Below are 57,671 nucleotides of genomic sequence, written 5' to 3' on the forward strand. Positions count from 1 at the left end.
GGGGGGGGGCCGCGGTGTGGGCCCGCCGGGCTTTTGGGCTTTCAGTCCCTCCCGCCGGGTTGCTATGGTGCGCGGCCCCCCGCCCCCCCCCCGCGGGGAGCCGACCTCTGCGTGCCCGCGTTCTCGGACATGCCGAAGGGGCCGCCTCCCGGGGGAATCCGGGAGGCGGCCCCTTCGGCCGGGCTCACTCGTCGCCGGCTCCCGCCGGGTCGCCGCCGACGCACCACTCCAGCACCGCGCGGGCACTGTGGTACTTGTTCTCGGCCTGCTCGAAGGCGATCGAGGCGGGCCCGTCGAGCACCTCGGCGGTCACCTCGTCGCCGCGGTGCGCGGGCAGGTCGTGCATGAACAGCGCGCCGGGGGTGGCCTCCATGACGGCCTTGTCCACCCGGAACGGCTCGAAGACGCGCCGCCAGTCGGGGTCGGGCTTCGTCGTGCCGGTGGTCTGCCAGCGGGTCGTGTAGACCACGTCGACCTCGGGCAGGTCGGTCATGTCGTGCCGCTGCTCCACCAGCGCGCCGCTGCCCGCCGCGTGCTCGGCGGCCCGGTCGAGGTAGCGCTGCTCGACCCCGTAGCCGGCCGGCGTGCGCAGGTGCAGCGCCGTCCCGGGGTAGCGGGACAGCGCCAGTGCCAGCGCCGAGGCGGTGTTGTTGCCCTCGCCGACGTAGAGCACCCGCAGGCCCTCGATCCGCCCGAACCGGCCGAGCAGTGTGGTGAGGTCGGTGAGCGCCTGGGTGGGGTGCTCGGCGGCGCTCATCGCGTTGACGACGGCCATCCGCTGCTGGGCGGCGAAGGCCCGCAGCTCGGCCTCGCTGCCCACGGTCCTGGCCACCAGGACGTCGAGCATCCGGGACAGTACGGCGGCGGTGTCCTCGACCGTCTCCCCGGTGTTCTCCTGCAGGTCGCCGGGGCCGTAGGTGATGAGCCGGCCGCCCAGGCGCAGCGTTCCGGCGGAGAAGGCGGTGCGGGTGCGGGTGGAGGTCTTGCGGAACAGGACGCCCACCACCGCGTCGTGCAGCGGACGGGCGTCCTCGCAGCGGCCGGCGGCGAAGTCGGCGCCGCGCTGCACGATGCGGTGCATGGACGCGAAGTCGAGGTCGTCGATCGAGATCAGGTGGCGGCGTATCGGTCGGGACATTGCGCGCTCCTTTCGTGACGTGTCGTCAGATCGTCTGCAGGCCCTGCCGCAGCACGTCGAGGCCCCGGTCGAGCAGTGCGAGGTCGACGGTCAGCGGCGGCAGCAGCTTGACCACCTCATCATCCCGACCGCACAGTTCGACGATCAGCCCCTGCTCGAAGGCGTGGCGCTGCAGCCGTCCGGCGCGCAGGGCGCCGCCGGAGGCGCCGAGGTCGATGCCGAGCGCCATCCCGCGTCCGCGCATCACCAAGTCCTGGCCCAGTCCGTCCAGTTCGCCGCGGAAGCGGTCCAGGCGGTCGATCGCGGCGGTGAGGTGGGTGTGGAAGGAGTCCTGCCGCCACAGCTCCAGGGCCGCGGTGGCGGCGACGAAGGCCAGCTGGTTGCCGCGGAACGTCCCGGTGTGCTCACCCGGCTCCCAGGCGTCCAGCTCCCGCTTGAAGAGCACCATCGACAGCGGAAGCCCGTAGCCGCTGAGCGACTTGGACAGCGTCACCACGTCCGGGGTGATCCCGGCGTGCTCGAAGCAGAAGAACCGGCCGGAGCGGCCGCAGCCCGCCTGGATCTCGTCGAGGATCAGCAGGATCCCGTGCCGCTCGGTGAGTTCGCGCAGGGCGCGCAGCCACGCGGTGCTCGCCGGGTAGACGCCGCCCTCCATCTGCATCGGCTCCAGGATCACCGCGGCGGGCAGGTCGACGCCCGAGGAGGGGTCGGCGAGCAGCCGCTCCAGGTACCCGATCGAGTCGAACGCGCCCTGGGGGCCGTCCTCGTAGGGGATGAACGTGACGTCCTGGCCGCTGACCCCGCCCGCCCGGCGGGCCCGGCGGCTGCCGGTCACCGCGAGCGAGCCGCGCGACATGCCGTGGTACGCGCCGGTGAACGCGACCAGGCCGGTGCGGCCGGTGTGCTTGCGGGCGAGCTTGAGGGCGGCCTCGACGGCGTCGGTGCCGGTCGGGCCGGTGAACTGCGCCTTGTAGTCCAGCCCGCGGGGCCGCAGCACGGTGTCGGCGAAGGCGGTCAGGAACTCCCGCTTGGCCACGGTGTACATGTCCAGGCCGTGCGCGATGCCGTCGGCGGCGAGGTACTCGGCCACCCGGGCCTTGATGAAGTCGTTGTTGTGCCCGTAGTTGAGCGTCCCCGCGCCGCAGAAGAAGTCGATGAACGTCCGGCCGTCCTCGGCGTGCAGTTCGGCGCCCTTGGCCCGCTCGAAGACGGCCGGGAACTTGCGGCAGTACAGCCGGACCTCCGACTCCAGCTCCTCGAAGGTCTTGAACTCGTGCTCCGGCAGCGGCTCCTGGCCGGTGGTCGGGGTGTCCTCGGCGATGTCCATCGGGTCCTCTCGGGGCAGGGATCGAACCCGCGGCGGACCGCTCGGGGCGGCGCCCGCGGGTGGAGGGAGGGTCGCCGTGTCCGCCGGGCGGACACGGGCAGGAGCAGCGTGCCGCCGGACGGCGACGCGGTGCCAGGGAACGAGCGGCAGCCTCGGTGCCGGGCGGCTGCGCGTTTGTCCCGGCCGGTGGTGTGCCCCGGCCGGCGGGTCAGATCAGCCCGGTCCGTACGGCGTGCGCCACCGCGTGGGCCCTGTTGTGCACCTGGAGCTGGCCCATCAGCTCGTAGATCACGTTCTTGACGGTGTGCTTGGAGCAGCTGAGCGTGCGGGCGATGGCCTCGTTGCCGTGGCCGTCCGCCATCAGCCGCAGCACCTCGAGCTGACGGTCAGTCAACGGCGAGCTGCCCGGCCGCCGTCCCTGACCGGTCGGCTCCGGCGACCCGTTGAGCAGGCAGGCCAGCACCGGGTGGGACAGCCGGCCCTCGCCGCGGTGGGCCGAGTGGACGGCCGCGGCCAGTCGCGCCGGCGTCGCCTCGGCGGACAGCAGCACGGCCCGGGCACCCGCCTTCAGCGCCCGCAGCACACCGTGGCGGGACAGCACGTCGGCCACCACCACCAACAGCCGCTCGCCGCTGCCCGGCAGGGCGGGCCGGCAGGCCTCCATCGCGCCCTCCACGGTGTCGCCGACGGCCACCAGCACGTCCCGTGATTCCGGATCCGGCACGTGGACCGGCCGGAGCCCCGCCACCACCAGCTTGGCCTCCATGCCCGCGCGCGCCACCGCGTCGCTCGACCGCACCCGCACCCTGGGCCCCGCGGTGGGGCGGCCGGCCGTCGGCGCGGCCGCGGCGGGGGGCGCCGTCCTCGCGGCCGGGGCCGCCGTCGTCGCGATCACAGCAGGCCCGCCCGGAGGGCGAAGGCCACCGCGTGTGCGCGGTTGCGGAGCCGGAACCGCCGGGTGACGTCGTGCACCACGGTGGTCACGGTGCGGGACGAGTAGCACAGTTCACGCGCGATCTCCCCGGTCTCCCGGCCGTCGGCGACCAGCCGCAGGACCGCCTGCTCGCGCTCCGACAGCTCCCACCCGGCCGGAGCCGCCACCGCGCCCATGCGGCGGGCGCCGTCCCCGTGCCCGTGGTCGAGGAGCCCGTCCAGCAGGTCCGGCGGCAGCGTGCAGTCGCCCGCGGCGGCCGCCACGACCGTCCAGGCCAGCCGCTCGGCGGTGGCCTCGGAGCGGCGCAGCAGGCCGCGGGTGCCGGCCGCGAACGCCTGGACCGCGTCGCCGGCCGCCAGCTCCGTCGCGACCAGCACGATCTCCCGGCGCTGGTCCGCCTCCCGGGCCGCCCGCACCGTCTCCATCACCTCCGGGGTCACCCGGTCCACCATGATGACCGCGACCTGCGCCCGTTCCCCGGGCAGTGCCACCGCGATGTCGCCGTGGCACTGCAGACTGGTTCGCGCACCGGCCTCCAGCACCGGGTCCTGCGCGACGACGCTGACTCTCACCGGTTCGCCCATCGGCTCCTCCTGGGGTGTTGCCCGTGCCCGACAGGTACACAGCATCGACCGGTGGGAGCCGCGCGGCATCGGGTGACGGCCCCCAGATTTCCCGAGCGGCCCGCGGGCCGGACCGCCACCGACCCGGGCGGCGGTTCGCGCCGCGGCGCTCGCGGCCCGTCCGGCTCCGCCCCGCCGGGCGGACCGTCCGCCGTCGTACGGTCGTGGCGCGAACCGTCGTGCCGCGATCAGGCCCGGCGGAGAAACATGGGGGCGATGCCCCCATGAATGCCCCCGGCCGTCCGGCGGAGGTCCGGGTCCGGGCCCGGGTGCCGGCGCGGCCGGAACGGTGGCGTCCGCATCCCGGTGCTCGCGCGTCCGATTATCGGACGATGTGGAGGGACCTCGTCAGACGCGGGAAGCCGACGGGCCGGCCGGGCACCGGGCCCGGCCGGCCCGCCGGCCGCGTCAGGATGATCTCGGGTGGCGCCCGGCCGACCGCGCCGGGACGAGCGCCGTCCGCTCCCGGTCGATGCGCCGGGCCTTCACGGGGGGCGCGGGAGGACGGCCCCGGCCGCGCCGGGTCCGCTACGCCTCCTCGGCGAGCAGCGCCTCGACCTCCTCGTCGGAGAGGCCCGCGATCTCCGCCTCGACCGCCCGTTCGACGGCCTCCGCCTGGAGGGCGATGGTCGGCGCCTCGAAGAGCAGCCGCAGCGGCAGCTCGACCGCGAACGCCCGGCGCAACTGGGCCAGCACCCTGGTGGCGAGCAGCGAGTGCCCGCCGAGGTCGAAGAACCCGTCGTGCACGCCGATCCGGTCGAGCCCCAGGACCTCGCCCCAGATCCGCGCGATCGCCTCCTCCGCGGGGGTGCCGGGCGCGAGGTAGCCGTGCTCCAGCTGCGGGCGGCCCGCCTCGGGGGCCGGGAGGGCCTTCCGGTCCACCTTCTTGCTGCTGGTGAGCGGCAGTTCGGGCAACTCCACCCAGAGCGAGGGGATCATGTACTCGGGGAGCCGGTCGCCCAGGAAGGCGCGCAGGGCCGCGATGTCGGGGGCCGTGCCGTCACCGGTGACGAGGTAGGCCACCAGGCGGCGGTCGCCCGGCCGTACGTCCCGGGCCACCACGGCGACCGCGCGGATCCGGGGGTGCTGGGCGAGCACGGCCTCGATCTCGCCGAGCTCGATCCGGAACCCCCGGACCTTGACCTGCTGGTCGATCCGGCCGAGGAACTCGATGACCCCGTCGGCCGCGTAGCGGACCAGGTCGCCGGTGCGGTACAGGCGGCCGGGCGCGGGCGAGAACGGGTCGGGCACGAAACGTTCGGCGGTCAACGCGGGCCTGCCGTGGTAGCCGCGGGCGACCCGGACCCCGCCGAGGTAGAGCTCGCCCGGCACCCCGACCGGCACCGGGTTGAGGTCGGGATCGAGGACGTACGCCGTGGTGCCCGGCACCGGCCGGCCGATCGGCAGCGTGGACTCCCCGCGGGCGCCCGGGAGTCCGCCGCCGACGGGGTGCAGGACACAGGTGACGGTGGCCTCGGTCGGCCCGTAGTTGCACAGGAAGCGGGCGGGCAGTCCGGTGGCCGCCCACTGCCGGGCGTCGTCCACCGTGACCACGTCGCTGCCCACGTTCATCAGCCTCAGGCGGCTCAGCCGGCGGTCGCCCGGCGCGAGGCCGGCGACCAGTTCGCGGTAGTAGGCCGGGGTGATCTCCATGATCGTGACCCGGTGCTCGGCCAGCCGGTCCGCCAGTTCGGCCGGGCTCCAGAACAGTGGATCGCTCACCACCACGGTCGCACCGGCCAGCAGGGTGGCCGCCATCTGGTCCATCGCCACGTCGAAGGTGAGCGCCGACAGCAGCACCACGCGGTCGTCGGCGCCGATGTCGTAGGCCTCGGCGATGACCTCGCAGTGGTGGGCGTAGGAGCCGTGCTGGATCAGTACGCCCTTGGGCTGCCCGGTGGATCCCGACGTGTAGATGACGTACGCGAGCTGCTCCGGGTCGACGGTCACCGCCGGGTCCGTGGTGGGCTGTCGTTCCAGCCGGGCGCGGTCGCCGTCCAGGCTGATCACCGTGGCCCGCCCGCCGGCCAGGCGGTCGGCGAAGCGGCTGTGCGTCAGTACCGTCCCGGCCCCGGCGTCCGCCAGCATGAAGGCGAGCCGCTCGGCCGGGTGCTCGGGGTCGAACGGCACGTAGCAGCCGCCGGCCTTCAGCACGCCGAGCAGGGCGACCACGACATCCGGTCCGCGCTCCAGGCAGACCCCGACCACGCTCTCCGGGCCCACCCCGGCCGCCCGCAGGTGGTGCGCCAACTGGTTGGCCCGGGCGTTGAGTTCGCCGTAGGTCAGACGGCTCTCGGTCCGGCCGGCGAATACCACCGCGAGCGCGTCGGGCCGGGCGGCGGCCCGCGCCGAGAAGAGCTCGGGCACGCAGGCCCGGGGCTGCTCGGCCGGGGTGCCGCGCCAGTCGGTGAGCAGCTGCCGGCGCTCCGGCGCGGTCAGCATCTCCAGGTCGCCGATCCGGGCGTCCGGCGTGCCGACGGCGCTGCGGAGCAGTTGCAGGTAGTGCTGGGCCATCCGTTCCACGGTGGACCGGTCGAAGAGGGCCGTGGAGTGCTCGAAGGCGCACGCGAGCGTGCCGTCCGGCTGCTCCTCGAAGGTGACGGTGAGGTCGAACTTGGCGACCTGCCAGTCCGCCGGGAGCTCCTCGACCTCGACGCCGTCGATCTCCAGCGGGCTCCGCCGGGTGTGCAGCAGCTCGAACATCACCTGGAAGAGCGGGTTGCGGGACAGGTCGCGGTCGGGGCGCAGCTCGTCGACCAGCCGCTCGAACGGCAGGTCCTGGTGGGCGTAGGCCTGGACGGCGTCGGCCCGCACCCGGTCGAGCAGTTCGGCGAAGGTCGGTGCCCCCGAGAGGTCGGCCCGCAGGACCACGGTGTTGACGAACAGGCCGACCAGGTCCTCGGTCTCGGCGCGGGTGCGGCCGGCCACCGGGGTGCCGACGGCGAGGTCGCACTGCCCGCTGTAGCGCGCCAGCAGCACGTGGAACGCGGCGAGCAGGACCATGAACGAGGTCGCCGAACGGGCTCGGCCCACGGCTGCCACCGCCGCGCCGAGATCGGCCGGCACGTCGACGTGGAGCAGTTCGCCGCGCGGGTCGCGCACCGCGGGACGCGGTCGGTCGGTCGGCAGCTCCAGCGGCTGGAGGCCGGTCAGGTGCTCCTTCCAGTAGTCCAGTTGTGCCGCCACCACCGGCTCGGACAGCCGGTCGCGCTGCCAGGCGGCGAAGTCGGCGTACTGCACGGCGGGCGCGGCCTCCGGCAGCGGCAGGCCGGCCGTGAAGCAGCGGTAGAACCGCCCGATCTCGTCGGCGATCACCTCCGTCGACCAGGCGTCGGTGGCGATGTGGTGGAAGGTCAGGGCGAGGATCCACTCCTCGGCCGCGGTCCGCAGCAGCGCGGCCCGCACCGGCGGCTCGCGGTCGAGCGCGAACGGCCGGCCGGTCTCCCGGGCGAGCGCCTCGTGCACCTCCTGCTCGGTCCGGCCGCGCAGGTCCAGCGCGGCCAGGCCGAGCGGGCGCGGCGGGTCGACCACCTGCACGGGCACCCCGTCCACCTCGGTGTACCGGGTGCGCAGCACCTCGTGCCGGTCCACCACCCGGTCCAGGGCCCGGCCCAGCGCCTGCTCGTCCAGGCGGCCGGTGAGCCGCAGCACGGTCGGCACCAGGTACTCGGCGCTGCCGGGCTCCAGCCGGTCGAGGAACCAGAGCCGCTGCTGCGCCGAGGAGAGCGGCAGCGGGCCGGTCCTGGGGGCGGGGGTGATCGGCGGCAGCTCGACGCCCCGGTAGCCGGTCTCGATCAGCTCGGCCAGCCGGGCCGGCGTGCGCAGGGCGAAGACCTGGGCGAGCGGCAGCTCGACGCCCAGCGCGTCGCGCAGCCGGAAGGCGACCCGGGTGGCGAGCAGCGAATGCCCGCCGAGCGCGAAGAAGTCGTCCCGGGCGCCGACCCGTTCCACCCCCAGGACCTCGGCGAAGATCGCGGCCAGGGTCTGCTCGACGGGGGAGCGCGGGGCGACGTACGCGCCCGCGGCCTCGGTCCGCGCGGGGTCGGGCGCGGGCAGGGCCGCGCGGTCGACCTTGCCGCTGGCGGTCAGCGGGAGCGCGTCCAGCAGGACGAAGGCGGAGGGGACCATCGCCTCCGGCAGCCGGCCCGCCAGGTGCGACCGCAGCCCGTGCGCGTCGAGCACCGCCGCCGGTTCGGGCACCACGTGCGCGATCAGCCGGTGGTCCCCGTCGTCGCGGCGCTGCACACCCACCACGGCCGCGGCGACGCCCGGGTGGGCGCACAGCACGCCCTCCACCTCGCCCGGCTCGATCCGCACGCCGCGGACCTTGAGCTGGTCGTCGATCCGGCCCAGGTACTCCAGCCGGCCGTCGGTGCGCCACCGCGCCCGGTCCCCGGTCCGGTAGAGCCGCTCGCCCGGCTGCTGCGGGAAGGGGCTGGGGGCGAACCGTTCGGCGGTCAGCCCGGGGCGGCCCAGGTAGCCGCGGGCGAGTCCGACGCCGACCACGCACAGCTCGCCGGGGACGCCGACCGGGCAGAGGTTGTCGTCCCGGTCGAGGACCAGGATCCGCAGGTTGTCCAGCGGCCGGCCGATGGAGACGGTCCGGGCGTGGTCGTCGGCCCGGTAGCGCCAGGCGGTCACGTCGATCGAGCACTCGGTGGGCCCGTAGGTGTTGTACAGCTCCACCTTGACCCGGCTGAGCAGCCGCTCGCAGAGGCGGGCCGGCAGCGGTTCGCCGGCGCAGAACACCAGGCGCAGGCTGGTGCACTCGGCGAGGCCCGGCTGGTCCACCAGGGTGCTCAGGACCGACGGGACGAGCTGCAGCACGGTGACGCCGTGCTCGGCCACCGCCCGGAGCATCGCGGCCGGGTCGCGGTGGGCGCCGTCGGGTGCCAGCACGATCGTGGCGCCGCACACCAGCGGGGCCAGGAACTCCCACATCGCGGCGTCGAAGCCGATCGTGGTCTTCTGCAGGACCCGGTCGCCGGCCGCGAGGCCGTGCCGTTCGACGGTCCACAGCACGCGGTTGCGGATCCCCTCGTGGGGCACCAGCACGCCCTTGGGCAGGCCGGTCGAACCGGAGGTGTAGACGGCGTACGCGGCGCCGGCCGGGTCGACCCGCGGCAGGTCGCCGGAGCCGTACCCGTCGAGGAGGGCCGGGTTCCCGTCGTCGAGGAAGGCCGGGTTGCCGCCGTCGAGGACGACGTCGGCCGAGAACTGCGGCAGGTCGTGCGAGGCGTCGGCGATCAGCAGGGCGGCCCCGCTGTCCCGCAGCAGGTGCTCGCGGCGGGCCGCCGGGTGCTCGGGGTCGATCGGGACGTAGACCGAGCCCGCCTTGAGGACGGCGAGCAGCGCGGTGACCAGGTCCGGGCCGCGGCGCAGGGACACCGCCACCGGCACCTCGGGGCCGGCGCCCAGCTCGATCAGCCGGCGGGCCAGGCGGTCCGCCCGCCGGTCGAGCCGGCCGTACGTCACCTCCTCGGTGCCGAAGACCACCGCGGTGGCCTCGGGAGTGGCGGCGGCCTGCTCGGCGAAGAGCTCGTGCAGACAACGGTCGGGACGCGCGACCACCGGGCCGAGACCGGCCTCGTCGAGGCGGTCGCGCTCGGCGGCGTCCAGCAGGTCGAAGCGGCTGAGCGGGCGCTTCGGATCGGCGGCGAGGCCGGCCAGCAGCCGGCCGTAGTGGTCCGCCAGCCGCTGCACGCTCTCCCGCTCGAACAGCGCGGTGGCGTACTGCAGGGAACCGGAGAGGGTGCCGTCCTCGTGTTCCAGCACGTGCAGCGTCAGGTCGAAGGCCGCCCCCGCCCCGGGCGTGGGGACCACCCGCACCTCCAGGCCGGGCAGCGTGAACGGCCGGGCGGCGGCGTTCTGCAGGGCGAAGGAGACCTGGAAGAGGGGGTTGCGCGAGAGGTCCCGGTCCGGCGCGAGTTCGTCCACCAGCCGCTCGAACGGGACCTCCTGGTGGGTGAAGGCGTCCAGCGCCGACTCCCGGACCCGGGCCAGCAGGTCGAGGAAGGACGGGTCGCCGGACAGGTCGGCCCGCATCACCAGGGTGTTGGTGAAGAACCCGAGCAGCTCCTCCACCTCCACCAGGGACCGGCCCGCCACCGGCGTGCCCACGGCGACGTCCGACCGCCCGGTGTGCCGCGCCAGCAGGGCCTGGAACGCCGCGAGCAGCACCATGAACGGCGTCGCGCCGTTGGCCCGGGCCAGCCGTCCGACCGCCGCGACCAGCCCGGGGGCGAGCTCGAACTCCACGCTGTCGCCCGCCGCGTCCCAGACCGCCGGCCGCGGCCGGTCCGTCGGCAGGTCCAGCGGCGTCAGCCCGGCGAGCCGGTCGTGCCAGTACGTCAGCTCCTCGGTGAGCCGGTCGCCGGACAGGTACTCGCGCTGCCAGTCGGCGAAGTCCGCGTACTGCACCGGGAGCGGCTCCGGAACCGGTGTGCCGCCGCCGGTGAACGCGCCGTAGAAGGCGTCGAGCTCCCGGGCCAGGACACCCCAGGACCAGCCGTCGAAGGCGATGTGGTGCACCACCAGCAGCAGCAGGTGCTCCTCGTCGGAGATCCGGAGCAGGGTCAGGCGCAGCGGCAGCTCGGTGGCCAGGTCGAACGGACGGCGGATGCCCCGGTCGACGATCGAGCGGGCCTCGGCTTCCCGCTCCGTCGGCTGAAGATGCGTCAGATCGACGTGTTCGAGCGGGAGTTCGGCGTACTCGGCGATCTCCTGTACGGGCACGCCCTGGGTCGCCGGGTACCGGGTCCGCAGTACCTCGTGCCGGTCCAGTACGGCCTGCGCCGCGCGGACCAGCATCCCGGCGTCCAGCGGCCCGGAGATCCGCAGCACCAGCGGCAGCAGGTAGTCCGCCGCCCCCGGTCGCAACTGGTCGATGAACCACAGTCGTTCCTGGGCGAAGGACGTCGGGCAGTGCACCGGCTGCCCCTGCGCAGCCCCGGCCGCCACGTCGGCCTCCGGGCCGAAACCACCGTTCACATGCCACCTCCCACAGAGCGCCACGTCGGCGTGCGGTCAGCCTGCCGGGCGTCCGGCGGTGCGCGGTAGAGAGGGACCGGCAGACCTGCACGCCGCACGACTGCGCACTCCGCCGTCGGTTCTTCTCTGTGGCCGCCGAGCCGGCCTGCGGCACGCTGTGCTGCGACAGCGCCGGACACCGAGGGCCGGTCGAGCAGTGCGGGAGGACAGCGGGATGGCTGACGAGAACACCGACGAGCGCACCTACTGCGTGGTCCGCAACGACGAGGAGCAGTACTCGATCTGGCTCGCCGACCGGGAACTGCCGCTCGGCTGGCACCGGGAGGGCTTCGAAGGCCCCAAGCAGGCCTGCCTGGACCACATCGACGCGGTGTGGACGGACATGCGCCCGCTCAGCCTGCGCCGCCGCATGGAGCAGGCGAGCCAGGCCTGATGGGTGAGCGAAGCGAGCAAGTGCCGCTGCCCGACGTCTCCTTGCACGAGCGGGTCGCGCAGCGCGCGGCCGCCGCGCCGCAGGCCGTCGCGGTGGAGTGCGCCGGCGAGCGGCTGACCTACGCCGAACTGGACGCCAGGGCGAACCAGGTGGCCCACCTGCTGGGCGAGCACGGGGTCCGCCGCGGTGACCCGGTGGCGGTCTGCGCGGGGCGCGACATCGAGGTGGTCGTCGCGCTGCTCGGCGTGCTCAAGGCCGGCGGCTACTACGTGCCGCTGGACCCGGAGTACCCGGCGGAGCGGCTGGCGTTCATGGCCGCCGACTCCGGAGCCCGGATCCTGCTGGTCCAGCCGGAGTCGGCGCACCGCTTCGACGCCGTACCGGGCCTGCGCGCCGTCCCGATGGCGAAGGGCCCGGTGGCGCCGGGCCGGCCGACCACCCCGCCGCCGGTCGCCACGCACCCGGACGACCTCGCCTACCTGATGTACACCTCCGGCTCCACGGGCCGGCCCAAGGGGGTCGGGATCACGCACCGGAACGTGCTGCGGCTGGTGCACGAGGTCGACTACGTCGACCTCGACGCCGGGCAGGTGGTGCTGATGCTCGCTTCGCTCTCCTTCGACGCCTCGACCTTCGAGATCTGGGGGCCGCTGGCCAACGGCGCCAGGCTGGCGGTCCTGCCGCAGGGCATCCCCACCGGTGAGACCATCGAGCGGGCGGTCCGCGAACACGGCGTGACCCTGCTGATGCTCACCAGCGGCCTGTTCCAGCACGTGGTGCGCACCCGCCCCGGCGCACTGGCCCCGGTCCGCCACGTCCTCGTGGTCGGCGACGTGGCACCACCCGCCGAGGTGCGGGCCCTGATCGACCTCGGCGTCGAGGTCAGCAACGGCTACGGGCCCACCGAGTGCACGACGTTCAGCTGCGTCCGGCGCGGCGTCACCCCGGCCGAGACGCACAGCAGCATCCCGATCGGCACCGCCATCACCAACACCACCGCGTACGTCGTGGACGACCGGGGCCGCCGCACCCCGCCCGGCGCGGAGGGCGAACTGCTGATCGGCGGCCCGGGGGTGGGCCTCGGCTATCCCGGGCGGCCCGCCCTCACCGCCGAGCGCTTCGTACCGGACCCGTTCGGCACCACGCGGGGCGGCCGACTGTACCGGACCGGCGATCTGGTGGTCCGTCAGGACGACGGCCTGTTCAGGTTCCTGGGCCGACGCGACCAGCAGGTGAAGATCCTCGGGCACCGGGTGGAGCCCGGCGAGATCGAGGCGGCGCTGGGGAACCACCCCGAACTCGCCGCGGCGGCGGTCGCCGTGCGGCTGACCGCCGCCGGGGACAAGCAACTCGTCGGCTACGTCGTCCCCGACGGCGACCCGGCGCCCACCGGCGCGCAGCTGCGGGCGTACCTGGGGGAGCGGCTGCCGGACTACCTGGTCCCGACCGCCTGGGTGACGCTCGCCGAACTGCCGCTCACGCCGAACGGCAAGGTGGACCGGGCGGCGCTGCCGGAGCCGACCACGGGCGCGGGCGGGCCGGTGACGGCGCCCCGGACGCCGCTGGAGCAGTCCGTCGCCGAGATCTGGACCGAGCTGCTCGGCGTCGCCCCGGTCGGCGTGCACGACGACTTCTTCGCGCTGGGCGGTCAGTCGCTGCTGGCCACCCAGGTGGTCGCCCGGCTGCAGGAGCGGTTCCCGGTCGTGCTGCCCGTGCGCGCCGTGTTCGACGAGTCCACGGTCGAGCGGCTGGCCGCCCTGGTGCACCGCGCGATCATCGAGCATGTCGAGCAACTGACGGATTCCGAGGTGGAGTTGATGTTGTCGCAGGTGCGTGAGGGATGAGCACAGTGCCGAACCGGCGTGCGCCGGGGAGTTCCGGGGACCAGCGGCAGGCGCTGCTGGACAGCCTTCTGCGCGGCGCCGCCGGCCCCGCGCGCGCCTCCGGGGCGATCGGCCCCGCGCCGCGCGACCGGCAGCTGCCCCTCTCCTTCGCCCAGCAGCGGCTCTGGACCCTGGAGCAGCTGCGCCCCGGCACCGCCGAGTACGTGGTGCCCCTCGCCTGGGAACTGCACGGGCCGCTGGACGTACCGGCGCTGCGCCGGGCCCTGCGCGCGCTGGTCGAGCGGCACGAGGTGCTGCGCACCCGCTACCGCGAGGACGACCACCTGCCGGTCCAGGTGGTGGACCCGGCCGCCGACCCGGACTTCGCCGAGCTGGACCTCGCCGGCCTGACGTCCGCCGAACGCCCCGGGCGGATGGCGGAGTCGATCGAGCGCGAGGCCAGGACGCCGTTCGACCTGGCCGGCCGCTGGCCGCTGCGGGCCCGGCTGCTGCGGCTCGCCCGGGACCACCACGTGCTGGCCCTGGCCCTGCACCACATCGCCGTCGACGGCTGGTCGGTCGGCGTGCTCGCCCGCGAACTCGGCGCGCTGTACTCGGCGTTCGCCACCGGCTCGCCGAGCCCGTTGGCGCCGCTGCCGGTGCAGTACGCCGACTTCGCCGCCTGGCAGCGCCGCGAACTCGCCGACCCGACGACCGGGCAGCTGCCCTACTGGCGGTCCAGGCTCGCGGGCGCCACGGCGACCGAGCTCACCACCGACCGCCGCCGCCCCCCGGTCTTCGACCCGGCCGGCGCCACCCTGCCGTTCACCGTCCCGGCCCGGACGGCCCGAGCCCTGACGGAGCTCGGGCGCTCGCGCGGCGCGACGCCGTTCATGGTGCTGCTGGCCGCGTTCCAGGTCCTGCTGGCCCGGCACACCGGCCAGACCGACATCGTGGTGGGCACGCCGGTGGCCGGACGCACCAGGGCCGAGGTCCAGGGCCTGGTCGGCTTCTTCGTCAACACCCTGGTGCTGCGCACCGACCTGTCCGGCGACCCGTCCTTCCTGACGGCCGTGGACCGCGTGCGGGAGACGGCCCTGGACGCCTTCGCCCACCAGGAGGTCCCGTTCGAGCGGCTGGTGGACGAGCTGGCGCCGGAGCGGGACCCCTCCCGCAACCCGCTGTTCCGGATCATGTTCGCGCTGAACAACACCGACCCCGCGCAGTTCGACGGCGTCGGCCTGCGGGCCACCGAACTCGCGACGCCCTGGCACGGATCCAGGTTCGACCTGACGCTGCACCTGGCCGAGCAGCCCGACGGCTCGCTGCGCGGAGTCGTCGAGTACGCGACGGCGCTGTTCGGCCCGGACCGGATGGCGGTGCTCGCGCGGCACTTCGGCACCCTGCTCGAAGGGCTGGCCGAAGAACCGGAACTGACGATCCATCAGGCTGAGCTGGCCTCGGCCGGCGAGCTGGAGTTGCTGGCCGGGTTCGACGACACGGCGGTGGAGTACCCGGTGGACGGGCTGCTGCACGGGCTGGTCGAGGAGCAGGCGAAGCGCTCCCCGGACGCGGTGGCGGTGCGCTTCGAGGGTCGTCAGCTGACGTACGCGCAGCTGGACGCGGCGGCGGCGCGGATCGCGCGGCGGTTGCGGGCGGCCGGTGTCGGGCCGGAGTCGGTGGTGGGGGTGTGCCTGCACCGCAGCCTGGAGCTGCCGGTGGCGCTGCTCGGCGTGCTCAAGGCCGGCGGGGCGTACCTGCCCCTGGACCCGGGGTACCCGGCGCAGCGGCTGGCCCACATGCTCGCCGACTCCGGCACCCCGGTCGTGGTCACCACCACCGACCTGGCGGCGAGCCTGCCCGAGCACCGCGCTCGGACCGTGCTCGTCGACGAGCCCCCGGCCGGGGAGGACACGGGCGACCTGCGATCGGCCGAGGAGGACACGGACGGCGTCCTGTCGGCCGTTCCGGTGGACCCGGACAACCCGGCCTACGTGATCTACACCTCCGGCTCCACCGGCCTGCCCAAGGGCGTGGTCATCCCGCACCGAGGCATCGTCAACCGGCTGCGCTGGATGCAGGACGCCTACCGGCTCGACCGGGACGACCGCGTCCTGCAGAAGACGCCCTACAGCTTCGACGTCTCGGTGTGGGAGTTCTTCTGGCCGCTGGCCACCGGGGCGACGCTCGTGCTCGCCCGCCCGGACGGGCACCGCGACCCCGGCTACCTCGCCGAGACCATCGCCGGCGAGCGGATCACCACCACGCACTTCGTCCCCGCCATGCTCCGGGTCCTCCTCGACACCCTGCCGCCCGGCAGCGCGCTCACCCCGCTGCGCCGGGTCCTGTGCAGCGGCGAGGCCCTGCCCGACGACCTCGCCGACGCCTTCCACCACCACCCGGCGATCCGGCACGCCGAACTCCACAACCTCTACGGCCCCACCGAGGCCTCCGTCGACGTCACCGCCACCGCCTGCCCGCCGGGGCAGCCGGTCACCATCGGCCGCCCCATCGCCAACACCCGCACCCACGTCCTGGACCGGGACCTCGCCCCCCAGCCCCTCCACCTGCCCGGCCAGCTCGCCCTCGCGGGCCTCCAGCTCGCCCGCGGCTACCTGGGCCGCCCCGCCCTCACCGCCGAACGCTTCGTCCCCGACCCCGACCCGCGCCACCCCGGCACCCGCCTCTACCTCACCGGCGACCAGGCCCACCACAACCCCGACGGCACCCTCACCTACCACGGCCGCACCGACCACCAGGTCAAGCTCCACGGCCACCGCATCGAACTCGGCGAGATCGAAACCGCCCTGCGCACCCACCCCGCCGTCAGCCAGGCCGTCGTCACCCTCCACCACGACCACCTCACCGCCTACACCGTCACCACCTCCGGGAGCACGCCGCCCGCCCCGGCCCGGCTCCGTGCCCACCTCGCCGGCACCCTGCCCGCGCACATGCTCCCCACCCACTACCGCGTCCTCGACGCCCTCCCCCTCACCCCGAGCGGCAAGATCGACCGCAACGCCCTTCCGGCGCCGGACCCGACACCGGTCGACGCGGCGAACCACACCCCGCCGGGCACCCCGCTCCAGCACCTGATCGTCCGCGGCTGGGCCGAGGCCCTCGGCGTCGAGCCGCACCTGATCGGCATCCACGACAGCTTCTTCGCGCTCGGCGGCGACTCGATCCGCGCCATCGGGGCGGTCGGCCGCCTGCGCGGCGCCGGGCTGGACATCGCCGTCCAGGACGTCTTCCGGCACCAGACGGTCGCCCGGCTCGCCGAGGCCGTCGCCCCGCGGGACGCGAGCGCGGAGCCGGCCGGGCCGGCCCGCTTCGAGCTGCTCGCCGAGGCCGACCGCGACCGTCTCCCGGCGGGCCTGGCGGACGCCTACCCGCTCTCGCTCGCCCAGTCCGGCATGGTCTACGAGATGCTGGCGGGCGCCGACCGGGGCGTCTACCTGACCAACCTGAGCCACCCGGTCCGCGACGACGGCGGATTCTCGGTGGACGCCCTGCGCGCCGCCGCGGCCCTCCTGGTGGAGCGCCACGAGATCCTGCGCACCTCCGTCGACCTGTCCTCCTTCTCCGAGCCGCTGCAGCTGGTGCACCCCACCGCGACGATCCCGGTCTCCCACGTCGACCTGCGGCAGCTGGGTGCGGCGGAGCAGCGGGCCGAGCTCGCCGCGGCCGTCGCCCGCGACCGGCTGGCGCCGTTCGACCTGGCCGTGCCCGGCCTGCTGCGGCTGGCGGCGTACCGGCTGGACGAGCAGTGCTGGCAGCTGTCGGTCAGCAACTGCCACGCCCTGCTGGACGGTTGGAGCCAGAGCTCGCTGGTCGGCGAGCTGCTCGGGTACTACCGGGCGATCCGGGACGGCCGGGAGCCGGCGCCGGCCGCCCCGCCCGCGGCCCGGTTCGCGGACGCGATCGCGCTGGAGAAGCGGGCCCTGGACTCCGCGACGGACCGGGAGTTCTGGCACGAGCGGGTCGCCCGGTTCACCCCGCTGGCGCTCCCGCAGGCCTGGGCGACCCCGCCCGCCGCGGCCGACGAGGCCGGGCCGGTGGAGGCCGAGGAGGTGGCCCGGGTCGACTTCCGCGACCTGCTGCCGCAGCTGCGCGCGGTGGCGCAGGGCGCCGGGGTGCCGCTGAAGAGCGTCCTGCTGGCCGCGCACCTCACGGTGCTGGGCATGATCAGGGGCGGCACCGAGAGCCCGGTCGCCTTCCGGACCGGCCTGGTCTGCAACGTCCGGCCGGAGACGGTCGACGGAGACCAGGCGCGCGGCATGTTCCTCAACACCGTGCCCTTCGGGCTGACGCTGGACGCCCCGAGCTGGACCGAGCTGGCCCGTGCGGTGTTCGCCGAGGAGACCGCCCTGTGGCCGCACCGGCACTACCCGCTGCCGGCCATGCAGCGGGCCTGGGGCCAGGGGACGCCGCTGGTGGACGTCTTCTTCAACCACACGGACCTGACGGTGGTCGACGGCGAGTCCATCGGACTGGACGAGGTCGGGGAGCGCACGCCGAACGAGTTCGGCCTCTCGGTCTCCACCGTCGCGGACGGGATCGTCCTGGAGGCCGGCGCGGACCGGGTCGGCCGGGCCGAGCTCGACCTGCTGGCCCGGACCTACCGGCACGTCCTGGTCGGCCTGGCCGCCGACCCGAAGGCCGACCCGCGCCGCACCGCGCTGCCCGAGCCGGACCGCCGCATGCTGCTGGAGCGCTGGAACGCGGAGCCGCCGGCCGCTGCCGGGCGCAGCCTCGTCGCGCTGTTCGAGGAGCAGGCGGCCCGCACCCCGGACGTGGTGGCCGTGATCTCCTCCGGCGACCGGCTGACCTACCGTCAGCTGACCGAGCGGGTCGCCCGGTTGGCCGGCCACCTGCGGGAGCGCGGGCTGGGCCCCGGCGCGACGGCGGCGGTCTTCCTGGAGCGCGGGCCGGAGCTGCCGACCGCCCTGCTGGCCGTGCTCGCCACGGGCGCCGCCTACGTGCCGCTGGACCCGGACCACCCCGCCGAGCGGAACGCCTTCGTGCTCGCCGACACCGGTGCCTCGGTGATCGTCACCCAGAGCGGCCTGGTGGAGCGGCTCACCGCCCTGCCGCCGGCCATCGGCGGCCCGCTCGCCGTGCTCCTCGACGCGGACCGGGAGGCGATCGCCCGGCAGAGCGGGGCGTTCGCCGGGCCGGAACTCGACCAGGACGCCCTCGCGTACGTCATCTACACCTCCGGCTCCACCGGCCGGCCCAAGGGTGTGATGATCACACACGGCGGTCTGGCCGACTTCCTGACCGCGATGCTCGACCTGCCCGGACTGCGCCCCGGCGCGCCGGTGGCCGCGCTGACCACGGTCTCCTTCGACCCCTCCGTCCTGGAGCTCTACCTGCCGCTGCTGGTCGGCGCCCCGGTGGTGCTCGCGACCGCGGAGGAGGTCAGGGACCCGCTGCGGATGGCCGCACTGATCACCGCGACCACCCCCGCGATCGTCCAGTCCACCCCGGTCACCCTGCGGATGCTGCTGGACAGCGGCTGGTCGGCCCCGGCCGGGCTGGTGGTGCTGTGCGGCGGCGAGCGGCTGCCCACCGAGCTGGCCCGCCGGCTCGCCGCCGACGGCGCCCGGGTGCTGGACCTGTACGGCCCCACCGAGACCACGGTGTGGACCACCGTGACCCGCCTGCGCGCGGACGGCACCCCGGAGCAGTGGTCGCCGGTGCCCGGCACCGTCCTGCACGTCCTGGACGGCGGGCTGGAGCCGGTGCCGGTCGGGGTCCCCGGGGAGATCTGCCTCGGCGGCGCCGGCCTGGCCAGGGGCTACCTCAACCGACCCGGTGTCACGGCGCAGGCCTTCGTACCCGACCCGCACGGCCGGGAGCCCGGGGCCAGGCTCTACCGCACCGGCGACCTCGGCCGCCGCCACCACGACGGCCGGGTCGAGCTGCTCGGCCGGGCGGACCACCAGGTGAAGATCCGCGGCCACCGGATCGAGCCCGGCGAGATCGAGGCGGTGCTGCTGGGCTGCCCGGAGGTGCGGGCCGCCGTCGTCCATCCGGTCGCGGCGGGCACCGGGGAGGCCGAACTGGTCGCCTACCTGGAGCCGTTCCCCGGCGCCACGCCGCCGGACAGCGGCGAACTGCGCGACCTGGTGGGCCGGATGGTCCCGGACTACATGATCCCGGCGGCTTTCGTCGTGCTCGACGCGCTGCCGCTCACCCCGAGCGGCAAGGTCGACCGGGGCAGGCTCCCCGCCCCCACGCCGGCCGCCCGCACCGGCGAGTACCTGGCGCCGCGGACCGACCAGGAACGGGCCGTCGCCGGCGCGTGGTGCGAGGTGCTCGGTGTCGAGCGCGTCGGCGTGCACGAGAACTTCTTCGACCTCGGCGGCCACTCCCTGCTGGCCACCCGCATCGCGCTGCGGCTGCGCGACGCGACCGGGCTGGACGTACCGGTCCGCGCCCTGTTCGACCGTTCCACCGTCGCCGCGCTGGCCGCCGCGTTGCCCCACTACGCCAAGCGCCCGACCCAGGAGACACCCCGGCTGGTGGCCGGCCGCCGGTTCCGGCGGCAGGCCGCACCGGACGTCCAGCCACCCCACCACGACGAAGACGGAGCCAAGCCGTGACCCGCACCATGCTCAAGTCCAAGATCCACCGCGCCACCGTGACCCAGGCGGACCTGCACTACGTGGGATCCCTGACGATCGATCAGGACCTGATGGACGGCGCCGACCTGCTCCCCGGCGAACTCGTCCACATCGTCGACATCGACAACGGCGCGCGCCTGGAGACCTACGTGATCGCCGGCCCGCGCGGCAGCGGGATCATCGGGATCAACGGCGCGGCCGCCCGGCTGATCCACACCGGCGACCTGGTCATCATCATCAGCTACACCACGGTCGGCGACGCCGAGGCCAAGGCCCTCGTCCCCAAGGTCCTGATGGTCGACGCCGCCAACCGCCCGCTCGCCCACACCGACGACCCGGCCGAGCCGGTGCCCGGCACCCGGACCAGCCGCGGCGACGCGGTCGCCGCCCGGTAGCACGGGCGCCCGGCGCGGGCGGCGGCGAGCAGCTGCGGCCGAAGCAAGGGGAGGGGCGGGCCGGACCACGTTGTCCGCCCGCTCCTCCCGTTCTCCACGAGGTTCAGGACGGAGCACCGACGGCGGCCTGCGCCATGGCGATGAAGCGCGGGATGAGCGGATGGGCACCGCGTTGGGGATGGACCAGGTTCAGCGGCACCTGCGGGGCGTCCGGGATGGCGATGAACGACACGAACGAGTGCACGTGCTGGCGGCCGACGAATTCGGGGACCACGCCCACGCCCCTGTTCGCGGCGACCGCTTCCAGCCATTCGTCGAAATTGCTGCAGATCGCGGAGACGCTCGGCTGGCGGTCGGCCGGCCAGTCGGTCAGGTCGGTCGTTCCGCTCACCTCGTTCAGCACGAGGCCCAGTTCGGCGATTTCGGCCCAGCTCATCTCCTCCTTTCCGGCCAGTTCGGATCGTGTGGAGACGGCGGCGATCCTCCGTTCGTGCAGCAGGGTCGTGACCTTCACGTCCGGGGCCTTGATCCGACCGCGCAGGATCGCCAGATCGCTTTTCCCGCGGTCGACCCCGGCGAGCTTGGCGTCGTGGCGGTGCACCTGGACCGTGACGCCGGTCTCGGCCTCGAACTCGGCGATCACCTCCTGCGGCCACCCGGAAGGGAAACCCCAGGCGAATCCGAGCCTGAGCACGTCCTTCGGTTCAAAACGCAATGCGTCTTCCAGCCGAGTTATGAGAAAGGAAAGTTGATCGTAAAGGCGCTCACCTTCCGGGGTGAGCGTCACCTGACGGGTGGTTCGTTCCAGCAGCTTCCGGCCGAGCAGTTCCTCCAGGCGCTTGATGTTTCTGCTGAGCGTCGGCTGGGAAACGTTCATCCGCTTGGCGGCGCGGGTGAAGTGTCTCTCTTCCGACAGGGCCAGGAACCCGCGCAGGTGGTGCAGCTCGATACTCATGGACAGCAGCATATGCAGGGAGGCATATGCGTCATCAGATGTCCCGTGCCGGCGGGAGCTGTGAGATGTCGGACGCAATGAGCCCTTCCCCGGTGCCTCGGCAGGCTTTCCCGCGGCGGCCCTCACTCCCGGGCTCGGACTGTTTCCGCCCGTTCCACGCGCGGTCGACCGACATTCACCTGAGTCGGAGTCGCCGCGGTCGCGGACTCCCGGACCGGAGGCCCTGCACCGCCGACCGCTCCCGGGCACGTGGCGTCGAGCAGGCCGACCGGTCCGGCCCGGGAGCGGATGGTTCAGCCCGAGTACTCCTCGTCGGTCACGTGCTCGTGCCAGTCGGTGGGCCCGTCGGTGACGGCGATGTGGGTCATGAACGTGCCCTCGCCGGCGCCGTGCCAGTGCTCCTCACCGGGGTGGCAGACCACCGTGTCGCCGGCCCTGATCTCCTGCCGCTCGCCGCCGCGGGCCTGGACCACGCCGACGCCCTCGGTCACGTGCAGGACCTGTCCGGCCGGGTGGGTGTGCCAGTGGCTGCGCGAGCCGGGCGTGAACAGGACGTTGCGCACCTCGGCGTTGGCGGTCGCGCCGATCCGCGGCCACAGCCAGACGTCGCCGGTGAAGCGGTCCTCGGGGCCCTTGGTCGAGTCTCCGGGGTGGTGGATGACATCCATCGTGTGAACTCCTTCGTGGTCATCGGTCACTGGTCATCGGTTGGTGACCAATGGCGTGTGGCTATTGCTCGTTGAGCACCGGAGCGGTCGACGAGGACCGTCCGGCGAGCAGGATCAGGGCGGAGGCGGCGAGCGACATCACTGCCAGGACGGCGGTGGTCGTGGCGAACGCGTGCTGCGGTGTCCCGCTGCCGCCGACGAGATCCAGGTACAAGGTGCCGAACACGGCCACGCCCAGGGTGCCGCCGACCTGGAGCGTGGTGTTGAACAGGCCGCTGACGTCCGGCGCGTACCGGGCCTCGACGGTCTCGGTCATGTGCGCCAGGGTGCCGCTGAACGCCGCGCCGTAACCGACGCCGCCGATCCCCAGCAGGACGACCAGGGCGGCGGTGCCCTGGGCGCCGAGCGCGATGAGCGCGAAGCTGACGGCCATCAGCACGCCCCCGACCGGGGCGGCCAGCCGGCGGGCGCGCGTTCCCAGCCGCCCGAGGATCGGCCCGATCAGGGCGAAGGTCGCCACCCAGGCGACCGGGACCAGGCCGGAGTAGACCGCGCTCTTGCCGAGCCCCTGTTGCAGGTAGAGCGCCAGGACGAACAGCAGGGCGAAGTAGCCGGCCCGGGTGGCGGCCTGCGAGGCGAGCGCGAGGGCGACGTGACGGCGGGTCAGGAGTTCGACGTTCATCAGGGGGGCGCCCGCGCGTCGTACCACCCTCCGCTCGGTCCAGCCGAAGAGGGCGAACACCGGCAGCGAGGAGCCCAGGCAGAGCCAGGTCCACAGCGGCCAGCCCGCGTCGCGCCCCAGGACCAGCGGTGTCACCAGCAGGAACAGTCCGAGCGAGAGCAGTGCCACGCCGGGCAGGTCCAACGCGCCCTGCTGCGAGGGGCGGTCGTCCGGCAGGAAGGCCAGCGAGGTGAACAGCAGGATGACGCCGATCGGCACGTTGATCAGGAAGACCGGCCGCCAGCCGGTGCCCAGGATGTCGGCCGACACCAGGATGCCGCCCAGTGCCTGGCCGACGACCGAACTGACGCCGAGGATGCCGGTGTACGCGCCCAGCGCCCGGCGCCTGGCCCGGCCCTCGAACTCCACCTGGATGGTGGTCAGCACCTGGGAGATCATCAGGGCGGCGCCGAGTCCCTGCACCACCCGGGCGCACACCAGGACGACGGCGTCGGGCGCGAGGCCGCAGCCGAGCGAGGACAGGGTGAAGACGGTCAGCCCGGCGAGGTAGACGCGCCGCCGACCGTGGATCTCGCCCAGTCGGGCGCCGGTGATCAGCAGCATCGCGAAGGCCAGCGTGTACCCGGAGACGATGAGCTCCAGGGCACCGCTGGAGGCGTGCAGCCGATCGCGGATCGAGGGGATCGCGACGTTGACCACCGCGATGTCGACGTTGCCCAGGAACATGCCGCCGAGCAGGGACGCCAGCATCCAGAACGGCCGTCCGCCGCGTCCGTCCCCGGGGGTTTGCGGTGCCTCGACCGGCACCGCCTCGGTTGCCGCAGAGATCTTCAAGGAATCCACATCCGGAGTGTAACTACTAGTATGTACAGTCTGCAATCCGGCGCCGGCGAAGGGCAGTCCGGGCTCGGACGACGGACGGAAGGCGGCCGACGGGGGCTGGACGCGCCGGCCGGGCGGCCGGGGGCGGGTGGGGCACCGACTGGACGGTCCCCGCCCCCGGCCGTCACGGGCGCGGCCTCAGACCACGTCCCGCTGGACCAGCTGGAACTGGATCCCGTCGGAAGTCCCGGGCTGGGTCCAGGCATTGAGGTTTGGTCCCACCAACACAGGCTCGCTCGTGGTGAGTTCGATGCCCAGCTGCTGCACCGCCTTCATGATCTGCGGCACGTCGTCGACCTCCACGCCGATGTGCTCGATCCGGGCCTGCGCCCCGTCGCCGAGCCTTCGGCTGCGCGCCTCCGCACCGGTCGGCTCGATGAGCTCGATCCGGCCGTCCCCGCACCGGTAGAACGCGATCCGGACGTTGCGCTCGGGGATGTCCTGAGCCCGTTCCAGCTGCATGCCCAGGCTCTCCAACAGGGCTCGGGCCTCGGTGATGTCGTCCACCACCACACCGATGTGGTCGATCCGCTTGAACATGGTCCGCCTCTCGTGCTGCTCGTGGTTCTCGTGCTGCTCGTGGTTCTCGTACTTCTCGGGGTCCCCGGGTTCCCGGGGTTCCCCGTCCTGCCGGCTACTTGGAGAAGTTGTTGTGCAGGGCCGCCAGTTGGGGAAGGTTCGACATGTTGAGGAGCAGCAGGTCGGCGTCCCCCGTCCCGTTCTCGAAGTGGTGCACGGTCCAGGCCGGGATGAGCAGGATGTCGCCCTCGCTCAACCCGGTGGTGTCGCCGCTCTCGTGGAAGACCACCGTGCCCGTCCCGGAGCGCACGAAGTAGAGGTGCCACCAGGTGTGCGCGTGCGGGGTGGTGCGCTCTCCGGGCCGGACGGCCTGGAAGGTCATCGAGGTGCCGGGGACGACCTCGTGGCCGCCGTCCGGTCGGGCCAGGGTGATCGTGCCGTACTCCGTGTGCTCGGTCAGCCGGAGCTCCTCGGCGAGGGTTTCCCACTGCCACAGGACCGGCTCCGGCTGCGGCCGCGCATGGCGCCGGCGGAACTCAGGGTACGGAAACTGCTGTCCGGTCTGTATCGCCACGTTGTGCCTCCGGGGTGACGTCGGTGCGCTGGTGGATGTGCGTGATCAGGTCCCGTACGGCGGTGTCGGCGTCGATCGAGAACTGCGAGGCCATCGCGTGCCGGGGCAGCGCGTGGGTGTAGAACCGCGGCCCCTCGACCGGGTAGCCGATCGCCCAGGCGGCGGCGAGCGTGTCGCCGGTCGCGGTCACGGGCCGGCCGCACGCGTCGATCTCGATGCCGCCGGGCCGGAACGGGCCGTTGGCGTACGGGCGGACCAGCCCGCGCCCGAGCAGGTTGCCGATCAGCGGCGAGCGGTCGAGTTCCGGGTGGAAGGCGTCGAGCCGCGCGATCACCAGGGCGTCGACGGCCACGGACTCCGACCCCTGGGGGTACGGGGTGCGCACCACGAACCGACCGGCCTCCCGGTCGTGGACCACGGTGCAGCCCGGCCCGCCGGCCAGGTCCACCACTCCCGCCCGGAACAGCGCGAGCAGCTGCCGGTTGCGGATCAGCGGCGGACCGAACGAGACCCGGTTCATGATCGGGCCGTAGGTCCGGTTGAACACCCGGTGCGACCGCGGGGTGAGCCCGGAGAACTCCACCGCCTCCCGCAGGCTCGCCCGGGTGTCCCGGATGACGTCGGTGGCAGCCTTGACCGGGCTCGTCGTGTTCCCCAGCTCCGCCTGCGCCAGGTCCTCGACGACGTGGTCGAGGAAGAACTCGGTGAAGGCCTTCTGGTTGTCGAACTCCCGCTCGTGCAACGGGTCGAGGATCGCCTCGACGGCCGCCAGCTCGGCCGGGCTCGGCTCGAACCGCTCCGGGGGGACGGCGCCGCCCTGCTGCGCCGCACGGTGGGCGTAGGCCATCTCCCGCTTCAGGAGCGGCAGCACCTCCTCCTCGAAGTCGAGACGCGGGTCGTTGCGCCGCTTCAGCGCGCGTTCCTTGAGGAGGCGCACCGCCTCCGGGGTGAAGAACCGCGCCCGGTGCTGCCCGGTGGTGCCCTTCTGGTTCACCCCGCGGGCGGCGAACGGCAGGCACTGGCGGGAGAACAGCCGGATCGCGGGCTCCCGCCCGGAGGGCCGGTAGACGAGCTCCGCGCCGGAGTCGTCGAACCGTCCGCCGCGGCCGACCGTGAGCTCGGAGATCACGTCGTGCGCGGTCAGCCCGAAGCCCTGGACGGCGACGGTGGAGCCCGGGGCGATCCCGCCGAGCCGCCGCACCGGGTACGGCGAGGCGCAGTACATCAGCCAGGGGTTGCGGTCGGCGTGCTCCCGGGCGAACTCCGTGTGGGCCCGGTCCTCGTCGGTGGGGATCCGCTCGCAGTGCCCGGTGGTGAGGAAGACGTAGTCGCTCGGCAGGCGGTGGCCGTTCGCCAGGTGGACGGTGTAGCCGCCGCCCGGGTGCGCCTCGACGTCGCACGCCCGGTCGCGGTGGTGCACCACCCTGATCCGCTCCGGCAGCGCGCGCACCGTCCGGTCGAACACCCAGCCGAGGTACTGGCCGAGCAGCTTGCGGGGCAGGTAGGCGTGTTCACCGACCGGGCGGCCGCCCTCGCCGCCGGTGGGGTGGAACCCGGTGTCGAACTCGCGGTACCCGACGGCCGCCGCCCACTCGGTGAACGAGGGGCCCCGGCCGTCGGCGAACATCGTCACCTGGCTGGCCACGGTGTTGGTCAGCAGGTGGGCGGGCTGGTCGACGGGGTGCGCGCCCTGGCCGGGCTCGCCGGGGTCGATCAGGTGCACCTCCAACCGGCGGTCGGCGGGCAGCCGGTCGGCCAGTTCGCCGATCCGCTGCAGGACGCTCAGGCCGCGCGGCCCGACGCCGATGATCGAGACCTGGTGGGACGTCATCGGGCCACCCCGATCCGGTCCGCGCCGGCTGCGGCGTCGTCGCTTCCGCTCCTGCTGTCCTGGGTGTCCTGGGTGTCCTGGGTGTCCTGGGTGTCCTGGGTGTCCTGGGTGTCCTGCGCGTCCGCCGACGGGGCCTCGTGCAGGCGTACCCAGTCGGGCGCCGTCGCCAGCGCGGGGAACCGCCGGGCCACCCGGGGGTCGTGGCCGGGGATGACGTGGTCGGGGCCGTCCGCGAGGGACTCGACCACGTCGTAGCCCTCGAGCATCGGCGTGAGCTGGTCGAGGATCGGGAACGGGCTGCGCAGCCGGATGTTGGCCCACAGGTGGGTCGCGTCGCCGGCCAGCACGACCCAGCCGCGTGCGGTGTGGACCCGGACCACCTGGGTGCCCGGCGTGTGACCCGGCACCGGGTGCACCGTCACACCCGGCAGGATCTCCGCCTCCCCGCGGTGCAGTACCAGCCGCTCCTCGAACAGCCGCTGCACGGCGGTCTGCACGTTGACCGGCTCGAACGGCCGGCGGACGGCCCGGTGGCGCATGGCCGGCCCGGTGCAGAACCGCAGCTCCTCCTCCTGCAGGTGGATGCGGGCGGTGGGGAAGCGGTCCAGATTGCCCGCGTGGTCGTAGTGCATGTGAGTGATCACGACGTCCGACACCTGCTCGGCCGTGACCCCGAGGTCGGCCAGCGCGTCGACCGGGCAGCGGAACAGGGTGCGGCCGCGGCGGAGGGCCATCTCCTCGGGGAAGCCGGTGTCCACCAGCAGGAAGTGCCGGTCGTCGCGGATCACCCAGAGGTAGAAGTCCATCGGTCCGGCGCTGCCCGGGGTGAACTGGCCTTCGTCGTGCAGGAAGTTGTCCCGCGCGGGGCGGTCGGCGTGGGTGCCGAAGCGGAGCGCGAGGACTTCGTAGGTCGGCAGCGGTCGACCGGCCATCCGGGTCACACCCCCACCAGGTCGAGCGGTCGGCCGATCCCGGGGCGGTCCCCGGCGGGCTCCTCCTCGAAGAAGAAGGAGCGCTCCCCGAAGGCCGGGACGAGCTGGTCGAACCAGGTCGCGGAGGGGTCGAACTTCGCGTAGAAGGGGCGGCGGACGACGCCGTCCTGACGCGCCTGCAGGAACTGCAGCGCGAACACCTTCTCGCCGCGGATCGTCGGCGTGCCGTCGATGAGCACCTTGCCGGGGAAGGCGCTCATCGACGGGCCGCGCACGGTGCGGGACAGCCCGGAGACCGAGCTGTAGGCGGTCCGGAAGATGTCGTAGGCCTCGGCCAGCGGCAGTTCGAAGTAGGACCGGGCACCCGTGTCGCGCTCGACGAACATGTAGTACGGCACGGCACCGAGCTTGACCCCCAGGGTCCACAGCTCCTGCCAGGCCGCCGGATCGTCGTTGATGTGCCGCAGCACGGGGGACTGCATCCGGACGACCGCGCCGGTGCCGGTGATGCGCCGCAGCGCCTGCTGGGCGATGGCGGGGCGCAGCTCGGCCGGGTGGTTGTAGTGGGCCATCAGGGCGAGGTGCTTGCCGGCGCCGACGATGCGCTCGAACAGGCGCAGCAGGTCGTCCGCGTCCACGTCGCTGACGAAGCGCTGCGGCCAGTAGCCGACGGCCTTGGTGCCGATCCGGATGTTCTGGACGTGCGCCAGATCGGGCGCCAGCAGCGGTTCGAGGTAGCGCTCCAGCGCTCCGGTCCGCATGATCATGGGGTCGCCGCCGGTGATCAGCACGTCCGTGACCTCGGGGTGCCGCCTGAGGTAGGCGGCCAGGCCCTCGGCGTCGCGGGCCGCGAAGTGCAGGTCCTCCTCGCCGACGAACTGGGGCCAGCGGAAGCAGAACGTGCAGTAGGCGTGGCAGGTCTGGCCCGCGCTCGGGAAGAACAGCACGGTCTGGTCGTACTTGTGCTGGATCCCCGGGACGACCTGGCCGTCCAGCTCCGGCACGTTGTGGCTCAGCTGGCCGGCCGGGTGCGGATTCATCCGGGTGCGGACCTCGAAGATCTGCTTGGCCAGCCGCTGCTTGTCACCCGAGCGGATCAGATCGCGCAGTGCGGTGTAGTCGTCGGGTTCCAGCATCGTGCGGTGCGGGAAGTTGAGCCGGAATATCGGGTCGTCGGGAATTTTGTCCCAGTTGATGAGTTCGTCGAGTACGTACTGGTTCGTCCGGAACGGCAGGACGTGGGCCACCACCTCGACGGCTTCGCGGAGGTCTTGCGGAATCCGCTCCCATTGCGGCGACCGCGTTATCGACGACCGGTTGTACGGCTTGTACTTGGCAGGACTGAGATCGGCCATGTGTATTTCTCCGCTCGAATGACGGAAACGGGAGGCTGCGCGTGTCGTGCGGCGGCGGAATCGGGCGGCGAGCCGGTTTCCGGGCTCCGCGGTCCGGCCGTCGTATCGGGCCGGCCAGGAGCGCCCGGTGGGCGGGAAGTCCGCTGATCGTGCCCGCCGCACCGGTCGGAGGGGGTCGGCCCCGGGCGGCCGCCGCACGCCGTGCCGAAAAGCTAACCGGGGGGCCGGGGGGATGGGAAATAGATCGCCCCGACCATCCATTCGCCGGGTGCATGAATGGCGTTCCATGGCGCCGGTGCATGAATTATTCGCGGGCCGCATGAATGGCGGGGCGTGCTGACTAGGATCGGCGTGAGCGAACGATCGGGCGGCGCCAGACACCGGGGACGGGCTTTGAGGAATCGATTCAGTGTCGGAATCGTGGGGGTGGGCCCCCGCGGACTCATTCTGCTGGAGCGCCTGTGCGCCAACGCGACGGCCGACCCCGGTTGCGGCCCGGTGACGGTGCACGCGATCGACCCGACCCCGCCCGGGGCGGGCCGGGTCTGGCGGACGGACCAGTCCCCGCAGCTGCTGATGAACACGGTCGCGGAGCAGATCACCGTGTTCACCGATGCGAGCGTGGTCTGCGCGGGCCCGGTGGTGCCCGGCCCCAACCTGTACGAGTGGGCGCAGGCGCTCACCGCTGCGAGACGGGACGCCCCGAGACCGGACGACCTCGGTGCGGCTGACGAGCACGCCGACTTCGGCCCGGACCGCGCGTACCCGGACGACATCCTCCGCGAGGCGGGCGAGTTGGGCCCGAACTCGTACCCCACCAGGCCCTTCTACGGCCACTACCTGCGGTGGGCCTTCCGCCGGGCGGTGCGGACCGCGCCGCCGCACGTGACGGTGCGCGTCCACCGGGACACCGCCGTCGCCCTGGAGGAACTCGGCGGGCAGCAGCTGTTGCGTCTCGCCGGCGGCGACCGGATCCTGCTCGACGCCGTCGTCCTCGCCCAGGGTCATCTGCCCACCGCCCCCGACCGTGCCCCCACCGCCCCCGACCGTGCCCCCACAGCGACCGGCGGCGGCCCTGCGACGACGCGCGCCACCACGGCCCCGGCCGGCGGCCGACGGCTGCCGCCGGGCAACCCGGCGGAGGTCGACACCACGGCGATCGCCCCGGGCGAACCGGTGGCCGTGCGAGGCCTCGGGCTCGCCTTCTTCGACTACCTGACCCTGCTCACCCAGGGGCGCGGCGGCGTGTTCGAGCAGCGCGCCGACGGGCGCCTCGACTACCGCCCGTCCGGCCGGGAACCGCGGCTCTACGCGGGCTCCCGCCGCGGCCTCCCGTACCGGGCGCGCGGCGAGAACCAGAAGGAGCTGGGCGAACGGCACCGACCGCTGCTGCTCACCGGGCCGACCATCCGCGCGCTGCGCGAGCGCGCCGCCGCCCGCGGCGACGTGCGGTTCCGCCGGGACGTCTGGCCGCTGATCGCGCGCGAGGTCGAGATCGTCTACTACCGGACGCTGCTGAGCGGGCGCGCCGCGCCGGCCGAGGCGCTGAACGGCTTCCTGCGGGCCTGCCTGTACTCGCCGGCGCACCTGCCGCTGCCGGAGCCGCTGCTGCGGCGGCACGGCATCACCGCCGACGCGCAGTGGAACTGGCGGCTGGTCGAGACCCCGTACGACGAACAGGCGCTGCGCGGGCGGCGGGAGTTCGGCCGGTGGCTGGTCGAGCACCTGGACCGCGATGCCACCGCCGCCCGGGGCGGCAACGTCGACGACCCGGTCAAGGCGGCCCTCGACGCGCTGCGCGACCTGCGCAACGAGATCCGCCAGGTCGTCGACCACGCGGGGATCACCGGCCACTCCTACCGGGAGGAACTGACCGGCTGGTTCTCGCCGTTCAACGCCGGCCTGTCGATCGGCCCGCCCGGGCGCCGGATCGCGGAGCTGGCCGCGCTGGTCCGCGCCGGGGTGGTGACCCCGCTGGGCCCCGGGATGCGGGTGGCGACGGCACCGCGGCACGACGGATTCCTGGTCTCCTCGGCCGCGGTGCCGGGACCGGCGATCGCGGTCACCACCCTCATCGAGGCGCGCATCCAGGACCCGGACGTACGCACCACCGCGGACCGGCTGCTGCGGGGGCTCCTGGAGACCGGCCAGGCGGCGCCGTACCGGATCCCCGACCCGGACGGCGGCCACCACGAGACCGGGGCGCTCGCGGTGACCGAGCGGCCGAGTCGCCTCGTGGACGCGCGCGGCCGCGTGCACCCGCGGCGGTACGCCCTCGGCGTCCCCACCGAGGGGGTGCACTGGGCCACCGCCGCCGGGGTCCGGCCCGGCGTCGACTCCGTGACGCTCGGCGACGCGGACGCGGTCGCCCGGGCCCTGCTGGACAGCGCCGCACGCCACCACGCCGACCGGATGGAGGCGTTGGCCCGGTGAGCACCGTCGTCCGGTCCGCGCGGACCGCGCCGACCGACCCGGCGGACTCCGGCGCGTCGGGCCTGTCCACGGCCCTGGGGGTGGCGGCGGTCACCGTCCTCACCTCGCTGCCGGTCTTCCTCCCCGGCGCCGCGAACGGCCTGATCTGCGCGGAGCTGGGCTGGAGCACGGCGCGGACCGGCGCCGTCCTGGCCGTCTACTGGCTGGCCTCCCTGGCGGGTGCCTTCGTCAGCAGGCGCTCCGAACTCCCTGCCGGAGTGGAACGGACCCTGGCGGTCGCCCTCGGCGCGACCTGCGTCGGGCTGCTCTGCGCGGCCGGCGCACCGGTCGCCGGCCTCTGGATCAGCTCGGCGCTCGGCGGCTTCGCCTACGGGTACACCCAGCCGCACACGAACGCCCTCCTGATGCGCCGGTGCGCCCCCCGGCTGCGGGCCTTCGCGTTCGGCCTGAAGCAGGCCGCGGTGCCGGCGGCGACCCTGCTCGCCAGCGCGGCGATGCCGCTGCTCGCCGACCCGGTCGGCTGGCGCGGCGTCTTCGCCGCCACCGCGGTCCCGTGCGGCCTCGGCACCGCCCTGGTGGTACGGCGCCGTGCCGCGGACGGGCGGCGACCGGCGGCCGCGGGCAGCGGTGCGCCGCTGCCGGCCGATGTCCACCTGATCGCCCTCAGCTGCGCCGGCTTCTTCGGCGCGATGGTCGGCAACGGGCTGGGCGGCTTCCTGGTGCTGGCACTGACCACCCGGGGCGCCTCGCTGTCGGCCGCCGGAGCGGTGGCGACCGCCGGCGCCGCACTGAACATCGCCGTCCGGCTCGCCGCGGGGTGGCTGGTCGGCCGACTGCCCCGGCTCGCCTGGCCGGCCCTCGTCGGGCTGTTTGCGACCGGGGCGGTGGGGGCCGTGCTGCTGGCCCACCGGGGTACCGCGCCGACCCTCCTCGGCGCCCTGCTCGCCTACGGCGGCGGCTGGGGCTGGGCGGGTCTGCTGCACTACGTCATCGGTCTGCCGTACCCCGGACGGGAGCAACGGGCCACGGCCTGCAGCCAGATGGGGGTTTCGCTCGGGGCCGCGGCCGGGCCGCTGCTGTGCGGTGTGCTGTTCGGACGGCGCCCGGACGCCCTCTGGTGGGCCCTGGCGGCGGCGGCCGCCGCCGGCGCGGCCTGTGTCCTCACTGCCGCGGCGGCCGGTCGGGCACCGGCAGCCGCACGCCGTCCTGCCGTCACCCGGGCACGGGTCGGCACCGCCGGACCCGACCGGGGCCCCGACCGGGTGCCGAGCGGAAGCCGCAGCCGGTCCTGACCGCAGTCAGTCCTGACGCGGGTTCAGTCCTGACGGGGGTTCAGTCCTGGCTGGCTTCAGTCCTGGCCGGGATCGGCCCGGAGGTCGGCCAGGACCCGTCGGACCCCCTCGACGGCCCGCTGGAACGCCTCGGGCTGCTGCCAGGCCCGTGCCAGGACGTACCCGCCCTGTACCGTCGCCATGATCAGTGCGGCGATCGCCACGGGGTCGGTGCCGGGCCGCAGTTCCCCCGTGCGCACCCCCTCGGCGAGGACCGCCGTCAGCCGCTCGTCGAGCCAGCTGAAGAACTCGGCCAGCGGCGCGCGCAGCCGATCGTCCGTCACGACGTCGTAGTCCTGGGTCAGACGCCCCAGCCGGCAGCCCGCCAGCGGGTCACGCTCCAGATCGAGGAACGCGTCGATGCGGGCGACGGCTCCGCCTTCGCCGTCCAGCGCCCGCTCGGCCCGGTCCCGGAGCTCCTCGCTCATCCGCGTCATGGCCTCCAGCGCCAGCTCCGCCTTGCCGGAGAAGTGGTGGTACATGCTGCCCTGCCCCGCGTGCGCCCGCTCCAGGACCTTGGCCGGGCTGGTGCCGGTGTACCCGCGCTCCCACAACAGCTCCGCCGCAGCCCGGGTCAGCGCCTCTTTCTTGCTCATGCGCCGAGTGTACCTACCACTCGTTACAGTCGTACGCCCGACGACGGGCGCTTCTGGTGGCGGACCGCCCGACCGCGACGGGGCGCTCCCGCAAGGTCCCGGCTGGTCGGTGTCCTACTCGGCATCCCCGTCCGGCGGGACGGGCTTGACGTCGGCCTGGACGTAGGCAACGAGGTGGCGCTTCCCGTCCGCCCCCTGTTTCGTGACGACCGCGGCAGCCCGTACGTCCGGTGACGCGGACAGCACCGACTCGATCTCGTCGAGTTCGATCCGGACGCCCGAGATCTTGACCTGTCGGTCGAACCGGCCGACGAATTCGAGCGCACCGTCCGGTCGGGTCCGCGCCCTGTCGCCGGTTCGGTACCAGCGTCGGGGCACGGCACCGGCCTCTTCGACGAACCGCTCCTCGGTCTGGTCCGGCAGCCGGAAGTAGCCCGCGGCGACGCACGGACCGCTGACCCACAGTTCGCCGACCTCGCCCGGTGCCACGGCGGAGCCGTCGTCGTCGGCGACCCGGACGGACGCGTGGCGCAGTGGCCGGCCGATGGGGACCGCCGCGGACCGGGTGTCCGCCACGGTCACTTCGTGCCCGGCGGACCAGACGGTCGTCTCCGTCGGGCCGTACATGTTGTGGATCCGGACGCCGGGGAGGGCGGTCACCAGGCGCCGGGCGAGCCCCACCGGGAACACCTCGCCGCCGACGTGGAGCGCCCGAAGGTGCCGCAGCGACAGCAGGGCCTCGTCGTACGACGCGATCGCCGACAGGAGCGAGGGGGTCGCCTGGAACAGCGTGGGCCGGAAGCGCCGCACGAGGCTCGGCAGGCTGTCGTCGCCGCGCGGGTCGAGGCGGTCGACCATCCGGGCGGGGCTCACGACGGTGGCTCCACCGCGGGTGAGCGGCCAGAGCAACTCCATGATCGCGATGTCGAACGAGACGCTCGTCACGGCGAGGAACGTGTCGCCCAGCGGGCTGCCGTAGGCCGCGTCGAGCGCGTCGAACAGCGCGGCCACGTTGGCGTGGGTGACCACGACGCCCTTGGGCCGACCGGTGGATCCGGACGTGTAGACGACGTAGGCCGGGTCCTGGGGGGAGGACGCGGGCAGCACGATCCCGGCGAGGTCCGGTTCGGCCGGGCCGGGTGTGACGCGGACGGCAGGGACGCCGAACTCCTGCCCACCGCCGTCGGTGACGATGAACGCGAGGTCGGCGTCCGCGACGACGGTTCGCAGCCGGTCGGCCGGATAGTCCGGATCGAGGGGGACGTAGGCGGCTCCGGCGGCGGACACGCCGAGCAGGGCCACCACCAGGTCGACGCCCCGCCCGACCATGACGCCGACCCGGTCGCCCGGCCCGACGCCCCGGGCGACGAGCCGGCGTCCGAGGGCCTCGGCCGACACCGCCAGTTCCGCGAGGGTGAGTGTGGTCGCCCGGTCGGACAGGGCAGGTTTCGTCGGATGGTCCAGTGCCACCGCCCTGACCTGGTCGAACAGTGGGCGCGTCACCGTGTCGATCCGAAATCGAGCAGCCGGGACACGCCTTCCCGGTCGTTCATCAGCCCCTCGTGGCTGTAGTCCGCAGAGAGCAGCAGCCAGCAGGAGCCGATCCGTTGCGCCGTGCGGAACTGTTGTGTCCCCGGGAAGTACAGGTCGTCCGCGGCCGCCACGGCGTAGATGGGCACGGTGTTCCTCTCCAGCTGTTCGAGGTCGTAGAGACTGGTCCATCCGGTGTACCGGGCGAGTTCGTCGGCCACGTCGGCGAACGGCGCGAGCGCGGCGAACTGACGGAACATCCAAGGGAAGAACACTTCGCCGTAGAAGTGGAACGGACGGGCCCGGGGACGGAACGCCGGCTCGTCCGCATAGAGCCGGTCCGCGGTCCACCCGGTGGCGCGTCCGGGTTGCCCGTACGTGAATTCCTGCAGGTAGAAGAGGGGGGAGCTGACCAGGTACGTCGCCGCCGCCACCGCTTTCACGAAGTCCTCGGCGAGGTCGTCGCCGTCCCAGGCGGACCGGACGAGGTCGTGGACCGACGCCATCCCGTTCGCGAAGCCGAACTTCAGTCCGAGGAACCGGAACCGCTCGGGCGACAGCCGCTCTCCCGTCGGCAGCACCACCTCGTGTTCCCCGAGGTGGTCGACGATCCGGTCGATGAGCTCCGCGTCCTCGGGATACCTCCGGTAGTACTCGGCGTTCTTCTTCCTGCTCATCGCCAAGGTGTCCGTCAGCAGGTCCTCAGCCGTGCTGACCGGCCCCAGGAGCCCGCTCGAGACGAACACCCGGTCGATGCCGTCCGGGAAGTAGGACAGGTAGGTCAGGGCGATGGAACCGCCGTAGCTCTCCCCGAACAGCGTCCAGGCCGGAACCCGCAGAACCCGCTCGCGCAGGAACTCCGCGTCCCGGACGATGGCGTCCGCGCGGTAGCACCGGAGCCGTTCCAGTGCGGCGGTCGCCGTCATGCCCTCGATGGTGGCGGCGGTCACCGGCGAGCTGCGACCGCCGCCACGCTGATCCAGGAGCACCACCCGGTACCGGTCCAGGACGGCGTCCAGCCAGGCCGGGATCCTGCTCCGCGGATCGGGGCACTGCCCACCGGGGCCGCCCTGGAGGAAGAGCAGGTACGGGAGGTGACGGTCCACCGCCTCACGGCGCACCACCGTCTGTGCGAACAGCTCGATCGACGGGCCGGCCGGATCGTCGTGGTCGATCGGGACGTCGAAGCGGTGGTCCTCGACCACGACCTCCTCGTGCTCCGGGCCCCGACCGGTCGGCGAGGAGTAGGCGAGGATGTTGCGGACCGTCGGATGGCGGCGCAGCCGAAGGCCGTCGACGCGCCTGCCCGTACGGTCCGTCCACGCCGCGCACGCCTTCGTCAGGATCAGGGACGTGACGCCCAGTTGCGTGAGGTCCTCGTCGGGGTCGATCCGGGCCTGGGCCAACTCCGCGACGAACAGGTGCAGCAGGAAGTCGAGGTCGTCGTCGATCGCCTCGTCGCCGATCGTCTCGTCGTCGATCGCCTCGTCGCCGGGCGCCTCGTCGCCGGGCGGGGCGTCGGCATCCGGTGTCGACGGGGCGGGTGCCGTTCCGGCGGCGTGCCGCTCGAGCGCGGCCCGGTCCGTCTTTCCGTTGGGCAGTACCGGAAGCGTGTCGACGAACACGAACCGTGCCGGGAGCGCCTCGGGCGGCAGGGCGGACCCGAGGTGGGCCCGCAGCCTCGCGACCACGTCCGCCGTGGTGTCCGTCCCGATCCGGTCACTCATAGCGGCGCCGCAACAACGTCTCGCCGTACTCCGTGCGGAAGAGCCCACGCTTCTGCAGCAACGGCACGACCTCGCTCACGAAGTCGGTGAGGCCGACCGGGAAGACCGCGGGCATGACGTTGAACCCGTCCGCCGCTCCTTCCCGGACCCAGGTCTCGATGACATCCGCGATCCGCTCCGGGGTCCCCGCGACCACCAGGTGGCCGCGCCCGAAACCCTGGTGCGCGATGATGTCGCCGACGGTGGTGCCCTCCCGTCGGGCCAGTCCCGTGATCAGCTCGTAGGTGGTGCGGTTGCCCTGGATGCTGTCCGCCGGGGGCAGCCGTTCCACGGGGAAGGGCGCGTCGACGGGACAGTCGGTGATGTCCACGTTCAGCATCATCGAGATGTGTTCCAGGGCGTAGTCGACGGCCTGCATGCCGGTCAGTTCGTGCTTCTTCGCGTCCGCCTCGGCCTGGGTCGAGCCGACGATCGGGATCAGGCCCGGCAGCACCTTGACCGTACGGCCGTTCGCGGCGGCGCGCCGGCGCATCTCGGTGCGGAACCGTGCGCCGTCCCGGACGTTCTCCTGCACGGTGAACACCGCGTCGGCGTGGCGGGCGGCGAACGACCTGCCCGCCTCCGACGCGCCGGCCTGGACCAGGAACGGGCGGGACTGCGGGCTGCGCTGGATGTTGAGCGGCCCGCGGACCTTGAAGTACTCGCCCTGGTGGTCGACGCGGTGAATCCGGTCCGGGTCGGTGTAGTGCCCACTGGCGCGGTCGCGGATGACGGCGTCCTCGTCCCACGACTCCCAGAGCCGGTTGGCGACGGTCAGGAACTCGTCGGCGCGGTCGTACCGTTGCTGATGGGGGAGCATGGCCGACCGGTTGAAGTTCCTGGCCTCGTTGACGCTGTTGGACACGACGATGTTCCAGCCGACGCGCCCACCCGAGATGTGGTCGAGCGAGGCGAACATCCGCGCGAGGTGGAACGGCTCGTAGTACGAGGTCGACGCGGTCGCGATCAGTCCGATGTGCTCGGTGCCGAGGGCGAGGCTGCTCAACACCGTGAGTGGCTCCAGGCCGGCGCAGTAGTTGCTGCGTGGCTTGTGCCAGAGCGCGTCGGCGATGAACACGGAATCCAGCATCCCCTGTTCCGCGGATCTCGCGATTTCGAGGTAGTAGTCGATGTCGGTGACACGGGCCGATTCGCACCCGGGGTGGAGCCACGCGGAGTCGTGGTGCCCGGGCAGCAACATGAACAGGTTGAGGTGAATACTCAAGGCGCCTGACACTTTCGGCTCGTCGAAGCGGTGGTCGTCATCGCGGGCGGCCTACGGCATGCTCTTCGCCTCGTGCATCTCGGCGACCAGCCGAATCGCTTCGTCCATGCGCTTCTCGCAGTGCTCGACGTCGTCCCCTTCGACGAGGGCCCAGGCGACGGCGATCGAGGTGGTCTTCAGCTCCTTCATGACCTCGCCCACCGGCGCCTTCATACGGATGTGCCGGACTCCGGGGATGCTCTCCAGGTCGGCCTGTGTCACACCGTTGCGGAAGCCGGACTTGACCGGCAGGCACACGAAGCCCATGACGCCGGTGGGTTCGAACTCGGGTGCCGGCACGGGCGCATCGATGTGGACACGAGCGTGTGCCGCCCAGAGGCTGACCCCGATGGTGTGCTGTGCGCTGATGCTGACCAGGCCGCCGGCCGGCCGCCAGGCGAGCTCGCCGGCGACGAACCGGCCGGGGCCACCGAACACTTCGAGGTGGAACGTGGTGTTACGGCCCCCGAGTGCCGACCGACACCGTTCGGCGAAGGCGCGGGCCTCGGCGTAGAGCTCCGGGTGGGTGGCGGGCGGGAGCGCGACCGAACGGAAGGGGTTCCCGGACTTCGCCTCGATGCACGGGTTCACGTCGCGCGACACCATGAAGGTCTCGATGTTCCCGTCGACGACGACGCCGTCGAAGTGCCATTCGTCCCCCGACTGCCACTCCTCCACCATGAAGGCGTCGAGTTCGGGCGTGACGGCTATCCGGTCGAACAACTCCTCGGCCGTTTCCGCGCGGAAGACGAGATGTGCGCCGCCGTCCGCCGTCGGTTTCACGATGTAGGGGGGAGTCAGGTCGCCGAGTGCCTCGCGGAAGTCGGCCACCGCGGCCGGCTTCTCGGAGAACACCCTGAACCGCGCCGTCGGCACGCCGTGCCGCTGCCAGAGCGTCTTCTGCAACGGCTTGTCGCGTCCGGCGAGCGCGACCTCGGCGTCCATCGGTTTCCGGCACCCGAGTACGTCGTTCAGGATGGCAGCCGTGGTCACCGCGAACTCGTGACCCGAGATGACGACGTCGACCCGGTCGGCGATGCCGAGGTGGATCAGGGCGGCCCAGGCGAGTTCCGGCCGGTCGAAGGAGGGGAGGAACGCACGGTGCGCGATCAGGTCACGGCAGGCCTCCATCACCACGCGATCGTGCGCCACGTACAACACCGTGACGGTGTGGCCGAGGCCGGCCAGGTCCTCGATCGCCTCTTGTTCCGCACCCAGAAGAACAACGTTCACCTTGTCACCCGATCCCTCGGTCCGACGGATGTGTCTGCGCTGCTCACTGATCGAGATGTACCGGAAGGGTGTCCAGGCTCCGCACGGTGGCGGTGGTACGGCGAGTCGGCTCCGCCGCGAGGCGCAACCGCATGCCCTCGTCGCTCAGCGCGTTGATCACCGCGGTGATGCTCAGCTTGCCGAACTCGGAGCCGAAGCACGCGTGCGGCCCCGAACCGAATCCCAGGTGCGGGTTCGGCCGGCGGTCCAGCTTGATGTCGTCCGGGTCGGCGAAGACGCGGGGATCGCGGTTGGCGGCGGCGAGCAGCGTCACCACGGAGTCTCCCGCCGCGATGCGCGTGCCCTCGATCGTGGTGTCACTGACCGCGATCCTGCTCGTCCCCTGCGCCGGCCCGTCGTACCGGATCAGCTCGTCGACGCCGGTCGCCACGAGGGACGGGCGCGACAGCTCCGGCAGCAGTCCGGGATCGGTCGCCAGCAGGTACGCCGCGTTGCCGACCATGGCGAAGATCGTCCCGTAGCTCGCGTTGAACATCATCGCGGCCGAGTTCCGGATGTAGTGGCTGCCGGAGAACTCCTTGTCCGCCCGCCGGATGAGGTTCGCGATGAGGCCGGTGTCCCCCTCGGGGCGCGGGAACCAGCTTTCGCCGAGTTCGTTGAGGCGCTTGCGCGCGGCATCCCCCTGCGGGATGTTCTCCGGCGCCAGGCCCGCGTCCATGCGGAGTGCGATGCCGTGCGAGATCTCCGCGTAGGCCTCCTCGTCGGGTTCGGGGACGCCGAGGAGGGCCGCGGACATGTGCAGTGCGAAGGGCGCGGCCAGGTTCGCCATCCAGTCGAACGGCTCGCCCGACTCCTGAGCGGTCAGTCTGCCGCGCAGGAAGGCGACCGCCTCCCGGAACAGCCGGTCCTTGTCCTGGGAGCGCATCGCGCTCACCAGGAGCTGGCGCAGCGGCGTCTGCTCCGGCGGGTCCATCATCTGCACGTTCTGGCGGAAGTCCGGGATCTTCTCCCCGTTGCGGCCGGGGTCCCGCGCGAACGTCCGGTGTTCGCGGAGCACGCGTACGCAGTCGGCGTGCCGGACGACGACCCACGCGCGCATGCCGGAATGCCAGTGGACGGGGTGCTCCTCGAGCATCCTGGCGTAGGTCGGATAGGGATCCCTGAGCATGTCCGGGGACAGCGGATCGTAAAGGGGGATGGTGGTCACCAGGCTCCGCCTTCGGTCATCGCGGTGGAGAACGCACGCCGTCTCGCGTTCGATGCGGGACGGCGTGCGTCCGGTATCTTTCACGAATTTCTTGTTCTCACTTCAGGAGCACCTGACTCGGAGGTCGGGCGTGGATCACCGGTCCTCCGTCATGCCTCAGTGGTTGTAGGACATTGACGTCACCCCCTTTCCGTGAGCGGTGGCACGGGCCCGGTAGGGGTCGGGTGCGCGAACACTCCCGGCCGCGTCATGCCTCAGTGGTTGTAGGACATCGAGGTCACCCCCTCTCGGCGAGCAGTTGCACGAGCCCGGCAGGGGTCGGGTGCTCGAACACTCCCCAGAGCGGCAGGTCCACACCCAGCCGCCTGCGGATGTCGTGCACGACTCGGACCATGCCGAGTGAATGGCCACCCAGGGCGAAGAAGTTCTGATTGACATCGGCAACCGGAAACCCCAAGACCTCCGCGAACACGTCGCAGACGGTCTGCTCCACCCCTTCGGACGGCGGCTGGGCGGTGGACTCCTCGGTCAGCGCCGGCAGCGCCTTCCGGTCGAGCTTGCCGTTGGGGGTCAACGGCAGGGCCTCGACCATCCGGAATCCCGCGGGCACCATGTGGCGCGGCAACGACTCGGACGCGTAGCCGCGCAGGGCGGCCGGCGTGAGTGTCGTGGTCGCGGGTACGACGTAGGCGACCAGGCGGGTGGCCGGGGTGTGCCTGTTGACCGCGAGCACCGCGACCTGGGCGACCTCGTCGTGGCGCCGCAGCACGGCCTCGATCTCGCCCAGCTCGACACGGAAGCCCCGGATCTTCAGCTGGTCGTCCACCCTGCCCACGAACACGAGCTGCCCGTCGGCGCGCCAGCGCACCACGTCTCCGGTCCGGTACATCCGGCTGCCCGGTGGGCCGAAGGGATCCGCGATGTACCGGCCCGCGGTGAGGCCCGGCCGGTTCAGGTAGCCGCGGGCCAGCTGAACCCCCGCGATGTACAACTCACCGGCGACGCCGGGTGGTACCGGCTGGAGCCACCGGTCGAGCACGTAGGTCCGCATGTTGTCGATCGGCCGACCGATCGGCGGCTCGGCCGGCCAGTCGTCGGGATCGGCGGGCAGGGCGAAGGCGGTCGCCACATGGGTTTCGGTGGGACCGTAGTAGTTCGCCAGGTGGCGGTCCGGGACGGCGCGGTGGAACGCCGCCAGCTCGGCGGTCAGCGCGAGGCTCTCACCGCCCTGGATCACGTGCCGCAGGCGGGGTAGCCCGGTGCCTGCGGCCTGACTGATGTCGACGATGGCGGAGAGGACGAGATTGGGCACGAAGACCTCTTCGACCTCGCTCTTCTCGAGCCAGGTCACCAGCTTGTCGAGATCCCTGCGGGTCTCCTCGTCCGGAAGCTCGACGCATCCCCCGCGCACCGTGGCGATCAGGATCTCCACCATCGCCACGTCGAAGCTGATCGACGAGAAGTTGGCGATCCGGTGCCCGGAGGGGCTGTTCGCCGTCGCCGAGGTCCGCTCGTACCACCTGATGAGGTTCACCAGAGCGGAACCGGGCATCACCACGGCCTTCGGCAAGCCGGTCGACCCCGATGTGTAGATCATGTAGCAGGGGTGGGCCGGCAGCAGCGGTGCGACCCGGTCCGCGTCCGTCAGGTCCGTGTCCGCCAAGCCGTGCTCGTCCACCGGTCCCGTCAACACGAGTTGGGGATCGCTGTCCTGCAACATGAACGACACGCGCTCGGGCGGGTACTCCGGATCGACGGGACAGTAGGCCGCGCCGGCCTTCAACGTGCCCCACACGGCGACGATCAGATCCACCGACCGGGCCATCGACAACGCGACGACCGACTCCGGTCCGATACCGCGGCCGGCCAGGTGACGAGCGACCCGGTTCGCGCGCGCGTTCAACTCGCCGTAGGTCAGTGCCGAGTCCCCGCACCGCACCGCCACCGCGTCGGGTGCCGCCGCGGCCTGCGCCTCCAGCAGCTCCGGCAGAGTCCTCTCCGCCACGTCCCTCGTCGTGTCGTTCCACGTGGTGAGGACGTTCGAACGCTCGGTCTCGGAGAGGATGTCGACGTCACCGATCGCCATGGTCGCGTCCGTGGCCATCGCCGTGAGCACGCGGGCCAACCGCGCAGTGAGCGTCTCGACGGTCGTACGGTCGAACAGGTCGGTGTTGAACCGCAGGTCGCAGACGATGCCTGCCGCGGCCCGGTCCTGTCCGTGGCGCGCGTCGACGTTCAGGTGCAGGTCGAACCCGGACGTTCCGAACCCGGGCGTGCGTGCGATCCCGTGCAGCCCGGCCAGTCGCCACTCGGCCTCGCGTGCTTCGGCCGTCAGGAGCACCTGGCACAACGGGTTCCGGCCCGGAACCCGTGCCGGACTGACGGCCTCCACGACCTGCTCGAACGGCACGTCCTGGTTGGCGAAGGCCGCCAGGTCGACCTCACGAACCCGGTGGAGCAGATCCGTGAGGGTCGGGTTTCCCGCGAGATCGGTGCGCAACACGACCGTGTTCGCCAGGAGTCCGATGACTTCGTCCGACGCCTCGTCGGTGCGTCCCGTGGTGAGCGTGCCGATCGGCAGGTCCAGTTCGCCGGTCAGCCGGCTGAGGAGCACGGCCAGCGCGGCGTGGACGGTCATGAAGACCGTCGTCCCGGTGCTGTGCGACAGCTCGACCAGCCGCGAGTGCTCCTCGGGGGAGACCTCGAACCTCACCGAGCCCTCGTCACGACTCGGTGTCGCCGGCCGCGGACGGTCGAAGGGCAGTCCGATCCCGCCGCCCAGTCCCGACAACGTCGTGCGCCAGAACGACAGTTGCTGTGCCGCGAGGCTGTGCGGATCCGACGCGTCACCAAGTCGCCGCAGTTGCCCGAGCACGTGGTCGGCGTACTGCACGGGCGGCTTCGCCCAGTCGGGGGCGGTATTCCGACACCGCGCGTCGTACGACTTCGCGAGCTCGCGGCCGAGCAGCGTCAACGATCCGCTGTCACAGGCCATGTGGTGCAGCAGCAGCACCAGGACGTGCTCGTCCGCGGCGACCTCGAACAAGCCGGCCCGGACGGGTGTCTCCGTCGCGAGGTCGAACGTGTGCGCCGCGGCGGCGGCGACTTCCTGCTCCAGGGCAGACGGTGCGACGGTGCGGGCGTCGAAGACCGGACGGGCGTCCGGAAGCACCCGTTGGACCGGCTTCCCCGCCACGTGTGCGATCACCGTGCGCAGGCTCTCGTGGCGCAGGACGACGTCGGTCAGTGCCGCCTCGAGCGCGGCCCGGTCCACTGCGCCGTGGAGCCGGACGACGATCGGCACATTGTGCGTCGAGGTGGTGCTCTGCAGCTGCTCGAGGAACCAGAGGCGGAACTGGCCGGAGGAGACCGGCAGTGGATCCGGCCGTCTTATGGGTGGTGGTAACAGCTCCGGCTCGGCCGACGGCGCGATGTCGTTCAATACTGCTCCCCATCGGTGCGTTCTCGGACATCGTCAGCGGTTCCCCGCATCGCATCCGGGCAGATCGCCCGCTGAAGGAGAGTCGCACACGATGCCGATCAGTTCGAGTGGTCGACGAATGATTCCGGTCAGGCGTGCACTCCGATCACTCCACCAGCCTGGTGCCAGCGGCTTTGCTCGAGTTCCGGGCTGTCACGGCAGTCACGCCCGCCATGCTCTCCCACGCCTTCCTCACAGGGATGGCCCGGTCAGGAACACGAAAGGGGGAGAGCCGAACGGGATGCGCCCGACCTCATACCGGCCGAGAATCGCCGTCCGACGGCATCCGGACACCAATGCCCCCCCTCTGAAGCGTCACCATGTGGTGATGTGGTCCCGGTGGCAGCGCGGCCACCGGGTACGAGCCGGCCGCTGTGATGATCTTTCGCTGCGGTGATCCGTCGGTGGGTCAGGTGATTCAGACCGCCCCGTACCCGCCCCCACCCGGCGAAGAAGATCCAGTACCGGCCCGATCCGATCGACGGATGTCATCGCCGAGCGCGGCCACACCCCGGCGCCGCCCGGATGTGACCCCGAGGCAAAAGCCTCAGAAGCGCTCTGTCCTCAACCCGAACCCATCAGGCGCTTGTACACGCCCTGGCTTGGTGCGAGACTGGCGCGGCCACGAAACTCGCGATTAGGGAGTTCCATTGAACGTGCAAGAAAGGGTCCGAGAAGAGTACGAGCAGCAAGGCTTCAGCATTATCCGCGACGTCATTCCGGCGGGCCTGCTGGAGGAGATAAAATCCCATGTCAAGTGGCTCACCGATCGCTATCCGGATCTCCGCCCGGAACATCTCCACCATCCACTGATCCGCAACGACGCATTCTGGGTGCGACTCGTCTCCGATGCCGGGTTGGTGGACATCGCGGAATTCTTCCTCGGCCCGGACGTCGCGTGCTTCACGGCGCACTACATCTGCAAGCCCCCCTATGACGGCCAGCCGGTGCTGTGGCACCAGGACGGTTCCTACTGGAACCTCGACCCGATGCGCGCGCTCACCGTGTGGGTCGCCGTCGACCAGTGCACGACCGAGAACGGCTGTCTGCGCGTGATCCCCGGCAGCCATCGACTGCCGCTCCACCCGCCCGTCCGCCGGGTCGACTCACCGAACATGTTGTTCTCGGTGTCCGACGAGGAACTGGTCCGGGAGTGGACCGAGCGAAACGGTGTCGTCGACATCGAACTCAACCCGGGCGACGTCGAGATCCACCACCCGAACATCCTGCACTGCTCGGACCCGAACACCTCGTCGCGCCGCCGCTGCGGGCTGGACATCGGATACATCCCGGCAACCACCAGGATCACCAGCGACGGTCTCTACCTGAATCCCCTCCTCGTGCGCGGGGAGCCCGTCGCCGGAATCAACAGCTACCGGCGGTATCCCGCCCATGTCCCGGGAGAAACGATCCCGTTCGCGGGCATGGAGACGTGGGACGAGGAGATCGCGGCCCGCAACGCCAAGTACTTCGACGACGCCGCTGATGCGGAGACGCCTCTCGACGCCACCCACCGGATGATCGACCGGCTGCACGAAGGCACCGTCAAGCGCTGAAGGGCGACCACCGGGGGAGTGCGGACACACGGGAACGGGAGCTCCCTTCTCGTCGGTGGTGCCGGAGGCGCCGGCTCGCTTCGCCAGGGCCGGGCCGCCCTCCTGCGGGTCGAGGCCGGGCGCGCAGGAGGGCAGCTGACGGACGGTCGGCCGCTCCTCCTGGCGCGGCGGTCCCAGGGGCCGCCCGGCTTCGTCGACGACGTCCGGACCGCCGGCCTCACGCGCGCATGGTGCGGATCTCCCGGCTCAGCAGTGGCAACAGGCACAGGGCGACGTAGGCGACTCCGCAGGCGACGGTGACCCCCCTCGCTCCGTATGCCGCTGCGAGCGGCCCCATGGCGAGCTGCGAGAGTGGAATCGCCACGTAGGACAGCAGTTCGTCGTAGGCCGACACCCGCGACAACGACTCTTCGGGGACAGCGGCTTGGAGCGTGGTCTCCCAGCCGATGGACGCCACGGTGAGGCCGAGCCCGCCGACGAAGGCGGCCGCGGACACGATCCAGACGTTCCCGGTCAGACCCACCGCCAGCAACGGCAGCCCCGCGAGGGTTCCCCAGACCGCGCCGTCCCGCAACGGCCGGCGCAGGACCACCTTGACGGCGACGATGCTCATCACCAGCAGCCCGATCGCGCGCACGGTCTGTACGGTGCCCCAGCCCAGGGCGCCGTCGTTCGCCGACACCACCTGTGCCCCCAGCACGTTCCACGGCCCGACGTTGGCGGCGTTGACGAGGGCGAACGAGACGGTCATGACGACCACCCAGTGCATCGACCGGAAGGTGGCCCAGCCGTCGAGGAGGTCACGCCACAGTGGCCCGCGCGCCGCGGGCGGCCGGCTCGTTCCGGGGATGCGCGTGAAGGACGCGGCGGCCAGGAGGTAGGAGGCCGAGTCGGCCGCGAGTGCCCACCCGCCACCGACCGTGGCCACCAGGACGCCGGCGATCATGGGGCCGAGTATGCGCACGGTGTTCTGACTGCTGGCCAGGAGCGCGTTGGCGCGCTGGAGGTCCTGCCGCTCGACGAGTTCGGGCACGATGCCGCGGAGCGCGGGTTGCGAGAACGCGTTCACGACGCCGCCGACGAGGGCGAGCCCGACGAACGCGACGAGGTGATAGCGGGTCGTGATCAGCAGGACGGCCATCGTGGCCATCACGGCGGCGGTGCACAGGTTGGACACGATGAGCACGGTCCGCCGGCTCACCCGGTCGGCGACCGTGCCGCCCACGAGCAGGAGCACGAGGGTGGGGATCATGTTGGCGGCCAGGACGATGCCCAGATCGGCCGCCCTGCCGGAGGCCTGGAGCACGGACAGGGCGAGCGCGACGGTGGTCATGGACGAGCCGGCCAGGTCGACGGTCCGGCCCACGAAGAACCAGCCGAACCGGCCCTTCAGGAGGCGTTTCGTCGGGGTTGGAACTGAAGTCACTGTATCTGTCACGCAGACAATATCGATGCGGGTGGGAGGCCTGGTGAATACTTGCGACAACCGTCGCAACAACGGCTCGGTGCCTCCGGGGAGGGGCGCGCCGAGGGGTGGTGAGGATGCCGTTGTCCGGAACTCGCAACGCTCCCGCGTGACTTCACCCCGTCGCCACCCGCCCGGAACCGCGGGCACGTCCTGCACCGGACCGACTGACGCCGGCGCCTCAGCCCCCCCGGCCGAGCCTGCCACCAGGCGCGAAACCACCGTCACCGGGAATCGTGATCGGAACGGCGGCTGCCGTGTCGGATCCTGCGGAACCCCCGAATCCTGTCGAATTCGGACCGATCTCTGCATCCGACGGACTGGCACGCCAGTACAGAACTGGCAATTTCTGCTCCGTGGGCGTCTCTTGACACCGAAGTGAAGAACGTGGACCCTGATCAGCAGAGCACATATAGGTACGTTTCCAGCTGTCGCATGGCCGGCTACCGCCCAGGAGCACGCGCGCGTTTCGGGGGTTCCAAATGGCGCTCATGTCCGGTACGGGCATATCTGCTGCACCTCGACCCGCTGCACCGTCCAGGTGGTTTCCCCCGGTGGCATACAGGGTCACGGCAAGGCGTTCGTCACGCCGCCCGTGGACAGCGAAAATCCGGCGAAATGGGATACCTTGAACCCGACCGAGGCCAGGCTGGCAGAGATCTGGTGCACCGTACTGGGAATATCCGAAGTAGGTCGTGAGGGTGACTTCTTCGCCATCGGCGGCGACTCCCTGCTGATGGCCAAGGTCGTCGGCCACATTCGGCGGACCTGGCTCATCGAGATCACGCTCCGGGACCTCATCGAGCGCCCGGTGCTCTCCGAGCTCGCCCTTTGGATCGACGAGCGGACGACCCCCGTCCCCGAGGTGTCGCACGCCGAGCGCGACTGACCGGACGGGGCGGCAGACGGCCTTCATGCCCGTGGGGGACAGGGAACGATCCGAGGCACGTTGAGCGAAAGGTCCTACGATGAAGTCGGTCGTGTTTGTCGACCTGCCAACTTACGAGAACATGCTTCCGCTTGCCGCAGGATACATGCAGGCGTACGCACAACACGACCCGAAGATCAGTGCTTCCTACCGCTTCGAAATCGCCTCGTTCCCGGCCACCATGGACCGTGAGCACATACTGGGAGAACTTCTCTCCCGGGAGGCGGACGTCTACGCCATCGGGTGCTACATCTGGAACTCGAAGCTGGTGCAGTGGCTGCTGCGTGAATTGACGTCGAAGCGTCCCGACGCGCACATCCTGCTGGGCGGCCCGCAGGTGATGAAGAACGCGCGTCGCTATCTTCCCGAACCCGTCGACAACGTCTACGTCTGCAACGGGGAAGGGGAGCTGACCGTGCACGGGCTGCTCACCCAACTGATGGCGGACCGGGCCGACCTGAGTCTCGTCCCCAGTCTGTCGTTCTGGGAGGCCGGCGAACTGGTGACGACGGAACTGGCTCCTCGGGTCAAGAGTCTGACCGAGATTCCGTCACCGTTCCTCACCGGTGTCTTCGCCGAGCACGAGTTCAGCTTCGCCATCATGGAGACGAACCGGGGGTGCCCGTTCCGCTGCAGTTTCTGCTACTGGGGCGCCGCCACCAACGACAAAGTGCACAAGTTCGAGCTGGAACGCATCAAGGCCGAGCTGGACTGGATCACCGACCGCGGGTTCGCCGGGCTCTTCATCGCCGACGCCAACTGGGGCCTCGCCCCGCGGGACGTCGAGCTGAGCGAGTATCTGGTGGAGCGCAAGACCCTGACCGGGTTCCCGTTGATGGTGAACATGGCGGCGGCCAAGAACAAGCCGGACCGCATGGCCGAGATCACGGAGATCTTCGTGCGCGGCGGGCTCATGGCGACCCAGCCGATCTCACTGCAGAGTCTGAGCGCCGAGGCGCTCAAGATGGTCGACCGTCAGAACATCCGGCAGGAGACGTACATCAGTCTGCAGCGGACGCTGCGCAACAAGGGGATCAGCTCGTACGTCGAGCTGATCTGGCCGCTTCCGGGGGAGTCGTACGCCTCGTTCAAGGAGGGCGTCACGACGCTCTGCCGTTCCGATGCGGACACCCTGATCATCTACCCGCAGCTGCTGCTCAACAACACTCCCATGTTCGCCAGGCAGGACGAGTTCGGGCTCCAGGTCGAGTCCGCGCCGAGCGAGGTGGCCGAGGCCGACGTCGTGGTCGCCACGAAATGGGTGACCCGACGTGAGTGCCAGGACGGATTCTGGCTCTACTACGCGATTCACTGCCTGTACAACATGCGCGGCCTGCTCCTGGTGTCACGGTACCTCGACCGGCAGGGCGTGGTGCCCTTCGGGGAGCTCTTCGCCTCGTTCGCCGAATACCTCAAGGCGGGCGACGGCGACATATGCCGCTTCTTCTCCCGGTCGATCGACAATCTCGCGAACTACGACCTCATGAACACCGGCATCACCGCCCACATGATCCTGAGTTCCCACCGCGAAGAGTTCGACCGGTTGCTCTTCGACTTCGTGCGGGAGCAGGAGTGGTGGGCGGATCCGGTCGCACGGACGGCATTCGAGATGGATCTGCTCGTCCGGCCGTACGTCTACCGGGAGCCGTTCCGCCTGCCGTCCGTCGGCTTCCGGGAGGTCGAGCCGGAGGTCCTGGACGACTACGCGGTACAGGTGGTCCTGCCACAGGACCTGACCGCGCTCGCCACGGTGTTCGAGGAACACGGGATTTCCGCCCCGGGAGACGGCGAGGGCGTTGGAGGGATGACGGTGCGGATCGACCACCGCGGCCGGCAGAAGGTTCCCTACATGGCGCGCCGGAGCCTGGAACACAACGCGAACTACTGCCAGGGAATAGTCCTGCGGTTCCGTGAGGTGCTTCCGACCCTGAGCCGCGTCGGGGCCGACCCGAACCCCAGCACGTGACGAAGTGTAGCGACAGGACGGAGCGTCCATGCAGAACCCAGCGGAAAACGGCAGGGCCGGCGCAGCGAACCCGGCGGAGGTCGAGGAGGCGCTCGTCGACTGGTTGCGCGGCGAACTCAACGACGCGCGGATATCGGCCTCGGACAACTTCCTCGACGTGGGCGGCTACTCGCTGTTGTTCTCGAAGCTGAACAGGTTCCTCGGTGCCACGTACGGCGTGGCCCTCGACATCAAGACGACCTACACGGAGCCGCTCAGCGTGTCCGTGGCGAACATGCAGCCGGCGGACAAGCAGTAGATGGAGGGGGAGGACATGAGCAGCTCCGAGCGCGTGGATTTCTCGCTCACGCCCGATGAGTTGGCGTCGTTTCACCGGAACGGCTACGTCGGACCGGTGACCGTCTACAGCGAGGAGGAGATGGACCGGATCTGGAAGTCGGTCCAGCGCGAGTCGCTGGACCGGTCGCGGGCCGCATATCCCGAAGCGCCGGGCATCGGGGCGGGGAACATCGTCAACTACGACCGCCACCTCGATATCGACGTGCTGGCCCGGCACGTGCTGAACCGGAAGATCGTGGACCGGGTGGCGTCCGTCCTCGGCCCGGACGTCCTGTGCTGGCGTACCGAGTTCTTCCCCAAGTACCCCGGGGACGAGGGGACCGACTGGCACCAGGCCGACACATTTGCGAATGCCAGCGGCAAGCCGCAGCTGCTGTGGCCCGGAGAGTCCGAGACCGAATTCGGTGCGGGCACGCTCACGGTGTGGACCGCATTCACGGACTCGACCCGCGAGAACGGTTGCCTGCAGATCATTCCCGGCACTCAGCACAAGATGAACTACGACGAGACGAGGCACATGGAGTTCGACGCGGAACGCATTAACTCCGAAGTCAAGAACGGCGTCAGGCGAGGGTTCTTCGGATACGACTACCGTCAGCTCCAGGTCGATCCGAACTGGCGGCCGAGCGAGGAGGACGCCGTCCCGCTGGTGATGAAGAAGGGCCAGAGCGTCATCTTCTGGTCGACGCTGATGCACGCCTCCCTGCCGAACGTCAGCAAGGACAACTACCGGATGGGGTTCGCCTGTCGGTACGTTCCGACGAAGGTGCGCATCTATCCGGACACGGACCACATCGAGGAATACGGTGGTGCGATCTCCCTGGAGAACTGGTCGGCCGTGCTGGTGAGCGGCGAGGACACCTTCAAGCACAACAAGATCACCAAGCTGTCCCGATGACGGACCACGGCGGCTGAGCCGCGTCCCGGGCGCGGCCGGCCGGCGGGCGGGACGGTGCGCAGGACGCCGAGTGGCAACCGGGTCGAACGATTCCGTTGATCGCGGCCGTCATCGTAGGCTGTGCTGCCGTGACCCTCTTGCGCTTCGGACCGGACGCATTGCAGGCGAGCCGGTTCGCCGTGTCTCCGCTCGCCGAAACGCTCAGCGAGATCACCCTGTTACGACAGGCACTGGACCGGCGGGTCGCAAGCCCACGCGTCGAGGCGTTCGGTCGTCGGCTGGGAACGACCCCGTTCGTCAGCGGTTTGCTACGACTGGTGACGGCCACCAAGTATCTGCCCGACTTCATCGCCATTCCGCCCCAAGGCGGGCTCACCGGCAGCCTCGTGGACGAACTGGCGGCCATGCGTGCGATCGACGACCGGGCGGCACGCGCCATGCTCGCCGAGGCGCAGCGGTTCGCCTGGGCGAGCGACGGGATCGACTGGGCAGAGGTCGACGGGATCACCCACCGCACCGCGCAGATCTTCACCGACCTCTGGGCGGAGTTCGTGGAGCCGGACTGGCAGCGGCGCCGGGCCGTCATGGAACGCGACATCCGCCACCGCGCGGGCGTGATCGCGGTCAGCGGGTGGCGAAGCGCACTGGAGGGCATGGCGCCCGGCGTCCAGTGGGTCGGTCACGACGCGATCAGGTTCTCCACGCAGAACTACGCCGACCGCCACATCGGGAGCGACGGCCTCGTCTTCGTCCCTCACACCGGGTTGTCCGGACAGTGGACCTGCGAGTCGCCCTCACGCATCGCGTTCGTGTATCCGGCCAAGGGCGCCATGGCCGAGGACTCGCGGAGCGACGGCGGCGTGGCCCGTCTGCTCGGTCTGGGGCGGGCCGGCATCGTCGCAGAGTTGCGGATGTCGGCGACACCGTCTCAGCTGGCGGTCGTGCTCGGTGTCTCGCTCGGCACGGTGTCCGCCCACCTGGCGGTGCTGCGCGAGGCCGGGGTCGTGACCACCCGGCGAAGCGGCCGGGCGGTGTACTACGAGCTGACGCCGGTCGGGGACGAACTCGCACGTCTCGTCACGGCCGACGGCGCGGTCGGACAGGTCGGATCGTCAGCTGCGAAGGCGCGCTTCTGAGGGCTCGCCGTCCGATCCGGATGATTCGTCTCCGTGGCCGGAATGGGCCTTTCTGCGGATACCTCGACTTTATATCGTCGACTGGCGGAGGAGGCACACAGGGCCCCTCTGCCGGGAGCTGCGGGGATCGCGCGGATTCGTCGGAGGTCTCCCGCTGTCCTTGCTCCGTGTCCCCAGTGCATCCACCGGCGGCTCTTTCGCCCGACCCTGCGAAAGGACGGTCCAGGTGACGTCGCACCAGCTCGTGCTCTTCTTCTTCGGCCTGGCGGTGAGCCTGGGGTTCGCCCGGGTCTGCGGCCTCGCGGCGGGCCGGCTGGGACAGCCCGCGGTGATCGGCGAGATCGTCGCGGGCATCCTGCTCGGGCCCACCCTGTTCCACGGGTCGTTCACCCGACTGCTCTTCCCGGCGGGGGAACTGCCGTTCTTCAACGCACTGGCGAACGTCGGCGTGGCCGTCTTCATGTTCGTCGTGGGCCTGGAGTTCGACCGCGGCCTGCTGAAGGGCCGGGGGCGGGCGGCGGCAAGCGTGGCACTGGGGTCGATGCTGCTGCCCATGCTGCTCGGTGGCGCGGTCGCTTTCGTCCTGGTGCGGCGTCATCCCACCGACGACCTGACCGGGTTCGTGCTCTTCATGGGGGCCGCCATGTCGGTCACCGCGTTCCCCGTGCTGGCCCGGATCCTCACCGACCTCCGGATGCAGGGCACGGCGCTGGGCGGGCTCGCCCTCACCTGCGCCGCCGCGAGCGACGTGCTGGCCTGGTCGCTGCTGGCCGTCGTGGTGGCGGTGGTGGGACACGGCGGTTCGGGCCAGTGGCCGCTGCTGCTCTTCCCGCTCTACCTGGTGGTGATGTTCACGGTGGTGCGTCCGCTGCTGCGCCGCCTGTTGCCGGACCGACGGGCGGGCCGACGGGCAGGCGGGGCCGCCGGTCTGACCACCGTGCTCGCCGGGCTGCTGGTCTCCGGGGCGCTGACGGAGTGGATGGGGCTGCACTTCATCTTCGGCGCCTTCACCTTCGGCCTGGTGGTGCCCCGGGACGGCTCCGGGCGGCTCCGGAGCGAGATCGAGGGGGGCTTGGGGCGGATCGGCAACCTGCTGCTGATGCCGGTCTTCTTCCTCGTGGCCGGCCTGAAGGTCGACCTGTCCGTGATCAGCCCGGCCTCGATCGGGGACCTCGCGCTGATCCTGCTGGTCGCGATCGGGGGCAAGCTCGGCGGCGCGTTCCTGGCGGCCCGGGCCTGCCGGATCGCACCCCGGGAGTCCGTGGCCCTCGCTGCGCTGATGAACACCAGGGGCCTGACCGAGCTGGTGATCCTCAGCGTGGGGCTGCAGCTCGGGGTGCTCGACACCACCCTGTACTCGCTGATGGTGGTGATGGCCCTGGTCACCACGGCCATGACCAGCCCGCTGGTGATGGCCGTCTATCCCCGGCGGCTGATCGACCGCGACCTTGCCGAGCGACGGCAGCGCCAGGTCCCGGAATCGGCCGACGCCTGAGGCCGGCGTCCACTCCTCACCGGCACACCGGTACGGCACCGGCCGGCGCTGCGGGCGGCCGTCCGCAGCAGGTGAGCTGCCATCGGGTGGTCAACCCGCCAGCGGGAACTCGCACCAGACGTTCTTGCCGCTGCCGAGCGGCTCCACGCCCCAGCTCCCGGTGAGGGCGTCCACCAGCAGCAGGCCGCGGCCGGAGGTGGCGGTCTCGCCGGGGGTCCGGCGGCGCGGCAGGACGCTGGAGCGGTCCCGGATCTCGAGGCGGATGCAGGGGGCGGTCCCGGCTCGCAGTTCTATGGTGAGCAGTGCGCCGCCGTCGGTGTGGACCAGGGCGTTGGTGATCAGTTCGTCCGCGGTGAGTTCCACGTCGGGCAGGAGGTCGGTCGCACCCCACGCGGCCAGGGCCTGGCGGAGCATGGCCCGGGTCTCCACCAACCCTTCCGGATCGGCCTGGTGGACGTGCTGGGTCATCTGCCGGGTGGCGTGGGCGCCGGGTACGGCTGCGCGGTGCAGCAGCAGGAGCGCCACGTCGTCGCTGCTGCCGAGGCGGCTCGGGTGGCCGCCGCAGAGGTGGTCGGCGAGCGCCTCGGTGTCCCGCGGGCCGGCCCGCATGGCGGCGGCGAGGGCTTCGATGCCGTCCGCGATGTCCCGACCGGGGTGTTCGACCAGCCCGTCGGTGCACAGGAGCAGGGTGTCCGCGGGGTTGAGGTCGAGACGGGTCTCGGGGTAGCCGTCCTGGCCGAACACCGTGGCCACGCCGAGCGGCAGGCCGCCGCGGACGCCGACCCAGCCGGTGAGGCCGCTACTGTGCCGCACGAGTGGTTCGAGGTGGCCGGCCCGCACCAGACGCAGGGTTCCGGTCTCCAGGTCGGCGTCGACGTAGATACAGGTCGCGGACCGCTCGGTGTCGAGCTCGGCGAGGAACCGGGACGCGCGGGCCATGACGGTGGCGGGGGTGTGTCCTTCGGTGGCGTAGGCCCGCAGGGCGATCCTCAACTGACCCATGATGGCGGCCGCGTGGCTGTCGTGCCCCTCCACGTCGCCGACCACGAGACCCACCCGCCGACCCGGCAGGGGGATGACGTCGTACCAGTCCCCGCCCACCTCGCGTCCGCTGCGGCCGGCCCGGTAGCGGACGGCCACCTCGCCGCCGTTGATCTCGGGGATCCGGCGCGGCAGCATGGTGGTCTGGAGCGTGGTCGCGAACTCGCGTTCCTGGTCGAAGAGCATGGCGCGCTGCAGGGACTGTGCGACCGCGCTGCTGAGCGCGATGCAGATGTTGCGGTCCTCGGTGCTGAAGTGGTGCCTGTCCCGGTAGAACAGGCCCAGCGCGCCGATGGAGCGGGCCTGGGCGGCCAGGGGCAGGAAAGCGGCCGCCTCGATCCCCATCTCCTCGGCATAGGGCAGCAGGCGGGGGTAGCGGGTGGTGAGCTCGTCCCGGGTGCTGATGAATCGCGCGCGCCGGGTGAGGACGGCCTCGGACAGGGGCAGGCCGTCCCCCAGGTGGGTCAGCGACAGGTCGTCGCGGGCCCTGAGCTCAGCCGACGGTTCCTCGGTCGCGGCGACGAGGCGCATGACGTCCCCGTCCACCAGTCCGAGGGCCAGCCCGTCCGCCCCGAAGCGTCGCAGCCCTTCGCTGTCGGTCAGCACGTTGGTCACGTCGTGGACGGTGACGGCGCGGGCGAGGGCTTCGGTGGTGGCGCGCACGGAGTCGGTCTGGCGGCGCCGGTCGGCGGCGAGCGTCCGCATCCCCTCGGCGTGGGCCAGTTCCTCCTCGGCGTTGCGGACGATGCCGACGATCCGGTACGGGCGCGCCTGCGGGTCGCGCAGGATGCGCCCCTGGGTGTGGGCCCAGCGCAGGGTGCCGTCGCGGCAGACCAGGCGGAAGTAGGACGCGAAGGTCAGGTGTCCCTCCCGCAGCGCGAGCGACACGGCCTCGTCGAGGCGCTCGCTGTCCGTCGGCAGCACCCTGGCGGAGAGTGACGCGGGCTCTCCGTCGAACTCGTCGGCCCGTAGGTCGAACACCTCAAGGCCCACGTCGTCGAGGTGGTAGGTGCCCTTGTCGAGGTCCCAGTCGAAGCTGCCCATGCCGTTGAGTGCCAGCCGGTCGTTGGCCGCGGTCGGCTCGGTGTCGTCCCGGGGGGCCGACGACGGCGAAGGGGCGCGGGCGGACACGGGGCGGGTGATCTCGGGGTCGTAGCCGCCCGGAGACCTGGACGTGTTCGCCATGGCAGGGCTCCCGTCCGATCGATGGCCCGCTGCCGGATCATCCTCGACCGGCTCGCCCCCGCCGCTGCGGTCACGGAGAGTGGCGTACGCGCGCGACTGCGGAGCGTCGTGGGCGCTCCGTCGCCCGCGCCGGGTCCGTTCCTGGAACGCCTGGTCAGTCTATCCAGGGGGCGACGGCTCGGCATCGACGCGTGAGCCGTCGGGCGGGCCTTCGCGACCGCACTCGACGTGGGTCGTGCCGGCCGTCGGAGCGGGCGCGAGCGAGGCAGGGGTCGGGGTCGTGTCGGGGTAGGGGGAGACGGGGGCGGGGGACGGGTGCGAGAGCCCGCGGGACCGGGGGTGCGGGGGCGCGCAGGCGGAGCCGGGGTGTGGGCCGGGGGGCACGGCGGACCGGCCGCTTCCTCCGTGGCGGGTCGGGCGCTCCCGGCCACCGGCCCGCTCGGGGATGCCGCCGGTGAACGGCGGCCGCGGCGAGGAGCAGCCGTCGGGGCGGCCCTCATGGCGTCGCCGAGGGTCGAGGTCCGCCCCGTGAGCCGTGCGGACCTCGACCCTCGGCGTTCCCGGAGGTCGGCCTCTCGGAGGTCGGCTTTCTCAGAAGTTGGTCTTCGCGAACGCCAGGGCCGCGCTCACGTTGGCGAGTCCCGGCCCGGTGGCCTCGTCCGGGCCCTGCCCGGCCGGATTGTTGAACCGGGGGTGGTTGTGGCCGGAGGTGACGTCGGTGGCGGTCTTCACGAGCGCCTCCGTCACCTGCTGGACCGTCATGTTCGGCCGGCCGTTCTGGCCGAGCAGGACGGCGACGGCACCGGCGATCTGCGGCGCGGCCGCCGAGGTGCCCGAGAAGAGCGCCCAGGCGTCGTCGAAGGTCGTGCCGTCGGGGGTGTCCGGCATCTGCCCGTCGCTCGCCTGGCTCTGCTCGACGTCGAGTTCGCAGCCCGGCTGCACGGGGAGCATCAGGTACTGGGCCCGCGGCAGCATCCCCACCAGCCCGCAGACCGTGGGCACGACTTCACCGGGGAACCAGGGACTGGCGTATCCGCTCGCGTAGTTGGAGGCCTGGACGCCGAGACCGTGATCGACGAACACGCCGCCGGCCGCGATGACTCCGGGGACCTGCGGCTCGACCGAGAAGTGGCCGTTGCCGGCCGAGAACACCACCACGATGCCCTTCTCCACCGCGTCCTTGATCTCCAGAATCCAGACCCGGGACGCTGCGGGCGGATGCGGGGTGAGGGGCGGGAAGTCGAGGTCGCCGCCCCAGGAGTTGGTGAGCACCTTCGGGTGGGCGGCCTTCGCCTTGAGGAAACCGGCCACGGCGCTGGTCAGGTTGCCGCTGGCGTCGCTGGCCCGGAAGAACTTCAGCTTCGCGCCGGGGGCCACGGCGAAGATGTTGGCCGACTCCCCCGTCCCGTGTCCGATCGGGTCCTTGGCTGGGCTGGTCCCCGGCACCACGGTGACGACGGGATCGACGTCGTAGCCCTGCAGGGTGAAGAAGGGGTGCTGGTAGTGCCCGGTGTCCACCATGGCGACGTCCACGCCCGCGCCCACCGCGCCCTGCCCGTGCGCAGCGGTGGCGCCGAGCAGCATGGCCACGTCGCCGGGGAGCCGCAGGTGGAACTTGCTCACGTTCGGTGGTTGCGGGCTCGGCGACAACCGGTAGCAGGAGCGCGGCTGTTCGAGCACGACGGCCTCGATGTCGTCGGCGTCCGGCGCGGCCCCCACACCCCGGGCCTCCGGCTGGCCCGGGCCCACCAGGTCGAGGTGTGTCACGTAGCGGCGGCGCCCGGTCGACACGTGCTGGAGGGCCTCGTACGAGGCGACCCGGCCACCGGTCAACTGCTCGTAGGCCGTGGGCGATCCGTAGACCGTGAAGCCCAGCCGGCTCTCGGCGGTGACCGTGAGCCCGGCTCCCTCCGCCCGGTCCTTGGCCCGGGCGCGGATGTCCTCACCGGCCCGGAACGGTGCGGCCGAGGTCAGGTCGGTCGCCTCGGTCATCGGCGTTCCACCCTCCGACCGCGCCGACACGTAGCCGAACACCACGTCGGGAGGAGGTTGCCCGTTCTGCGTTGTCTTGGGAAGCATCATGTCTCCTCAGGGGATGAACCGGGCCTCGGGTACCCGGGAGAACTGTCGT

General features: G+C 72.0%; 36 protein-coding genes. 13 read left to right on the forward strand and 23 right to left on the reverse strand.

The genetic code is table 11. The features are described 5' to 3' along the window. Positions 1-184 precede the first annotated feature (184 nt). The 5 genes from ABTY56_RS24430 to ABTY56_RS24450 form a co-directional block, all read right to left on the reverse strand. Positions 185-1,138, reverse strand: coding sequence for an ornithine carbamoyltransferase (locus ABTY56_RS24430; RefSeq protein ID WP_350631191.1), 954 nt, complete (start codon positions 1,136-1,138; stop codon positions 185-187). 25 nt (positions 1,139-1,163) lie between these two features. After that, on the reverse strand, positions 1,164-2,465 hold the full coding sequence (ectB, locus tag ABTY56_RS24435) for a diaminobutyrate--2-oxoglutarate transaminase (RefSeq protein WP_350631193.1): 1,302 nt from the start codon (positions 2,463-2,465) through the stop codon (positions 1,164-1,166). Positions 2,466-2,673: 208 nt separating this feature from the next. Continuing rightward, positions 2,674-3,264, reverse strand: a complete 591-nt coding sequence (locus ABTY56_RS24440) for a helix-turn-helix transcriptional regulator (RefSeq protein ID WP_350631194.1) — start codon at positions 3,262-3,264, stop codon at positions 2,674-2,676. A 92-nt stretch (positions 3,265-3,356) separates the two neighbouring features. Then, positions 3,357-3,983, reverse strand: coding sequence for a response regulator transcription factor (locus ABTY56_RS24445; RefSeq protein WP_350631195.1), 627 nt, complete (start codon positions 3,981-3,983; stop codon positions 3,357-3,359). Positions 3,984-4,550: 567 nt separating this feature from the next. Beyond that, positions 4,551-11,012, reverse strand: coding sequence for a non-ribosomal peptide synthetase (locus tag ABTY56_RS24450; protein WP_350631197.1), 6,462 nt, complete (start codon positions 11,010-11,012; stop codon positions 4,551-4,553). 214 nt (positions 11,013-11,226) lie between these two features. Here ABTY56_RS24450 and ABTY56_RS24455 point away from each other — a divergent pair, with 214 nt between their 5' ends. Genes ABTY56_RS24455 through panD form a run of 4 tightly spaced genes read left to right on the forward strand, consistent with a single transcriptional unit; the run spans position 11,227 to position 20,292 of the window. Continuing rightward, positions 11,227-11,445 carry an MbtH family protein gene (locus ABTY56_RS24455; RefSeq protein WP_350631199.1) on the forward strand — a complete coding sequence of 73 codons (219 nt, stop codon included), beginning with the start codon at positions 11,227-11,229 and terminating at the stop codon, positions 11,443-11,445. Then, positions 11,445-13,289 (forward strand): amino acid adenylation domain-containing protein, encoded by a 1,845-nt coding sequence (locus ABTY56_RS24460; protein WP_350631201.1) that lies wholly within the window; start codon positions 11,445-11,447, stop codon positions 13,287-13,289. Before ABTY56_RS24455 ends, ABTY56_RS24460 begins: the two co-directional genes overlap by 1 nt. Beyond that, the gene (locus tag ABTY56_RS24465; RefSeq protein ID WP_350631202.1) at positions 13,286-19,876 is read left to right on the forward strand and encodes a non-ribosomal peptide synthetase; all 6,591 of its coding nucleotides are present in this window, start codon (positions 13,286-13,288) and stop codon (positions 19,874-19,876) included. Before ABTY56_RS24460 ends, ABTY56_RS24465 begins: the two co-directional genes overlap by 4 nt. Further along, positions 19,873-20,292, forward strand: coding sequence for an aspartate 1-decarboxylase (gene panD, locus ABTY56_RS24470; protein ID WP_350631203.1), 420 nt, complete (start codon positions 19,873-19,875; stop codon positions 20,290-20,292). The genes ABTY56_RS24465 and panD overlap by 4 nt, the downstream gene beginning before the upstream one ends. Positions 20,293-20,395: 103 nt before the next feature. Here the strand turns inward: panD and ABTY56_RS24475 are convergent, their stop codons facing one another. From ABTY56_RS24475 to ABTY56_RS24510, 8 genes are all read right to left on the reverse strand, one after another. Then, entirely contained in the window at positions 20,396-21,247 is an 852-nt protein-coding gene (locus ABTY56_RS24475; protein WP_350631205.1) for a LysR family transcriptional regulator, read from the reverse strand. Between the two features lie 293 nt (positions 21,248-21,540). Beyond that, positions 21,541-21,915: a (R)-mandelonitrile lyase gene (locus ABTY56_RS24480; protein ID WP_350523998.1), complete on the reverse strand. Its 375-nt coding sequence runs from the start codon at positions 21,913-21,915 to the stop codon at positions 21,541-21,543. Positions 21,916-21,976: 61 nt separating this feature from the next. Further along, on the reverse strand, positions 21,977-23,440 hold the full coding sequence (locus ABTY56_RS24485) for an MFS transporter (protein WP_350631206.1): 1,464 nt from the start codon (positions 23,438-23,440) through the stop codon (positions 21,977-21,979). A gap of 177 nt (positions 23,441-23,617) precedes the next feature. Next, positions 23,618-24,019: a VOC family protein gene (locus ABTY56_RS24490; protein WP_350524000.1), complete on the reverse strand. Its 402-nt coding sequence runs from the start codon at positions 24,017-24,019 to the stop codon at positions 23,618-23,620. Between the two features lie 94 nt (positions 24,020-24,113). Further along, positions 24,114-24,572, reverse strand: a complete 459-nt coding sequence (locus ABTY56_RS24495; protein WP_350631207.1) for a cupin domain-containing protein — start codon at positions 24,570-24,572, stop codon at positions 24,114-24,116. Continuing rightward, a complete protein-coding gene (locus tag ABTY56_RS24500) occupies positions 24,535-26,403 on the reverse strand; it encodes an FAD/NAD(P)-binding protein (RefSeq protein ID WP_350631208.1) in 1,869 nt (622 codons plus the stop codon). Before ABTY56_RS24500 ends, ABTY56_RS24495 begins: the two co-directional genes overlap by 38 nt. Then, positions 26,400-27,335 carry an N-acyl homoserine lactonase family protein gene (locus ABTY56_RS24505; RefSeq protein WP_350631210.1) on the reverse strand — a complete coding sequence of 312 codons (936 nt, stop codon included), beginning with the start codon at positions 27,333-27,335 and terminating at the stop codon, positions 26,400-26,402. The genes ABTY56_RS24500 and ABTY56_RS24505 overlap by 4 nt, the downstream gene beginning before the upstream one ends. 5 nt (positions 27,336-27,340) lie before the next feature. Next, on the reverse strand, positions 27,341-28,690 hold the full coding sequence (locus ABTY56_RS24510) for a KamA family radical SAM protein (RefSeq protein WP_350631211.1): 1,350 nt from the start codon (positions 28,688-28,690) through the stop codon (positions 27,341-27,343). A 420-nt stretch (positions 28,691-29,110) separates the two neighbouring features. Between ABTY56_RS24510 and ABTY56_RS24515 the strand changes: the two genes are divergently transcribed. Beyond that, positions 29,111-31,123 (forward strand): FAD/NAD(P)-binding protein, encoded by a 2,013-nt coding sequence (locus tag ABTY56_RS24515; RefSeq protein ID WP_350631213.1) that lies wholly within the window; start codon positions 29,111-29,113, stop codon positions 31,121-31,123. Further along, positions 31,120-32,415 carry an MFS transporter gene (locus ABTY56_RS24520; protein WP_350631214.1) on the forward strand — a complete coding sequence of 432 codons (1,296 nt, stop codon included), beginning with the start codon at positions 31,120-31,122 and terminating at the stop codon, positions 32,413-32,415. The genes ABTY56_RS24515 and ABTY56_RS24520 overlap by 4 nt, the downstream gene beginning before the upstream one ends. Before the next feature lie 56 nt (positions 32,416-32,471). On the opposite strand, the gene ABTY56_RS24525 is transcribed toward ABTY56_RS24520, so the two are convergent. The 7 genes from ABTY56_RS24525 to ABTY56_RS24555 all read right to left on the reverse strand — a co-directional run bounded on the left by ABTY56_RS24525 (position 32,472) and on the right by ABTY56_RS24555 (position 43,492). Next, positions 32,472-33,050: a TetR family transcriptional regulator C-terminal domain-containing protein gene (locus ABTY56_RS24525; RefSeq protein WP_350631216.1), complete on the reverse strand. Its 579-nt coding sequence runs from the start codon at positions 33,048-33,050 to the stop codon at positions 32,472-32,474. A gap of 114 nt (positions 33,051-33,164) precedes the next feature. Then, the gene (locus ABTY56_RS24530) at positions 33,165-34,553 is read right to left on the reverse strand and encodes an amino acid adenylation domain-containing protein (RefSeq protein ID WP_350631218.1); all 1,389 of its coding nucleotides are present in this window, start codon (positions 34,551-34,553) and stop codon (positions 33,165-33,167) included. Further along, positions 34,550-36,307, reverse strand: a complete 1,758-nt coding sequence (locus ABTY56_RS24535) for an alpha/beta fold hydrolase (RefSeq protein WP_350631220.1) — start codon at positions 36,305-36,307, stop codon at positions 34,550-34,552. Before ABTY56_RS24535 ends, ABTY56_RS24530 begins: the two co-directional genes overlap by 4 nt. Continuing rightward, a complete protein-coding gene (locus ABTY56_RS24540) occupies positions 36,300-37,547 on the reverse strand; it encodes an LLM class flavin-dependent oxidoreductase (RefSeq protein WP_350631270.1) in 1,248 nt (415 codons plus the stop codon). The genes ABTY56_RS24535 and ABTY56_RS24540 overlap by 8 nt, the downstream gene beginning before the upstream one ends. A 75-nt stretch (positions 37,548-37,622) precedes the next feature. Beyond that, a complete protein-coding gene (locus ABTY56_RS24545) occupies positions 37,623-38,843 on the reverse strand; it encodes an ATP-grasp domain-containing protein (RefSeq protein WP_350631221.1) in 1,221 nt (406 codons plus the stop codon). Between the two features lie 43 nt (positions 38,844-38,886). After that, positions 38,887-40,050: a cytochrome P450 gene (locus ABTY56_RS24550; RefSeq protein ID WP_350631223.1), complete on the reverse strand. Its 1,164-nt coding sequence runs from the start codon at positions 40,048-40,050 to the stop codon at positions 38,887-38,889. A gap of 277 nt (positions 40,051-40,327) precedes the next feature. Further along, a complete protein-coding gene (locus ABTY56_RS24555) occupies positions 40,328-43,492 on the reverse strand; it encodes a non-ribosomal peptide synthetase (protein ID WP_350631225.1) in 3,165 nt (1,054 codons plus the stop codon). Between the two features lie 695 nt (positions 43,493-44,187). Here ABTY56_RS24555 and ABTY56_RS24560 point away from each other — a divergent pair. Further along, complete coding sequence (locus ABTY56_RS24560) at positions 44,188-45,087, forward strand: phytanoyl-CoA dioxygenase family protein (protein ID WP_350631272.1); 900 nt, start codon at positions 44,188-44,190, stop codon at positions 45,085-45,087. Between the two features lie 217 nt (positions 45,088-45,304). Here ABTY56_RS24560 and ABTY56_RS24565 read toward each other — a convergent pair whose 3' ends face one another. Next, on the reverse strand, positions 45,305-46,525 hold the full coding sequence (locus ABTY56_RS24565; RefSeq protein ID WP_350631226.1) for an MFS transporter: 1,221 nt from the start codon (positions 46,523-46,525) through the stop codon (positions 45,305-45,307). Positions 46,526-47,180: 655 nt separating this feature from the next. Between ABTY56_RS24565 and ABTY56_RS24570 the strand changes: the two genes are divergently transcribed. The 6 genes from ABTY56_RS24570 (at position 47,181) to ABTY56_RS24595 (ending at position 53,314) form a co-directional block, all read left to right on the forward strand. After that, entirely contained in the window at positions 47,181-47,441 is a 261-nt protein-coding gene (locus ABTY56_RS24570; protein WP_350631228.1) for a phosphopantetheine-binding protein, read from the forward strand. Between the two features lie 79 nt (positions 47,442-47,520). Further along, positions 47,521-49,446: a B12-binding domain-containing radical SAM protein gene (locus tag ABTY56_RS24575; RefSeq protein WP_350631230.1), complete on the forward strand. Its 1,926-nt coding sequence runs from the start codon at positions 47,521-47,523 to the stop codon at positions 49,444-49,446. Between the two features lie 28 nt (positions 49,447-49,474). Next, on the forward strand, positions 49,475-49,744 hold the full coding sequence (locus ABTY56_RS24580) for a hypothetical protein (protein WP_350631232.1): 270 nt from the start codon (positions 49,475-49,477) through the stop codon (positions 49,742-49,744). A gap of 15 nt (positions 49,745-49,759) precedes the next feature. Further along, positions 49,760-50,683: a chlorinating enzyme gene (locus tag ABTY56_RS24585; RefSeq protein WP_350631235.1), complete on the forward strand. Its 924-nt coding sequence runs from the start codon at positions 49,760-49,762 to the stop codon at positions 50,681-50,683. A 95-nt stretch (positions 50,684-50,778) separates the two neighbouring features. Next, positions 50,779-51,819 (forward strand): ArsR/SmtB family transcription factor, encoded by a 1,041-nt coding sequence (locus ABTY56_RS24590; protein ID WP_350631236.1) that lies wholly within the window; start codon positions 50,779-50,781, stop codon positions 51,817-51,819. Positions 51,820-52,045: 226 nt separating this feature from the next. Then, on the forward strand, positions 52,046-53,314 hold the full coding sequence (locus ABTY56_RS24595; RefSeq protein WP_350631238.1) for a cation:proton antiporter domain-containing protein: 1,269 nt from the start codon (positions 52,046-52,048) through the stop codon (positions 53,312-53,314). A gap of 90 nt (positions 53,315-53,404) precedes the next feature. Here ABTY56_RS24595 and ABTY56_RS24600 read toward each other — a convergent pair whose 3' ends face one another. Beyond that, entirely contained in the window at positions 53,405-55,540 is a 2,136-nt protein-coding gene (locus ABTY56_RS24600; protein ID WP_350631240.1) for a SpoIIE family protein phosphatase, read from the reverse strand. A 591-nt stretch (positions 55,541-56,131) separates the two neighbouring features. Then, positions 56,132-57,532, reverse strand: coding sequence for a S8 family serine peptidase (locus ABTY56_RS24605; protein WP_350631242.1), 1,401 nt, complete (start codon positions 57,530-57,532; stop codon positions 56,132-56,134). Positions 57,533-57,671: the final 139 nt, after the last annotated feature.

It is taken from the genome of Kitasatospora sp. NPDC097691 (assembly GCF_040302665.1).
In the GTDB taxonomy this organism is placed as follows: Bacteria; Actinomycetota; Actinomycetes; order Streptomycetales; family Streptomycetaceae; genus Kitasatospora.

What these genes read in the sequence shown, in the direction of transcription:
- ABTY56_RS24505 (WP_350631210.1), bottom strand. Translation starts at nt 27,335, where the DNA reads ATGGCCGGTCGACCGCTGCCGACCTACGAAGTCCTCGCGCTCCGCTTC.
- ABTY56_RS24480 (WP_350523998.1), bottom strand. Translation starts at nt 21,915, where the DNA reads ATGGATGTCATCCACCACCCCGGAGACTCGACCAAGGGCCCCGAGGAC.
- ABTY56_RS24500 (WP_350631208.1), bottom strand. Translation starts at nt 26,403, where the DNA reads ATGACGTCCCACCAGGTCTCGATCATCGGCGTCGGGCCGCGCGGCCTG.
- ABTY56_RS24540 (WP_350631270.1), bottom strand. Translation starts at nt 37,547, where the DNA reads ATGTTGCTGCCCGGGCACCACGACTCCGCGTGGCTCCACCCCGGGTGC.
- ABTY56_RS24600 (WP_350631240.1), bottom strand. Translation starts at nt 55,540, where the DNA reads ATGGCGAACACGTCCAGGTCTCCGGGCGGCTACGACCCCGAGATCACC.
- ABTY56_RS24475 (WP_350631205.1), bottom strand. Translation starts at nt 21,247, where the DNA reads ATGAGTATCGAGCTGCACCACCTGCGCGGGTTCCTGGCCCTGTCGGAA.
- ABTY56_RS24460 (WP_350631201.1), top strand. Translation starts at nt 11,445, where the DNA reads ATGGGTGAGCGAAGCGAGCAAGTGCCGCTGCCCGACGTCTCCTTGCAC.
- ABTY56_RS24575 (WP_350631230.1), top strand. Translation starts at nt 47,521, where the DNA reads ATGAAGTCGGTCGTGTTTGTCGACCTGCCAACTTACGAGAACATGCTT.
- ABTY56_RS24605 (WP_350631242.1), bottom strand. Translation starts at nt 57,532, where the DNA reads ATGACCGAGGCGACCGACCTGACCTCGGCCGCACCGTTCCGGGCCGGT.
- ABTY56_RS24585 (WP_350631235.1), top strand. Translation starts at nt 49,760, where the DNA reads ATGAGCAGCTCCGAGCGCGTGGATTTCTCGCTCACGCCCGATGAGTTG.
- ABTY56_RS24580 (WP_350631232.1), top strand. Translation starts at nt 49,475, where the DNA reads ATGCAGAACCCAGCGGAAAACGGCAGGGCCGGCGCAGCGAACCCGGCG.
- ectB (WP_350631193.1), bottom strand. Translation starts at nt 2,465, where the DNA reads ATGGACATCGCCGAGGACACCCCGACCACCGGCCAGGAGCCGCTGCCG.
- ABTY56_RS24445 (WP_350631195.1), bottom strand. Translation starts at nt 3,983, where the DNA reads ATGGGCGAACCGGTGAGAGTCAGCGTCGTCGCGCAGGACCCGGTGCTG.
- ABTY56_RS24525 (WP_350631216.1), bottom strand. Translation starts at nt 33,050, where the DNA reads ATGAGCAAGAAAGAGGCGCTGACCCGGGCTGCGGCGGAGCTGTTGTGG.
- ABTY56_RS24535 (WP_350631220.1), bottom strand. Translation starts at nt 36,307, where the DNA reads ATGAGTGACCGGATCGGGACGGACACCACGGCGGACGTGGTCGCGAGG.
- ABTY56_RS24455 (WP_350631199.1), top strand. Translation starts at nt 11,227, where the DNA reads ATGGCTGACGAGAACACCGACGAGCGCACCTACTGCGTGGTCCGCAAC.
- ABTY56_RS24510 (WP_350631211.1), bottom strand. Translation starts at nt 28,690, where the DNA reads ATGGCCGATCTCAGTCCTGCCAAGTACAAGCCGTACAACCGGTCGTCG.
- ABTY56_RS24430 (WP_350631191.1), bottom strand. Translation starts at nt 1,138, where the DNA reads ATGTCCCGACCGATACGCCGCCACCTGATCTCGATCGACGACCTCGAC.
- ABTY56_RS24465 (WP_350631202.1), top strand. Translation starts at nt 13,286, where the DNA reads ATGAGCACAGTGCCGAACCGGCGTGCGCCGGGGAGTTCCGGGGACCAG.
- ABTY56_RS24490 (WP_350524000.1), bottom strand. Translation starts at nt 24,019, where the DNA reads ATGTTCAAGCGGATCGACCACATCGGTGTGGTGGTGGACGACATCACC.